This window comes from Hymenobacter sp. B1770, assembly GCF_049896385.1.
Taxonomy (GTDB): domain Bacteria; phylum Bacteroidota; class Bacteroidia; order Cytophagales; family Hymenobacteraceae; genus Hymenobacter.
In genome coordinates, this window is sequence record NZ_JAFCUF010000011.1 from 57,672 (window position 1) to 115,342 (window position 57,671).

45 protein-coding genes, 1 tRNA gene and 1 pseudogene (2 of these 47 cut by a window edge) are annotated in these 57,671 nt (G+C 59.5%); 23 read left to right on the plus strand and 24 right to left on the minus strand.

The genetic code is table 11. From position 1 onward, the window contains the following. Positions 1–514, minus strand: partial view of an amidase gene (locus ACP7AJ_RS18630; protein ID WP_426061705.1) — the beginning only. It extends 1,163 nt beyond the left edge of the window; only the first 514 of its 1,677 coding nucleotides appear in the window; the start codon lies at positions 512–514; the stop codon falls past the left edge of the window. A gap of 30 nt (positions 515–544) precedes the next feature. Continuing rightward, positions 545–1,693, minus strand: a complete 1,149-nt coding sequence (locus ACP7AJ_RS18635; protein ID WP_426061706.1) for a glycosyltransferase — start codon at positions 1,691–1,693, stop codon at positions 545–547. A 122-nt stretch (positions 1,694–1,815) separates the two neighbouring features. On the opposite strand from ACP7AJ_RS18635, the gene ACP7AJ_RS18640 reads away from it, so the two are divergent. The 5 genes from ACP7AJ_RS18640 to ACP7AJ_RS18660 all read left to right on the plus strand — a co-directional run bounded on the left by ACP7AJ_RS18640 (position 1,816) and on the right by ACP7AJ_RS18660 (position 8,820). Continuing rightward, positions 1,816–5,523, plus strand: a complete 3,708-nt coding sequence (locus ACP7AJ_RS18640; protein WP_426061707.1) for a PAS domain S-box protein — start codon at positions 1,816–1,818, stop codon at positions 5,521–5,523. A 56-nt stretch (positions 5,524–5,579) separates the two neighbouring features. Beyond that, on the plus strand, positions 5,580–5,966 hold the full coding sequence (locus ACP7AJ_RS18645) for a response regulator (RefSeq protein WP_426061708.1): 387 nt from the start codon (positions 5,580–5,582) through the stop codon (positions 5,964–5,966). A gap of 122 nt (positions 5,967–6,088) precedes the next feature. Next, positions 6,089–6,856, plus strand: coding sequence for an MBL fold metallo-hydrolase (locus ACP7AJ_RS18650; protein WP_426061709.1), 768 nt, complete (start codon positions 6,089–6,091; stop codon positions 6,854–6,856). 35 nt (positions 6,857–6,891) lie between these two features. Continuing rightward, positions 6,892–7,251, plus strand: a complete 360-nt coding sequence (locus tag ACP7AJ_RS18655; protein ID WP_426061710.1) for a cupin domain-containing protein — start codon at positions 6,892–6,894, stop codon at positions 7,249–7,251. A gap of 9 nt (positions 7,252–7,260) precedes the next feature. After that, positions 7,261–8,820, plus strand: a complete 1,560-nt coding sequence (locus ACP7AJ_RS18660) for an NFACT RNA binding domain-containing protein (RefSeq protein WP_426061711.1) — start codon at positions 7,261–7,263, stop codon at positions 8,818–8,820. A gap of 89 nt (positions 8,821–8,909) precedes the next feature. On the opposite strand, the gene ACP7AJ_RS18665 is transcribed toward ACP7AJ_RS18660, so the two are convergent. Both ACP7AJ_RS18665 and ACP7AJ_RS18670 read right to left on the minus strand, forming a co-directional pair. Then, a tRNA-Leu gene (locus ACP7AJ_RS18665) sits at positions 8,910–8,991 on the minus strand. A gap of 184 nt (positions 8,992–9,175) precedes the next feature. After that, the gene (locus ACP7AJ_RS18670) at positions 9,176–9,874 is read right to left on the minus strand and encodes a Dps family protein (RefSeq protein WP_426061712.1); all 699 of its coding nucleotides are present in this window, start codon (positions 9,872–9,874) and stop codon (positions 9,176–9,178) included. Positions 9,875–10,270: 396 nt separating this feature from the next. On the opposite strand from ACP7AJ_RS18670, the gene ACP7AJ_RS18675 reads away from it, so the two are divergent. Continuing rightward, the gene (locus ACP7AJ_RS18675) at positions 10,271–11,101 is read left to right on the plus strand and encodes a polyphosphate kinase 2 family protein (protein WP_426061713.1); all 831 of its coding nucleotides are present in this window, start codon (positions 10,271–10,273) and stop codon (positions 11,099–11,101) included. 87 nt (positions 11,102–11,188) lie between these two features. On the opposite strand, the gene ACP7AJ_RS18680 is transcribed toward ACP7AJ_RS18675, so the two are convergent. The 3 genes from ACP7AJ_RS18680 to ACP7AJ_RS18690 form a co-directional block, all read right to left on the minus strand. Further along, positions 11,189–11,875, minus strand: a complete 687-nt coding sequence (locus ACP7AJ_RS18680) for a hypothetical protein (RefSeq protein ID WP_426061714.1) — start codon at positions 11,873–11,875, stop codon at positions 11,189–11,191. A 195-nt stretch (positions 11,876–12,070) separates the two neighbouring features. Beyond that, the gene (locus ACP7AJ_RS18685; protein ID WP_426061715.1) at positions 12,071–13,852 is read right to left on the minus strand and encodes an ABC transporter ATP-binding protein; all 1,782 of its coding nucleotides are present in this window, start codon (positions 13,850–13,852) and stop codon (positions 12,071–12,073) included. A 280-nt stretch (positions 13,853–14,132) separates the two neighbouring features. After that, positions 14,133–14,504 carry a DoxX family protein gene (locus ACP7AJ_RS18690; protein WP_426061716.1) on the minus strand — a complete coding sequence of 124 codons (372 nt, stop codon included), beginning with the start codon at positions 14,502–14,504 and terminating at the stop codon, positions 14,133–14,135. 379 nt (positions 14,505–14,883) lie between these two features. Here ACP7AJ_RS18690 and ACP7AJ_RS18695 point away from each other — a divergent pair, with 379 nt between their 5' ends. The 3 genes from ACP7AJ_RS18695 (at position 14,884) to ACP7AJ_RS18705 (ending at position 17,165) form a co-directional block, all read left to right on the plus strand. Then, positions 14,884–15,963: a chemotaxis protein CheB gene (locus tag ACP7AJ_RS18695; RefSeq protein WP_426061717.1), complete on the plus strand. Its 1,080-nt coding sequence runs from the start codon at positions 14,884–14,886 to the stop codon at positions 15,961–15,963. A 528-nt stretch (positions 15,964–16,491) separates the two neighbouring features. After that, positions 16,492–16,848, plus strand: a complete 357-nt coding sequence (locus ACP7AJ_RS18700; RefSeq protein WP_426061718.1) for a hypothetical protein — start codon at positions 16,492–16,494, stop codon at positions 16,846–16,848. A 50-nt stretch (positions 16,849–16,898) separates the two neighbouring features. Continuing rightward, positions 16,899–17,165 carry an antitoxin VbhA family protein gene (locus ACP7AJ_RS18705; protein WP_426061719.1) on the plus strand — a complete coding sequence of 89 codons (267 nt, stop codon included), beginning with the start codon at positions 16,899–16,901 and terminating at the stop codon, positions 17,163–17,165. A gap of 269 nt (positions 17,166–17,434) precedes the next feature. On the opposite strand, the gene ACP7AJ_RS18710 is transcribed toward ACP7AJ_RS18705, so the two are convergent. Continuing rightward, positions 17,435–18,463, minus strand: coding sequence for a chemotaxis protein CheB (locus tag ACP7AJ_RS18710; protein ID WP_426061720.1), 1,029 nt, complete (start codon positions 18,461–18,463; stop codon positions 17,435–17,437). Between the two features lie 333 nt (positions 18,464–18,796). Here ACP7AJ_RS18710 and ACP7AJ_RS18715 point away from each other — a divergent pair, with 333 nt between their 5' ends. From ACP7AJ_RS18715 to ACP7AJ_RS18730, 4 genes are all read left to right on the plus strand, one after another. Continuing rightward, entirely contained in the window at positions 18,797–20,623 is a 1,827-nt protein-coding gene (locus ACP7AJ_RS18715; RefSeq protein ID WP_426061721.1) for a CheR family methyltransferase, read from the plus strand. Positions 20,624–20,643: 20 nt separating this feature from the next. Next, the gene (locus tag ACP7AJ_RS18720) at positions 20,644–21,828 is read left to right on the plus strand and encodes a PAS domain-containing protein (protein ID WP_426061722.1); all 1,185 of its coding nucleotides are present in this window, start codon (positions 20,644–20,646) and stop codon (positions 21,826–21,828) included. 518 nt (positions 21,829–22,346) lie between these two features. Continuing rightward, on the plus strand, positions 22,347–25,103 hold the full coding sequence (locus ACP7AJ_RS18725; RefSeq protein ID WP_426061723.1) for a PAS domain-containing sensor histidine kinase: 2,757 nt from the start codon (positions 22,347–22,349) through the stop codon (positions 25,101–25,103). 139 nt (positions 25,104–25,242) lie between these two features. Then, positions 25,243–26,373, plus strand: coding sequence for a cytochrome-c peroxidase (locus tag ACP7AJ_RS18730; protein ID WP_426061724.1), 1,131 nt, complete (start codon positions 25,243–25,245; stop codon positions 26,371–26,373). Between the two features lie 25 nt (positions 26,374–26,398). Here the strand turns inward: ACP7AJ_RS18730 and ACP7AJ_RS18735 are convergent, their stop codons facing one another. Beyond that, positions 26,399–26,482 (minus strand): hypothetical protein, encoded by an 84-nt coding sequence (locus ACP7AJ_RS18735; protein WP_426061766.1) that lies wholly within the window; start codon positions 26,480–26,482, stop codon positions 26,399–26,401. A gap of 54 nt (positions 26,483–26,536) precedes the next feature. Here ACP7AJ_RS18735 and ACP7AJ_RS18740 point away from each other — a divergent pair, with 54 nt between their 5' ends. Beyond that, positions 26,537–26,752: a heavy-metal-associated domain-containing protein gene (locus ACP7AJ_RS18740; RefSeq protein WP_426061725.1), complete on the plus strand. Its 216-nt coding sequence runs from the start codon at positions 26,537–26,539 to the stop codon at positions 26,750–26,752. 111 nt (positions 26,753–26,863) lie between these two features. Here the strand turns inward: ACP7AJ_RS18740 and ACP7AJ_RS18745 are convergent, their stop codons facing one another. From ACP7AJ_RS18745 to ACP7AJ_RS18755, 3 genes are all read right to left on the minus strand, one after another. After that, the gene (locus ACP7AJ_RS18745; RefSeq protein WP_426061726.1) at positions 26,864–27,976 is read right to left on the minus strand and encodes a T9SS type A sorting domain-containing protein; all 1,113 of its coding nucleotides are present in this window, start codon (positions 27,974–27,976) and stop codon (positions 26,864–26,866) included. A gap of 208 nt (positions 27,977–28,184) precedes the next feature. Continuing rightward, positions 28,185–30,599, minus strand: a complete 2,415-nt coding sequence (locus ACP7AJ_RS18750; protein WP_426061727.1) for a glycoside hydrolase family 2 protein — start codon at positions 30,597–30,599, stop codon at positions 28,185–28,187. 179 nt (positions 30,600–30,778) lie between these two features. Then, positions 30,779–33,313 (minus strand): cellulase family glycosylhydrolase, encoded by a 2,535-nt coding sequence (locus tag ACP7AJ_RS18755; protein ID WP_426061728.1) that lies wholly within the window; start codon positions 33,311–33,313, stop codon positions 30,779–30,781. Between the two features lie 448 nt (positions 33,314–33,761). Between ACP7AJ_RS18755 and galK the strand changes: the two genes are divergently transcribed. The 3 genes from galK (at position 33,762) to ACP7AJ_RS18770 (ending at position 37,403) form a co-directional block, all read left to right on the plus strand. Continuing rightward, complete coding sequence (gene galK / locus ACP7AJ_RS18760; protein WP_426061729.1) at positions 33,762–34,940, plus strand: galactokinase; 1,179 nt, start codon at positions 33,762–33,764, stop codon at positions 34,938–34,940. Positions 34,941–35,095: 155 nt separating this feature from the next. Next, entirely contained in the window at positions 35,096–36,148 is a 1,053-nt protein-coding gene (locus ACP7AJ_RS18765) for a UDP-glucose--hexose-1-phosphate uridylyltransferase (protein WP_426061730.1), read from the plus strand. Positions 36,149–36,374: 226 nt separating this feature from the next. Further along, entirely contained in the window at positions 36,375–37,403 is a 1,029-nt protein-coding gene (locus ACP7AJ_RS18770; protein ID WP_426061731.1) for a LacI family DNA-binding transcriptional regulator, read from the plus strand. Positions 37,404–37,420: 17 nt separating this feature from the next. Here the strand turns inward: ACP7AJ_RS18770 and ACP7AJ_RS18775 are convergent, their stop codons facing one another. Then, positions 37,421–37,825 carry a MerC domain-containing protein gene (locus ACP7AJ_RS18775; RefSeq protein ID WP_426061732.1) on the minus strand — a complete coding sequence of 135 codons (405 nt, stop codon included), beginning with the start codon at positions 37,823–37,825 and terminating at the stop codon, positions 37,421–37,423. 615 nt (positions 37,826–38,440) lie between these two features. Between ACP7AJ_RS18775 and ACP7AJ_RS18780 the strand changes: the two genes are divergently transcribed. Next, on the plus strand, positions 38,441–38,686 hold the full coding sequence (locus ACP7AJ_RS18780) for a hypothetical protein (RefSeq protein WP_426061733.1): 246 nt from the start codon (positions 38,441–38,443) through the stop codon (positions 38,684–38,686). Between the two features lie 31 nt (positions 38,687–38,717). On the opposite strand, the gene ACP7AJ_RS18785 is transcribed toward ACP7AJ_RS18780, so the two are convergent. After that, a complete protein-coding gene (locus tag ACP7AJ_RS18785) occupies positions 38,718–39,158 on the minus strand; it encodes a Fur family transcriptional regulator (RefSeq protein ID WP_426061734.1) in 441 nt (146 codons plus the stop codon). Positions 39,159–40,236: 1,078 nt separating this feature from the next. On the opposite strand from ACP7AJ_RS18785, the pseudogene ACP7AJ_RS18790 reads away from it, so the two are divergent. From ACP7AJ_RS18790 to ACP7AJ_RS18805, 4 genes and pseudogenes are all read left to right on the plus strand, one after another. Further along, positions 40,237–40,755: pseudogene (locus tag ACP7AJ_RS18790) on the plus strand (carboxypeptidase-like regulatory domain-containing protein); the annotation flags it as partial. Between the two features lie 35 nt (positions 40,756–40,790). Then, positions 40,791–41,102, plus strand: a complete 312-nt coding sequence (locus ACP7AJ_RS18795; protein WP_426061735.1) for a DUF3526 domain-containing protein — start codon at positions 40,791–40,793, stop codon at positions 41,100–41,102. A gap of 207 nt (positions 41,103–41,309) precedes the next feature. Next, the gene (locus tag ACP7AJ_RS18800; protein WP_426061736.1) at positions 41,310–42,032 is read left to right on the plus strand and encodes an exonuclease domain-containing protein; all 723 of its coding nucleotides are present in this window, start codon (positions 41,310–41,312) and stop codon (positions 42,030–42,032) included. Between the two features lie 277 nt (positions 42,033–42,309). Continuing rightward, positions 42,310–44,220 (plus strand): DUF294 nucleotidyltransferase-like domain-containing protein, encoded by a 1,911-nt coding sequence (locus ACP7AJ_RS18805; protein ID WP_426061737.1) that lies wholly within the window; start codon positions 42,310–42,312, stop codon positions 44,218–44,220. A gap of 86 nt (positions 44,221–44,306) precedes the next feature. Here ACP7AJ_RS18805 and ACP7AJ_RS18810 read toward each other — a convergent pair whose 3' ends face one another. Beyond that, on the minus strand, positions 44,307–44,663 hold the full coding sequence (locus tag ACP7AJ_RS18810) for a DUF4174 domain-containing protein (RefSeq protein WP_426061738.1): 357 nt from the start codon (positions 44,661–44,663) through the stop codon (positions 44,307–44,309). A gap of 194 nt (positions 44,664–44,857) precedes the next feature. On the opposite strand from ACP7AJ_RS18810, the gene ACP7AJ_RS18815 reads away from it, so the two are divergent. Then, positions 44,858–47,614 (plus strand): MGH1-like glycoside hydrolase domain-containing protein, encoded by a 2,757-nt coding sequence (locus ACP7AJ_RS18815; protein WP_426061739.1) that lies wholly within the window; start codon positions 44,858–44,860, stop codon positions 47,612–47,614. Positions 47,615–47,628: 14 nt separating this feature from the next. Here the strand turns inward: ACP7AJ_RS18815 and ACP7AJ_RS18820 are convergent, their stop codons facing one another. The 9 genes from ACP7AJ_RS18820 to ACP7AJ_RS18860 form a co-directional block, all read right to left on the minus strand. Next, a complete protein-coding gene (locus ACP7AJ_RS18820) occupies positions 47,629–49,113 on the minus strand; it encodes a hypothetical protein (protein ID WP_426061740.1) in 1,485 nt (494 codons plus the stop codon). Between the two features lie 610 nt (positions 49,114–49,723). Next, complete coding sequence (locus tag ACP7AJ_RS18825; RefSeq protein ID WP_426061741.1) at positions 49,724–50,149, minus strand: hypothetical protein; 426 nt, start codon at positions 50,147–50,149, stop codon at positions 49,724–49,726. Positions 50,150–50,167: 18 nt separating this feature from the next. Beyond that, the gene (locus ACP7AJ_RS18830; protein WP_426061742.1) at positions 50,168–51,604 is read right to left on the minus strand and encodes a GMC oxidoreductase; all 1,437 of its coding nucleotides are present in this window, start codon (positions 51,602–51,604) and stop codon (positions 50,168–50,170) included. A gap of 272 nt (positions 51,605–51,876) precedes the next feature. Then, on the minus strand, positions 51,877–53,334 hold the full coding sequence (locus tag ACP7AJ_RS18835; RefSeq protein WP_426061743.1) for a phytoene desaturase family protein: 1,458 nt from the start codon (positions 53,332–53,334) through the stop codon (positions 51,877–51,879). Positions 53,335–53,372: 38 nt separating this feature from the next. Then, the gene (locus tag ACP7AJ_RS18840) at positions 53,373–53,873 is read right to left on the minus strand and encodes a c-type cytochrome (RefSeq protein WP_426061744.1); all 501 of its coding nucleotides are present in this window, start codon (positions 53,871–53,873) and stop codon (positions 53,373–53,375) included. A 149-nt stretch (positions 53,874–54,022) separates the two neighbouring features. Then, positions 54,023–54,958 carry a hypothetical protein gene (locus tag ACP7AJ_RS18845; RefSeq protein ID WP_426061745.1) on the minus strand — a complete coding sequence of 312 codons (936 nt, stop codon included), beginning with the start codon at positions 54,956–54,958 and terminating at the stop codon, positions 54,023–54,025. 141 nt (positions 54,959–55,099) lie between these two features. Next, complete coding sequence (locus ACP7AJ_RS18850; protein WP_426061746.1) at positions 55,100–55,972, minus strand: beta-1,6-N-acetylglucosaminyltransferase; 873 nt, start codon at positions 55,970–55,972, stop codon at positions 55,100–55,102. Positions 55,973–56,085: 113 nt separating this feature from the next. Next, positions 56,086–57,450, minus strand: a complete 1,365-nt coding sequence (locus ACP7AJ_RS18855) for a lipopolysaccharide biosynthesis protein (RefSeq protein ID WP_426061747.1) — start codon at positions 57,448–57,450, stop codon at positions 56,086–56,088. A gap of 183 nt (positions 57,451–57,633) precedes the next feature. Further along, positions 57,634–57,671 carry the 3' portion of a glycosyltransferase family 39 protein gene (locus tag ACP7AJ_RS18860; RefSeq protein ID WP_426061748.1) on the minus strand. Its footprint extends 1,588 nt past the window's final position, so the window shows 38 of its 1,626 coding nt (coding positions 1,589–1,626); its start codon lies off the right edge, out of view — the gene reads right to left on this strand; the stop codon is at positions 57,634–57,636.

Genomic DNA, 57,671 nt, shown 5'->3' on the forward strand with positions numbered 1-57,671 from the left:
CTTGTCGCAAGGCCAGCTCCTCGGTGAGAGTGATGACGCAGTGCAACTGGGTATCGTATTTCGTTAAGCGGGCCAGGAAAAATTTGGTCAGCTCTTCGGAAGAAATCTGTTTGGTGCGCAGCAGCTCGCCCAACTGGCGCACGGTGTAAAAGGCCAGGTCGTTGCGGTTGGCGGGCAGCTTGGTTTTGGGGGCCTGGGGTAGTTTGCCGGCGTTTGCTTTGGGAGTGGCGAGCATGGCCTGCCGCATGCGTAGCGGCCGTGGGTCGAAGACCACGGAAGGAGCCACGCTGTTGGGCAGCGATTTCTTGCGCAGCGTCTCGTAGCTGTCGCGGTAGCCGGTTAGGTTGCGGCGGGTAGAATCAAGTTGCGCATCGGTAAAGCTGAGGCCAAACAGCTGCTGAGCTGCCCGAGCGATGGGCACGGTGATTTCATCGGGGGCGGTGGGCCGGGCCACAAAGGCACCGGCGGCAAAGCAAGCGCCGCCGAGGAGCAGCGCCGGGAATATCTTCTTCATGCGGGAGAGTGACTTAACAATAAGGTAAAGCTACAGTGCCAGAGGCGTGGTTTGTGCAAGGGGGGCCACTTCGGCATATAGCCCCAGCAATACTTGCTCTTCGTGCTGCCAGCTGAGTTGGGAGCGTGCGCGGCGGCAATTGCTGGCCAGGTGCTCGTAGCGGGCGGGTTCGTCGCGCAACAGGCGGTTGAGGACGGTGGACAGGGTGGCGGGGTGCAGGTCGGCCACCAGCTCGGCCACGTCGAACTGCTCGTTGAGGGCGCGGTATTCGGGAAAGTCGATGAGCACCTGCGGAATGCCGGCGTGCACGTAATCGAAGAATTTATTGGCCAGCGAGTAGTAGTAGCTCAGGCCGATATTCTCAAGCAGCATGATGCCCACGGCGGCATGGCGAGTCACTTCGCGGAGCGCTTCGGGCAGCACATAACCCCGGAACTCGACCTGGCCAGAAGCGAGCAGCCCTAACTTTTCGGCCCGCGCCCGTAAGTCTGCCGAAAGGTCGCCTTCGCCGCAGATAACCAGCCGGCTTGCTACCTGGGGCATGGCATCAAGCAGCGCTTCCAGGCCCCGGCCCACGTTCAGGGCGCCTTGGTATAGGATGTAGCCGCTGGGAGGAATCGTTATCGGTAGCGGCTCTTCCTGGCGCAGGCGGCTCACATTGCGCACCACCGCAAAGGGCCGCCCATAGCGTTGCTCAAACACCCGGGCCAGGGCTGGGCCCACGGTGTAGGCCAACTGAGCGCGCGGCACGATAAACCCCTCTACCCAGCGCCAAGCGCACTGCACGGCGGGCCGGGCCACCACCTCGGGCACTTCTGTGAATAGCTCGTGGGCGTCGTATACAAAGGATTGCCCTCCAAGCCGGGCGCGCAGCCACACGGGCAGAGCGGTGTCGAGGTCGGCGGCGCACCAGGCGGCGGCGCGCTGGCCCAGCAAGTAGAAAAACAGCCGCAGGTTGTATTCCAGGTAAAACAGCTTGCCTCGCTGAAACCAGCCCCGCAGGCGGTGCTGCGCGTAGGGCCGGGGCGTCAGCGGGGGCGAGGTTGGCCGCTGCCAGCCCACCAGCTGCACCCGGTAGCCGGCAGCGGCCAGGCTGCCGCAAATGCGCTGCATCCGCTGGTCGAAGCACAGGTCCGTGGTAACGGCAAAGAGCAGCAGCGGTGCGGGTTGGGAGGGCAAGAGGCGGAGAGGTGCAACGCGCCCAGGCGGGCAGCCGTTATAGTCCGGCCAAATTTACGCTCGAGCTCGCCGGTCCGGTGGTTATCTTAGCAGGAAATATTCGCAGGCATTACGCTTCGTTCATGAGTTCGATTCCGGTTGTTTCCTCGTCCCAGCCAGTGGCACCGCCCACCAGCGCGCTATTCGACCAGCTGGGGCAGCTATACTTGATGCTTGACACCCAGGGCATTATTGTGGAAACCAACGAGGCCTTCCTAGCCATGGTGGGCTACCCCCGCGAGCGGGTGATTGGGCAAGTCTGCCACTACATGTTTGCTCCGCCCGCCGAGCGCAAATCGCGCCTGCGTGAGTTTTTTGACTGCATTGCCACCGAGTCGCTGCCGCCCAGCTACGAGCGACCCATTCTCACGCGCGCCGGCCAGCTGCGGCAGGTGCATTGGCGGGGAGGCTTCACGCGTTCCGAAACCGGCACCATCACGGGCGTGTGGATGGCAGGGCAGGAGCCCAACGAGCGCAGCATGACCAGCACCGGGCTCAGCGGCGACAGCACCCACCTGCAAGACTTCCTCGACAACGCTCAGGACTTAGTGCAGCACCTCAGTGCCGACAACAGCTTTTTGTTTGTGAACAAGGCCTGGAAGGAAAAGCTAGGCTACACCGACGCCGAGCTGGCCACCCGCACCCTGGCCGACGTGGTGCACCCGTACTACAAGGCCAAGCTGCTCTACCAGCTGCGCAACCTCTACGACGGCGAACCCGTGAACAAGGTCGAAACCGTGTTTTTGACCAATGCTGGCAAGCCCGTGCACCTCATCGGCAGCATGAGCGTGGTGCGCGAAGAGGGCCAGCCAACGAGCAGCCGCGCCATTCTGCACGATATCACCGACCGCATCAAGGCCGAGCGCCTGCAGAAGGTCTACTACAGCATTGCCAACCTGGCCATCAGCGCCAAGGACTTGCCCAGCCTCTACGGGGCCATTCACCGCGAGCTGAGCAAGATTATTGAAACCAGCAACCTGTTCATTGCCCTCTGCGACGACGCCCGCACGCAGCTGCAGTTTGCCTACCACGTCGACCAGCACCCCCAGCACCGCCCCCAGGGCGCCATGCCGTTCACTTCGGGCGTGTCGGAGTACATCATTGGCGGCGGGCAGCCTCGCTACCTCACCCACACCGATTTTCATCAACTCATCCGCAGCGGCACCATCACGGCCCACGGGCTGGTGCCTGAGGTAATGCTGGCGTCGCCCCTGAGCATCGGCGACCGCATCATCGGCGTGCTGGCCGTGCAGGACTACAACCGCGCCGACGCCTACACGCCCGGCGACCTAGACGTGCTGCACTTCATCTCCAACCAAGTGGCCCTGGCCATTGAGCGCAAGCGCAACGAAGAGCAAATTGGCAAGCAAACGGCCCGCCTTAACGCTATTTTCGAGAGCGGCTCGCACGTGATGTGGACCGTGGACACCCGCGCCCACCTCATGAACTACAACCGCAACTACGCGGCCCTGTTCCTGCGGCGCAACGGCACCTACCCCGTGCGGGGCCTCGACCTGTGGGAAGCCGACCTGGCCCACATGCCAGAGGAAGAGCGCAACATTTATGTGAAGCACTACGAGGCCGCGGCCAAAGGCCAAGCGCAGCGCTTTGAGATGGGCCTGCGCGACGCCCGCGGCAACGAGGTGTGGACGGATATCTACCTCAACCCCATTTATTTGGGCGATGGCTCTTTTGAGGAAATTTCGGCCATTGCGCACGACATCACCGAGCAGAAGCGGGCCCAGCTGGCCCTGGAGGCGCAGGAAGAGAAGTTTCGCTCCATCTTCGAGTCGTTTCAGGACATCTTCTACCGCACCGATGAGCACGGGGCGGTCACCATCGTTAGCCCCTCGGTGCACGAGGTGCTGGGCTACAAGCCAGAAGAAGTTATTGGGCAGCCGGTAAAGAATTACTACGTCGACCCGCAGGACCTGCCCCGCGCCAGCGCCGAAATCGAGCGTAACGGGGACCTACGCAACTTCGAAACCCAGATGTGGCACAAGGACGGCTACCCCGTGAGCTTGCTCGTGAACGCCCGCATGGTGGACAAAATCGGGTACGCCACCGAAGGCATCGCCCGCGACGTAACCGAAATTCGGCAGATGCAGGACGACCTGCACCAGGCCAAAGACGCCGCCGAAGCTGCCCTGGAGGCCAAAACGCAGTTCCTGGCCAACATGAGCCACGAGTTGCGCACGCCCATGAACGGCATCATCGGCATGATTGACCTGCTCGACCAAACCGTAGAAACCGACGAGCAGCTTGATTACGTGGACACGTTGCGCAAGAGCTCCGACGCCCTGCTCACCATTCTTAACGACATTCTGGACCTGTCAAAAATTCAGGCGGGCAAGCTGCAGGTGCACGAAAGCGCCCTGGAATTGCAGGCCGTGATGGAGCGCATTCGGGCCCTGTTCATCTACCGGGCCGAGCAGAAGCACATCCGCTTTACCTACCACATCACGCCGCACACGCCGCGCTACGTGATGACGGATGAGGTGCGGCTGCTGCAAATCCTGTCCAACCTGGTGGCCAACGCCATCAAGTTCACCAACGAAGGCACCGTGGCCATCATCGTGTCTAGCGTGAGCACCGACGGGGAGCTCCATACGCTGCGCTTCGCGGTGCAGGACTCCGGCATTGGCATCTCCAGCGACAACGCCAGCCTACTCTTCACCAATTTTACCCAGCTCGATACCACCCCCAGCAAAGCCTACGGCGGCACGGGCCTGGGCCTGAGCATCAGCCGGCAGCTGGCCGAGCTGCTGGGCGGCGAAATCGGGGTGCTTTCGGACGAGGGCGAGGGCAGCGTGTTCTGGTTCACCATCGCCGCCCGCGAAGCCCGGGTAGAAGACATGCCCGAGGTGGCTCCGGTGCGCGAGCCCGTGTACCAGCCCTTTGTGGCGGTGCCGCGTGTGCTGCTCGTCGATGACAATGCCATCAACCAGAAAGTGGGCCAGCGCCTGCTCACCAAGCTGGGCTGCGAGGTGGACGTGGCCGGGGGCGGCCCCGAGGCCATTGCCTTGGCCACTGCGGCTGATGCCGGGTACAATATTATTTTTATGGACATTCAGATGCCGGACATGGACGGGGTCGCGGCCACGGCCGAAATCCGCCGCTTGCTGGGCAAAGCGTGTCCGCCCGTAGTGGCCATGACGGCCTATTCCATGCAGGAGGATGCCGGCCGCTTCATGAGCCAGGGCCTCGACGACTACGTGGGCAAGCCGGTGAAGAGCCGCCACCTCTACGAGGTGCTGCATCGCTGGCTGCGCCCCAGTCAGGTGCGCGCCATTGCCGAGCTTGACATTGACCTCGACGCAGAACCGGAGCTCGACGGAGCCGAGGTTCTTGTGCCTGATACTATGGTAGCTAATGCTCCTGCCGTACCCACCGCTGCTGCCTCGGCCCCAGCCAGCGGCAGGGCCAGCGAACTAACCCTCGACGAAACCATTGTGCGCCAGCTGCTCGAATTAGGCGGCCCGGAATTCACGACCGAGCTCTACCAGGAGTTTGAACAGGAGGCCGGCGAACTCCTGCGCGATGCTGCTCCGGTGGCCGCGGCGACCAACTTTAAGGAACTGCTGCCCATGCTTCATCAGCTCAAAGGCACAGCGGCTACCTTAGGCGGGGTGGCCCTGGCAGCCCAGGCACGCCACCTCGAGCACGAGCTAAAACATGACCGTACGGAAGAAGGAGCCGCCGAATTTCAACTTCTAGAACATTACTTTGCACAGTTCGTTTCTGAATACCCCAGCGCCGTTGAGCGTGTTGCCAACGCTGCGAAAGTATAATTACCGTTACGCTGTCGTCTTCTCTACCCATAAAACCAACACCAAACCCTAAGCTTATGTCAGCAGATTCTTCTAATAAAACCATTCTGATTGCTGAGGATAGCTCGGTAATTCTCAACCTTACCCGCAAAATCCTGGAGCTGCAGAAATATAAGATTGTGCTGGCCAAGAACGGGGGCGAAGTGATGAAGCAGCTGGAAAGCAACCCCATCGACTGCGTGCTTATGGACATTAACATTCCAATAAAGGACGGAATGCAGTGCACCCGCGAAATTCGGGCCCATGCCGACCCCGCCATCAACAAGTTGCCCATCATCGCCATCACCGGCAACGCTAACAACTACTCGATGGACCAGTTTCGCGAAGCCGGGGTAACCGATTACTTGCCCAAGCCCCTCGACTTTGACGCACTGGTGCGCGTGGTGAAACAATACGTAGGCTAAGGCAATTATGAGTTTTGAATTAGGAGTGAAGGGTTGAAAACGGGTTGCGTGTGGTATTGCGCCGCTGTATTGCCTGTTGAATAACTCATAATTCAAAACTCATAATTCATAATTCAAACGTAGTGCAAGTTACCTTCCTCGGCACTGGCACCTCCTCCGGTGTGCCCATGATAGGCTGCACCTGCGAGGTGTGCCGTTCGCTGGACCACCGCGACCAGCGCCTGCGGGTGTCGGTGCACCTGGCCATCGGTGCCCAGAGCATCGTGATTGATTCGGGCCCCGACTTCCGCCAGCAGATGCTCCGGGCCCGCGTCACGCACCTCGACGCCCTGCTTTTTACGCACGAGCACAAGGACCACACCGCTGGCCTCGACGACATTCGGGCCTTTAACTTCCGGCAGCAGACCGACATGCCGGTCTTTGCCGAGCCCCGCGTGCTGCGCCAGTTGCAGCAGGAATTTGCCTACATTTTTGCCGAGCACAAGTACCCCGGAGTGCCCCGCGTGCACCTGCACCCCATTGAGCGCGACGACGCCCCGTTCGACGTGCTGGGCGTGCCCGTGCAGCCCCTGCGGGCCATGCACCACAAGCTGCCCGTGCTGGGCTTCCGCATCGGCGGCTTCTGCTACCTCACCGATGCCAACTACATCGGGCCCGAAACCATGGAGTACCTGCGCGATGCCGACGTCATCGTGCTCAATGCCCTGCGCCGCGAGCCGCACATCTCGCATTTTACCCTGGGCCAGGCCATTGATATTCTGGAAGAAGTGAAGCCCAAGCGGGCCTACCTCACGCACATCAGCCACCAGTTAGGTCGCCACCTCGACGTAGAAGCCGAGCTGCCGCCGTGGATACGGCTGGCCTATGATGGGTTGAGAGTGACGGTTTAGTTGGTTACGTTGCTGCCGCCCTTTTCACCTTCGCCATGGATGTCATCAATTTTGAAGAAAAGTTTGCCAGGTTTTCTGACCATTGGCACCCACATGTAGTGGCCGATTTAAACGACCAGCATGTCAAGCTTGCCAAGGTGCAGGGCGAATTCGTTTGGCACAATCACGCAGCCGAAGATGAGCTGTTTATCGTGGTAAAAGGCCAGCTGCACATCGATTTTCGCGAGCATACTGCCACCATCAATCCCGGCGAGATGCTTGTGGTGCCGCGAGGCGTAGAGCACCGACCGCATGCCAGTGTGGAAACCTGGATTGTGCTGGTTGAGCCCCAGGCCACTCGCCATACCGGCAACGTGGAGCACGAGCTGACTCAGCACAGCCTACCCCGGATTTAACCCTCTCACTTGCACACCAACTACTATTTCCTGCGCCAGCTGGCTCCTGCACTCACCGAGCGGCTGCGGGGCTACCGCGTGGCCGTGTGCTTCTCGCAGGAAAAGGACGAGCTGGTGGTGGGCCTCACCAACGGCGCCCAGGAGTTCTGGCTGAAAGCGCAGCTAGGCGCCAACTTCCCGGCCCTGGCCCTGCCCGAAACCTTCCAGCGGGCCCGTAGTAACTCTGTCGACTTGTTTCCTGACCTGTTGGGAGAGCAAGTCGAGACCATCGTGCCCTGGCCCCACGACCGGGTGTTGCAGGTAAACTTCCGGAGCGGTGCCCGTCTCATATTGAAGCTCTACGGCCCGCGTCCCAACGCTATATTCCGCACGGGCCCGGATGCCCAGGCCCAGCTGTTTCAGCAGAAACTAGTAGCTGATGCCGACCTGCGCCCCCAGGAGGCGCCAGCGCCTGCGGCAGGCAAGCTGCCGCCCCCGCTCGCCGACCTGCCTGCCCGCTACCTCCGCCAAAATGGCTACGATGCCGCCCCGCCGGAAACCAAAACCCGCTTGGTGCACCAGGTGCTGGCCCAGCTGGAAAAACCTGCTCATTACTACCTCATCCAGCTCGACGGCCGCACCCGCCTGAGCCTGCTGCCCTTGGGCGACATTCTCGAAACGCTACCCGGCAACGACCCTATTGGGGCCCTACGCCGCTTCGTGCCCATGGCCCTGGGCCGCCGCGCCCTGGAAATGGAAACCAAGCAGCTGCGCCAACTGCTGGAACGCCGCGCCGATGAAGCCACTACTGCCGCCGCCCACGCCCGCCAGCGCCTCCATGCCCTGGCCAACGAAGCGGGCTACCGCCACACGGCCGACCTCATCATGGCGCACCTGCACGAGATTCCGGCTGGCGCCGCTCAGGTCGAAGTTCTGGATTTCTACACCAACCAGCCCAAGGTCATCAAGCTGAAGCCCACCGAAAAGCCCCAGCGCACCGCCGAAAACCTCTACCGCAAGGGCAAAAACCAACAAATTGAGGAGCGGCAGCTGGCCGAGCGCATTGCCCGCCGCGAAGCCGAAGCCTTCACGGCCCTGGAGCGCCTCGAAGAGATGGATACCGTGCCCAGCCTGGGCGAGCTGCGTGGCCTGCGCGCCTGGCGTAAGCAGCACGGCCTCGACCCCACGCCGGCCGCCGCGAAAGCCCCCACCGAGCTGCCGTTTAAAGTGTTTGAAGACCGGGGTTTCACCATTTTGGTGGGGCGCAACGCGGTAAATAATGACCTGCTGACCCAGAAGTATGCGCACAAAGACGACCTCTGGCTACATGCCAAGGACGTGACAGGCTCGCACGTGGTCATTCGCCACAAGGCAGGCCAGCCCGTGCCAGAACCGGTAGTAGAGCATGCCGCGCAGCTGGCCGGCTGGTACTCGCGCCGCCAGCACGATTCGCTGTGCCCTGTGACGGTAACCCCCAAGAAATTCGTGCGCAAGCCCAAAGGCGCACTGCCGGGCCAGGTGGTGGTAGAGAGGGAGCGGGTGGTGCTGGTGAAGCCAGGCAACCCATTTGATGTGCCCGACAGATTATAAGGTAACCAGCATGCCGGGGGCGAGGCAACCGTTAGCCAGAAACGCAAAAGGCCCGTTCCAATTGCTTGGAACGGGCCTTTTCGTTTGCGTGCGCGCGGGGAGATTCGAACTCCCACACCCGAAGGCACCACCCCCTCAAGATGGCGTGTCTACCAGTTTCACCACGTGCGCAAATAGAGCAACAAAACCTGGGCAACTCGGCCGAAACCGGCTTCGCTGAGGCGGCGAAGCGGGTGCAAAGATAGCCGGCCGGTGGCGCCCCCACAACCCGCAGCTGGCAATTTTACCAAAAAAGGCCGCTCATTCTGAAATGAGCGGCCTTTCGGGCTGAATTCGAGGTGAATAGGAGACAAAACTATTCGGCCTGGGTCAGGGGCGAGTCAACTACGTGCTCGGCCACAAACCATACCTGCATTTCGTTGGTGCGCACCAGCTGGCTCACAATGAGGTCGTTGGTGCCATCGTCGCCGGATTCGTCGGCTTTGTCGGCGTAGTCGTGGCAGTTTTTGAGGATGCGCTGGTGGGCATCGAGCAGGCGCGATACCTGAATGGGCGCTTCCTCGCGGTCGCGGGGCACGCGGGGAATGCTGCTGAGTTCGGCCACGTCGTGGGCCATGGCAATGGCCACGCCGCCCAGAATCTGAATGCGTTCGGCAATGGCATCTACTAGTACCGACTGCTCTTCGTAATGCTTGTCAAACAGCAGGTGCAGCTGGTAGAAGGTAGGGCCTACAACCTGCCAATGGTGTTTTTTGTACATGTCGCGCAGCGTGATGGTGTCGGCCAGCAGCTGGTTGAGCATGGTCACGCTTTCCTGTCGGATGCTTTCGCTTAGGCCAATGGGCAGGCGCTGGCTCACGGTGCCGTAGCGCTGGGTGGGCATGGGGGCGTTTTGCTGCTGGTTCAGGCGGGGTTGAATGTCAACCACGGCATTGCTACCAGCGCCTACGCCAGTGTTTTCGCTCGTAACGGGTACCAACGCATTCTTCTTGGGGGCAGCAGCTTTTTTAGTGGCAGCGGCTTTTGGGGCAGCGGCTTTGGCGGGTGATGCCATAATTGTGAAAACTAGTGAGGTGAAAGAGATAGCCGAAACAATTCGGGGCAGAATATTCTACTCCAACGTACGTAAAGCACTACTAGGAGTTAGTATTTCGGTGGCTTTAGCCCTGATTTTATTGCACAAAGGAACCCGCCTCACCAAGTCGGATTTTGACTGGCGAGCAAGGGCGTATGAACAGTGGGAAAAAGTCGGTTATGCAGAGCGCCGCGAGGCATGACCGTTTAAGGGACCGCAAACACAGCCACCCAGCCGCCCACAGCCCTCACCCCCAAGGCGAGAAAGCTCGAGCCGGGCCGACGACCGTTTTGCCGCCCGCGCCGTTTGATGAGGAATGCTCTTAGGTGCCCGCTGTCTGTTCCCAAGGCCTGCTTTCTTTTCCCGAATCCCACTATGACACTTAACCTACCGAAAACCTCCGCCGTGCAGGTCACTGGCAAAAGCGTGAAGCTGGCCGATATCGACACCAACGGCAAGGTGTTTTTTGCCAAGCAAAACATCGACAAGGAAGGGGCGAAGGCCCGCTTACAGGAGCTGCGTCAGCGACTGAATGCCTTGCAGGAACTCTTGTATGCCGAGCATTCGCGGAGCGTGCTGCTCGTGTTTCAGGCCATGGACACGGGCGGCAAGGACGGAGCCATCGAGAAGCTTATGACCGGCGTGAACCCGGCCGGGGTGCACGTGGCACCTTTCAAAGCTCCTTCGACCAAGGAGCGAAACCACGATTTTCTCTGGCGCATTCACCCGCACACACCCGGTAAGGGACACATCGCCGTCTTCAACCGCTCGCATTACGAGGATGTGCTCATCACCCGCGTGCACGGCCTGATTGACGATAAAACCTGGCTGCAGCGCTACGAGGACATCAATAATTTTGAGTCGCTGCTGACCAACCACGGCACCGTCATCCTTAAATTTTTTCTGCACATCTCCAAAGAAGAGCAGGCCGAGCGCCTGCAAGCCCGCCTCGACGACCCCGCCAAGCACTGGAAGTTTGACCCCAGCGACTTAATAGAGCGGGCGCGGTGGGCCGACTACCAGGCCGCCTACGAAGATGCCCTAAGCCATTGCTCACCCGCCGAAGCGCCGTGGTTTGTGGTACCTGCCGACCAGAAATGGGCCCGGGACCTGGCAATTACGGAGCTTGTAGTGGCGACTCTGGAGGCAATGAATCCGCAGCCGCCAAAGGTTGATTATGATGTGGCGGCGCAAGTGGTGATATAGCGGTGCCTGCTCGCCTGAGAGCAGAACCCGTCGGAGTTGCGACGTTGCGCTCCAGCCCAGACATACCATGATACCTGCCGGTGTCGGCTATCGATTAAAGTGCCTCTCGAGTTGCTTGGTGCTGGTAATGTTGCCCAGGCCCAGGGTTAGGCTGAAGTAGTAAGGGTAGCTGATACCCGGTGAGGCCGCCAGCGGCGTTTTATTGCCACTCATGTTCCAACGCGCTGCTTCCAGGGGTAACAGGTACCCTGCTCTGAAATTTACCAGGTAAAACCATTGATGGGAAAGGCCGATGCCCAGGTCCAAATGAGCCCGTGAGTTGGTGATTTCCTTGTATTGCAGGGGCGTATTTAAGTAGTCGCGCAGGGCCGTATCATCGGGCAGCTTCTCGCGGTACAGATAACTGACCCCGCAGCCTTTGAAGCCGATGTAGGGGTAGGCAGAGTAACGAAAGTCCTTGACGAGGTCGTACCCAAAATTGAAGGAAGTTGAACGGTACTCAACTTCGGTCAGGTAGGAGCCTTGGTCTTTGCGATTAGTGGTTTTGTTGAACGAAAACGTAGTAATGAACTGGTCCAGGTATAGCTGCACGCCCAAGCCGAAGTTGGCAGCGGAATAGTTCAGGGCCGGTAGCCCCGCACTGCCAAGCTGCTGGTCGATGGCGGCATGGTTAATGACCGGAAATTCGATGGGCAGGGTCAGGAACCCCCCGTATACGTTGTCGTTGGCAGCGGTTTTGGTGGTGTCGGTTTGGGCCAGGGCTGGGGTGAGCATGCCCCAAGTGCAAACCGTGATTAAGAGCCCTAATCGGATATGACCGGTCATATTGTTGTGTTTTTTGCAATGATGCACAACAATCTGCATTACAGCTCAGCGCAATGCATGCGCTAAGCTGTAATCGAGTAGTCCGAGCCAAAAGTTTGCGGCGCGCCGAGTCGAAAGAAGCAGTTTACTTCCGCTCAACTGAGCTTACCCCACCAGCACGGCTTCTTCCTTGCGCTCGCCAATCTGCTGGCGCCACATGGCGTAGTAAAGGCCCTTTTGCTGCAATAGCTCGGCGTGGCGGCCTTGCTCGGCGATGTGGCCGCGCTCGAGCACAAAAATGCGGTCGGCGTGCAAAACGGTGCTGAGGCGGTGGGCAATGAGAATGGTCATGTGCTGGCGCGAGCCCGACAGCTCCCGCACGGTCTTGCCGATTTCTTCCTCAGTGAGAGAGTCGAGGGCCGAGGTGGCTTCGTCGAACACCATGAGCGTGGGTTTGCGGAGCAGGGCGCGGGCAATGCTGAGGCGCTGCTTTTCGCCGCCCGATACTTTCACGCCGCCTTCCCCGATTACGGAGTCCAGGCCTTTGGGGGCGCGGGCCAGCAGGGAGGTGGCGGCCGCATGATGCAGGGCCTCCAAGCATTCTTCGTCCGTCGCGTTGGGCGCCACAAAGCGGAGGTTTTCGCGAATGGTGCCGGAAAATAGCTGCGTGTCCTGGGTGACGAAGCCAATCTGCTCGCGCAGCTCCTCCAAGTCGATTTCGGAGCCAGGAATGCCATTGTACAGAATCTGGCCGGAAAGGGGAGGGTAGAGGCCCACCAGCAGCTTCACCAAGGTGGTTTTGCCGGAGCCCGAAGGCCCTACAAACGCAATGGTTTCGCCCAGTTTGGTACTGAACGAAATGTTCGACAGCGCCGGCGCATTGGCCGTGAGGTGCCGGAAGCTGACCTGCTCGAACGCCAGGTTCTCGATGTGGGCCACTGACTTGGGCTGGGCAGGCTTCACGTCTTTGGGGGTGTCGAGAATCTGCTGGAAATTGGCCAAGGAGATTTCAGTTTCGCGGTAGATGCCGATGATGTTGCCCAGTTCCTGCAGCGGGCCGAAAATGGAAAACGAGTAGATAAAGAACGAGAAAAACTCGCCCAGGCTAATGTGGTTCTGCACCCGCAGGTACAGCAGCAGCAGGATGATGATGTTGCGCAACAGGTTCACGAAGGTGCCCTGCACAAACGACAGCGAGCGCACGTAGCGCACCTTGCGCAGCTCCAGCTTTAGTATTTTGTTGGTGGTGGCATTCAGGCGCTCGGTCTCCTGCTGGGCCAGGCCCAGGCTTTTGATGAGCTCGATGTTGCGCAGGCTTTCGGTGGTAGACCCGGCCAGGGCCGTGGTTTCGGCCACGATGGTTTTCTGAATCACCTTGATGCGCTTGCTGAGCACGTAGCTCAGAATGCCCAGCAGCGGAATGGTGAGAAAGTAGCCCGCCGCAATGGGCCAGTACACCGTGATGGCGTACCACATCACGAAAATGATGCCCACCAGCGCCGTAAACAGCACATTTACAAAGCTCTGGATGAGCTTTTCGACGTCGATGCGCACCTTCTGCAGCTTGCCCAGGGTTTCTCCCGAGCGCTGGTCTTCGAACACCTGATAGGGCAGCTCCAGCGAGTGGCGCAGGCCGTCGGAGTACATTTTGGCTCCCAGCCGTTGGGTGATGACGTTGACGTAGTAGTCCTGAAAGTTTTTGGCAATGCGCGACACCATGGCCACGCCCAGCATCATGCCGATGTAGGGAATGGCTTCCCGAAAGAACGGCCAGAAAGGCACCAGCTGCAGGCCAGCCACATCGCCGTTTTTCGGCACGAAATGGTCGACCAGCTTGCGAAAAAGGTAGGGGTCGAGTAGCGAGAACACCTGGTTGATGGTGGCCAGCACCAGGGCCAAAGCCAGGAGTCCCCAATAGTTACGCAGGTAGCTATACAGAATTTTCATGCAGCAAAATAAGGTGGCCTGCCAGTGGGTGGGGCCGGGGTAGCAACCCCTGTGCCTGCCAATGGTTCTGAATGAGGATGACGAAGTGCGCAGGAATTTACTTTCTGTTGGCTTACGCATGTTGGGCGCCGCCCCCGCAAGCATACCCGAAACAACTGCTCCGGTTCTAACCACAAGGCCCCCACGGGCACTACCCACCTACGTGAGTGATGCGCCGCGGGGGCCTTGGGTTTGTTGAGTGATAAGCCGGCCTAGCGCGGGGCAGGCATGGTTGCCCTCCCTACGCTACCAGCCCGCGGTTGGGGCGGCGTAGCAGCAGCACAATAATGAGCCCCAGCAGCAGTGCGCCGGCAAAAGCGCCGCCCGCCAGACCACCCGGAATCTTAGTGGCGTGCATCACCAGCGCGCCTATCATGATGATGATGAGCCCCGAGGCCGCCAAGCGCACCGTTTGGGGAATGAGCAGGCCGATGCCGCCCAGCAGCTCGCCGCCGCCCACAAGGTAGGCCATCCAGCCGGGCAGGCCCATGCTGCCGAAGAAGCCCACGGTTTGGGGAAGGTTGCTGAGCTTGTCGAACCCCGACTTGATGAAGAGTATGGCCAGGATGATTTGCAGAATCCAGGCGATGACGTTGCGTACTGATGTGCTCATGGTGTGAAGTGGTTGAATAAAAAAACTGATGGCGTGTTCTTTTGCAGGCAATAGCGTCCAGAAGAGAGCCGCAACGCGCTACGGGCTTTAATACTTGAAAACGGGCAGATGGTTGTCTGGCGCAGGAGCGGCTGCCCCTACCAGTGTGGGCCAGGGGTGAGGAGTTGCCAGGTGCCGCTGAACGGTGTAGAGACGCATACTTGCGTCTCGTCGTTGAACGATGATACGCGAACGGCGCGGCCGACCAGACGCAAGTATGCGTCTCTACATCGGGCTGGCGGGGCCTTTTCGTTGGGCCGGGGCAATAGACTTATTCACTGGGTTTGCCATACTGCCATTTCTCCGCTCCCAGCCTCCATGGTGCATAGTGTTTTTAATTATGGCACAACCCAAAAAGGACAAAACCGTCGGAAAGCACAAGCGCGACATCATTGTCATCGGGGCCTCTTCGGGAGGCATAACGGCGTTGCTCGAGCTTGTGAAAAGCCTGCCAAAGGATTTTCCCGCGCCCATTTTTGTGGTGCAGCACTTGCCGCCCGACTCACCCAGCATCCTGGCGCCCATGCTGAACACGGTGTCTTCGCTCGAGGTGAAGCACCCCGAAGACGGCGAGAAATTTGAGCCCGGCACTATTTACGTGGCCCCGCCCGACCACCACCTGTTAATCGAAGGCGACCACGTGAACATCACGCGGGGGCCGAAGGAAAACCGGTTTCGTCCTTCGGTCGATGCCTTGTTCCGTTCGGCGGCCTATTCCTTTGGCAGCCGGGTGATTGGGGTGGTGCTAACGGGCTATCTCGACGACGGCACTTCGGGGTTGTGGTCGGTGCAGCGCATGGGCGGGCTCGCCGTGGTGCAGGACCCCCACGATGCCCTGTCGCCGGCCATGCCGGCCAACGCCCTGGAATACGTGAAAGCCGACTACGTAGTGCCGCTGGCCGAAATGGCGGCCCTGCTGGTGCAGCTGGCTACCAAGCCCGCTCCGGCCAAGCCACGCGTGACAGCGGCCGAAATGGACCTGCTCAAAATCGAGCTCACCATTGCCAAGCGCGATAACGCGTTTGAGCTGGGCATCATCGATAAGGGCATTTTAACGCCATACACGTGCCCAGACTGCCACGGCGCGCTCACGCAGCTGGTCGAAGGCAAGCTGATTCGGTTCCGCTGCCACACCGGGCACGCCTACACGGTGAGTGCGCTGCTGTCGGAGGTCACCGAGTCAGTCGAGAGCATGCTCTACCAGTCGATGCGGGGGCTGGAAGAAACCAAAATGCTGCTCACGCACCTGGGCAACCACTTTGTGGCCCAAAAGCAGCTAAGCGTGAGCAAGCTGTTTTTTCGCAAAGCGGAGGAAACCGGCGAGCAAGCCCGCGTGGTGCACGACTCCATTCTCAAGCACGAGGCCATCAGCGGCGACCTGCAGTTCAACCAGAAAAAGCACCTCAGCAAGCAGGGCTAGCAGCAGCGCAAGGCAATTAGCTGGGTTAGGGAAGGAGCAAGCAGTCCTGCCACGATTCTCCCAATCGTGGCAGGGCTGCTGTTGTGTGCCTCTGGATGAGTGCATTGGGCCGCTTTATGCGGGAACTTGTCGGCTTGTGCCGCTGGGTTTGGCCTGCTCACTTACGATTACCTGAGATGATTGCAGGCCTGCCGTGCAACCCCAAACGGTGGGCTTTGGTCTTATCAATGCAAATGCGTATTGCTACGAAAGAGCCACTACGTATTATTTCGAAAAGCAGGAAGCAGCTGCACAGAAGAAGATTGCTTCATTTTTTACCAAAAATTACCAATAAAACGCAGTATTTAATACGTGCATTTTTGGGTGTTTTCCTTGTACCAATTCAGTAGTTTTCCCCTGGGTTCTGAGCTTTCAAGCGTCGAACTTTGTACGTACCCGGTACCAAGGCTTATAGCTTAGTTTTTTTCATGCGTACTGCGATTGACTTAAAATCAGTGAATTATATCTTTTGCCTTTTTCTCTGCTGCTATGACAACTGTTTACCACGAACTGCTTCCCGAAAGCTACTTGCTGCTTCTGACCCCGGGTAGCCCCGGCACCCCCGAATACGCACTCGACTACTCGCTGCAGTGTGCGTGCCGTAGCGGCAAACCAGCCGTTTGGGTCGACTGCGAGTTTTTAGGAGATTTCTTGTCAGCTGAAGCGGCCCGAACTCTGTGGGATTTCCACCACCTGCTGCAAGGGCAGCGCAAGCATCTCGTAGTGGTGCATGCTTCCGACAGCGTGAAAGAGACCTTGCTCAAGTGGCGGCTGACCCCCAGCATCTGCTTCGCTTCCACTATGATTGACGCGGCTTGGCAAAGCGGCCTGCGCTTGGTGGCATGAGGGCCCGGTGGCTACTGTATTAATTGATAAGAAATTACTTATCCAAGCTTATGTCCACACCCAATTTCAAGCCCATGCCGCAAAACCTGAGCGACGACGAGCGCCGAGACTGGTTGCGTCGGCAGCGTACTGCTGAAAATACGCTGGCTATTCAAGCCCTGGGTGGAACCGAGCCCAACCAGGAAACACTCTCCCAATTTCAGCGCTACGTGAGTGGGGAAATAACGCTGGCCCAGGCCATAGCGCAGGTGCGCGAGCAAATGGCGCAGGAACACGCCGCTTTCCGCCAGTACCTCAACCGCGGCAGCATTATATAAGGTCCAGGGTTTTGCCGCTGGCTATCCGGCACAACCACCGTACCACCGCCCTCCGGGCTTGCCATTGCTGCTGGTGTGTGGCAGCTTGGCCCAAACCGTGTCATGCTGAGCTTGTCGAAGCATCTCGTCCGCTTCGTTGCAGCGTCATTGATTACTACCCCACGCGAGATGCTTCGGCTGCGCTCAGCATGACGTTCCTTATTTCTCGGGTAGGCTTTAAACCATATACGCTTCAAACCAACGGCCTGCAGGCCCTGGGGCGAGGGCTGCTAGTCGTAGTCTGCCTGGGGCGGGGCAGCGCTACTGGCCGCGTTGCCATTCAGCAAGAACTCGCGCAGGCGGTTCACGTGCTTTTTCAACTCCTCAATTCGTTCGGTTTGGTGCGAGGCGTAGACGCCGGGCTCGCGCGTGGACATGGTGCTGAGCAGGTTGCGGCGCTCTTCCATCATGCGCAGGGCTACCCACAGGGTTTCCTCTAGATTGTGCTGGGTTTCGCTCAGCAGAGAATTGGCTGTGAAAGTGTGGCCGGTGTGGCAGCGGTAGCGCAGCACTTGGCCGTGCTCAAGCTCCCAGAGGTTGCCGCCGCAGTCGGGGCAGGTGAGGGGCACGATGTGCCCGATTTTATCTACGTCTTCGGTATTGCCCACAACTCTTTCCGCAATAGCGGCCTCCAGTTTAAGGTCTTCGGGAATAGTGTTAGCGGTATTGTCGGGAACTGTACCGCGCGTAATTTCTTCTAGCAGCGCCCCCAACGTGCTCAGGGGTACGACGTAGTCGATGGCTACGTTGCGAAGGGCCGTTTCCGGCATGCTGGGAAACTCAGCATCATGCGGGTCCTGCACCACGGCAATGCCGCCGCAGCGCTTAATAAATTCGAGGCCGGCAGTGCCGTCGTGCAGCATGCCGGTGAGCACCACGCCCACCACCGCGGGCCCGTAGGTGACCGCTGCCGACCGAAACAAAGCGTCGACCGCGGGGCGGTAGTTGTTTTCCCGAGGCCCTTTCGTGACGAAGGTGTAGGGCTTTTGACGGTCCTTCACCAGCAAGTGGCGGTCGGGAGGCGCCAGGTAGAGCGTACCCGCTTCGATGGGGTCGCCGCTCATGGCCAGGCGGCAGTCAAGCTCGGTGTGGCGAGCCAGGCGCCTCACCAAGTGCTCGCCGTCGGAATCGGGCGCGAAGTGCTGCACTACCAGCACGGCAGCGGACAAGGAAGCGGGCAGCTGCGCCACCAGTTGCACCAAGGCTGGCATGCCGCCAGCAGACGTACCAATAACAATTAAGTGAGAAGGCGCTGACACGGAAATATAAAAAGCGAGGTTTCTTACTGCTGAAGGGTATTTACCTAATAACAGGGCGGCGATTCGGCCCCTGACGGTGCACCCAGCGCGGCTGCAGGTTCTTTTTAGATAAGCTCTTAATACGGCTTGGTAATACAGAAGGCCGGGAAGAGCCGCAATTTTCGGCTAATTTTGGAGAAGTGGTGTGGCGCGCTTGCCGACGCCACTATGCTAGCGGCAACGCAGCCACGCACTCCCGTGGGCGGCTCGTTGAGCTTACCAATTTCCAGGCTGCCTGCATCAGCCCTGGCTTTCGTGAGCGGAGGCGTTGCCGGCTCGCTTTTTATTTATCCCATGACTCCCTCCTCGCCCGATTCCGTTGCTGACGAGTCCGTGCTCGTTGAAATTCCCATCGAAGACCTACCACGCGAATTGCCCATTTCGGCGGCCCAGCTGCGCATGGTCCAGCACCGGGAGGAGCCCGAAAGCAAGTTTCCGCTGGTGGCTTTGGGGGGCTCAGCGGGCTCACTCAAGGCCTTCGAGCAATTCTTCCTGAACATGCGCCCCGACAGCGGCATGGCCTTCGTGGTGATAACCCATCTCTCGCCCTACCAGGACTCGGGGCTGGTGGGGGTGCTACAACACTTTACGTCTATGCCGGTGCAGGAAGCGGCCGACGGCCTTAAGGTGCGGCCCAACAACGTGTACGTCATCCCGCCGAACCGGGACATGAGCATCCTGCACGGCACGCTGCTGCTGTTTGTGCCCACGCAACCCGCGGCGCGCCGCCTGCCCATCGACTTCTTCTTCCAGAGCATGGCCAAGGACGCCCGCGAGCGGGCCGTGTGCATCATCTGCTCGGGCATGGGTTCCGACGGCACCATCGGCCTAAAAATGGTGATGGAAAACTTTGGGATGGTGATGGTGCAGTCGCCCGAAACGGCCGAGTACGACTCGATGCCCCGCACGGCCCTGGCCACTGAGTTTGTCGACTACGTGCTGCCTGCCGAGCAACTCCCGGCCAAGCTGCTGGAGTACGTCAACAAGCCGCTGCTGGCGCGGCCTCGCCGCGAAGTGGCCGAGTCGGCGTCGAAGCCGGCCCACGCCCTGCAGAAAATCTTCATTCTCATCCGGGCCCAGACCGGGCACGACTTTTCGTTTTACAAGCGCAACACCGTGTTCCGGCGCATCGAGCGCCGCATGAACTCGCACCAGATTCAGGAGTTTACGCACTACGTGCGCTTCCTGCAGGAAAACCCCGCCGAGGTCGAGGCGCTGTTTAAGGAGCTGCTGATTGGGGTCACCAAGTTTTTCCGCGACAAAGAGGCCTTCGAAAACCTGAAGGCACGGCTGATGCCCCTGCTGCGCGAGAAGCCCGCCGATAGCGTGGTTCGCGTGTGGGCGCCCGGTTGCTCTACGGGCGAAGAGGCGTACACCCTGGCCATGACCCTGCTCGAGGCCCTGGATGGGGTAGACCCCACCCGCTACCTGAAAATTCAAATTTTCGCCACCGACATCAACCCCGACGGCATCGACCAGGCCCGCGCTGGCCTGTACCCCGAGAGCATCGAGGCAGACGTGAGCCCCGAGCGCCTGGCCCGCTTTTTCACCAAAGTAGACGGCTTCTACCAGATAAAGAAAGAAGTGCGCGACGTGGTGATTTTTGCCGTGCACAACCTCACCAAGGATGCGCCCTTCACCAAGCTCGACCTGCTGGTGTGCCGCAACCTGCTGATTTACTTGTCGGCCGAGCTGCAGAAGAACATCCTGCCAGTGTTTCACTACGCTCTCAACCCCGGGGGGCTGCTGTTTCTGGGGCCGAGCGAAAACCTCACGGGTTTCCAAGACTTGTTTGCCCCGCTAGACGTGAAGTGGAAGATTTCGCGGCGCTCCGACGCCGCCCCTACCCTCACCCGTATTGTTAGTTTTCCCTTTTCCCTCGCGCGGCCGCAGGCCAGCCCCGCACCTGCCGCTGGCACTATGCATCTGAACTCCACCCGCAAAGACGGCCCCTTCGCCACGCTGGTGCAGCGGGTGCTGCTGCGCCAGTACACCCCGCCCGCCGTGGTTATCAATACCAAAGGCGAAATCCTGTACGTGAACGGCCGCACCGGCCGCTACCTGGAGCCCGCCCCCGGCCTGGGCGGCATGAACGTGTTTGAAATGGCCCGCGAGAGCTGAACTACGAAATCAGCGCGACGGTGCACAAGGCGGCCTCTACCCGGCAGGACGCCGTGGCCGAAAACGTGAAAGTGAAAACCGAGCTTGGGGTGCAGCTCATTCGGGTGACGGTGAAGTACCTCGAAGAGCCCGAGCAGCTGGCCGGCTTGCTGCTGATGGTGTTTGAGGACCAGCCCACGCCCCGCAAGGTGCGCCTGGGCAAAGCCAACGCGGGCACCGACCTCAGCCGCGATGCCGTGGTGGCGGCGCTCGAGAAAGAGCTGCAGTACACCAAGCACCGCCTCCAAAACACCATTGAGGAGATGGAAAGCAGCGTGGAGGAGCTGAAGAGCACCAACGAAGAGCTGCAAAGCGCCAACGAGGAGCTGCAAAGCACCAACGAGGAGGCCATGACCAATAAGGAGGAAATGCAGAGCCTCAACGAGGAGCTCATGACCCTGAACATGCAGTACCTCAGCAAGACCGAGGAGCTGAGCCTGGCGGCCAACGACATGAAAAACCTCCTGGACGCCACCGAAATTGCTACCATCTTCCTCGATAACGACATGGTGATAAAGCGGTTTACGCCGCCGGTGCAGCGCATTATCTCGCTGCTGCCCGGCGACGTGGGCCGGCCCATCACGCATTTTGCCAGCAACCTGCGGCGCGAGAATCTGGCCCACGACGTGAGGCAGGTACTCGACCGCCTGGTGAGCGTGGAAGCCAACATCCAGACCACCACCGGCGAGTGGTACGTCATGCGCATTTTGCCCTACCGCACGCTGGATAATTACATCAGCGGGGCTGTCATCACCTTCACCGACATCACCGACCTCAAAACCCTGGAAGCCCAGCTGCAGGAAAGCACCCGCATGGCCGAGGCCGTGGTGGAAACCGTGCGCGAGCCCCTGCTCGTGCTCGACCACCGGCTCACGGTGCTGGCCATAAGCCACTCCTTTGCCGAGCTGTTTGGGGTAGATGTAGCCGAGGCCAAGGGCCGGCCCTTGGCCGAGCTCAACGGCGGCACGTGGCGGCAGCCCGAGGTGCGCCTGCGCCTCGAAAAACTGCTGCAAGAACCCGGTACTGTTTTCGATGACTTCCGGTTTGAAGCCGAATTTCCGGGCACCGGCCCGCGGCAGCTGCAGGTGTACGGCCGCTCCATTGCCAGCGACTTGGCTTCGAAAAGCACGCTGCTGCTGGGGGTGCAGGATATAACGCCGCAGTAAAAGCCTGCAGCCGGCTGCAAGGGCGGCGGGAGCCGCTGTTGCGCGGCCACCGTGCCCCACCTGCTGACCAGCTAGAGCGGTTTCGGGTCGATGTGCGCCTGCCGGTTCGGCGCCGTGGGCATCGGACCGGTGCCTGTATCCTGATGGCGAAACTGCTCCGGTTCTGCATTAGGGTTTGGGCAGCGCGCAGCGGGGGAGCTGCTTTAGGTGTTGCGGCAATCCAAACGAATTTTTGCAGCCCGAGCGGAAAACATTTTTTATTGATAGATTTATAAATCGGTCTACAGCTTTAAGCCAAGCTACTGTTCTTAATTCACTGCCATTCAGCGTCAAAAATGCGTTGACTGTATTTGCCATACTGTTGAGGTTTAACCAGATAGTTCGCCGCCATCGAACTGCCTGCTACGCTTGAGATTAGGGAATTAACGTATACATTGTGAGGTAGCTTTGTTTCTGTCGGTTTCCTGTGGTGTCTGCTGCCATACTTTTACGGACAAGGTTCTTTCTCGCCATCAGCTATGAATAAAGACCATACTTCTAGCTTGAATCTGTTCGACGAAGGACAAAGGCCCCCGACGACGGATTTGCATGCCGCTTTGGCATCGTTGCGTTCGCGCGCCGAACGGCGGCAATACCTGGTGACCCAGGGGACGGAAAATAGGGAGCCCGAGGAGGTAAAGCGCATGCTGCAGGAACTGCAGGTGCACCAGATAGAGCTGGAAATGCAGTACGAAGAGCTGCTTCTGGCCCAAGCCGAGGTGCAGAATGCTCGGGCTCAGTACGTGGACCTGTACGATTTCGCCCCGGTAGGCTATTTTACGCTTACGGCCAGTGGCATCATTCAGCAGTTGAACCTATGCGCCAGCAAGCTGCTGGGCACCGTGCGCCAGCGGCTGGCGGGCCGGCGTTTTGCCTTGTTTGTGGCCCCTGGCAGCCGGCTGGAGTTCGGACAGTTTCTGACCCGCGTGCTTAGCTCCTCGCGCACCCTAAGCTGCGACATTATGCTGCAGCGGGAAGATGGAACGCTGTTCAATGCCTTGTTGGAAGGCTTGCGCGTGGAGAGCCCCGTAGAGGATGCGGCTACCAACTCCCATTGCCGGCTAGCCGTGATAGATACCACCGACCGCCACGAGGCCACCGCCGCGCTGGCCGCCAGCGAAGCCCGCTTCCACCGGCTTTTCAACGAAAGCCACGACGCCGTGGTGTTGCTGCAGGGGCAAACTTACATCGACTGCAACGTTGCGGCCCTCCGCCTGTTGGGGGCAAGCCACTGGGAAGAGATAGTGGGGCGAAATGCCTGGACTCACGCGCCGGAGGTTCAGCCCGACGGCCGGCGCACCGCCGAGCTATTTCGCCAGTCGGTGGAGGAGGCCATGCACAAGGGCTCCAAGCGCTGCGAATGCCTGATGCACAAGGTAACGGGTGAGAAAATTTGGATTGAGGCCGTGCTCACGCCCATTGAGGAGGAGAGGGGCAAGCCCCCGCTGGTGCACACTATCTGGCGCGATGTTACGGCCGAGCGCGCGGCCGAGGCGCAGGTGCGCGAAAGCGAAGCCCGGCTGAGTCTGGCCTTGGAAGCTTCCCAGACCGGCATTTTCACCTGGGACATTACCAACAACCAGGTGGTGTGGGATGAGCGCGCCCAGGCCACCTTCGGCTTGGTTCACAGCCCCCAGCCCGTGCCGGTGGAGGTATTGCGCGAACGGTTTCATCCCGCTGATGCTGCCCGCGTGTGGGAAGCTACCGAGGTAGCCATCGCCACGAAGTCGCCGCTGGCCCTCGACTACCGGGTAGTGTGGCCCGATGGCTCGGTGCACTACGTGTCGACGGCGGGCCGGGCCATTGCCAACGAGAGAGGAAGGCTGATGGGCTTTGCCGGCGTTATGCGCGACGTCACGGCCATCTACGCTGCTGAAGAAGAGCTGCACTACAAAAGCCTGGTGATGGCCGGAGTGCTCGATAACCTGCCCGTGGTGCTGGTCCGAATCCAGCCGGACGGAACCATTATTGAGCGCACTGGCGCCGGGCTCGCAAACCTGGGGCTGTCGAACGAAGCCATGCTGGACCGCAACGTGCTAGACCTTTTTCCCCGCTATCGGGAGCAAACCAAGGTAATTCTGGAAGGCGGACGCAACGACTTTCTGGCCACCGTAGAGGGCGACGAGCAGGACTTGCACGTGCACGTCTACGGCTTCTTTGACCAGCAGCAGCAGCAGGCCCTACTGCTGGTATTTGACGTGACGGAGATAGAGGAAAAGAAACAGCAGCTGCTAGCCGAAAAGGAGTTCACCGAGAGCCTGTTGCAGAACAGCGTAGATGGCATTGTGGCCATTGACCGCACTGACATTATTACGGCCTGGAACCACCAGGCCACTCGCTATTTTGGCCAGGAGGCCAGCGACGTATTGGGCCAGCCCCTGTTTGATGTGCTGCCCCGGCTCGATTGCGACGAAGCCAAGGAGATAGTGAGCCGGGTGCTGGCCGGCGAACAGGTGCTGCTGGCTGGCCAGCAATTTGAGCACCGGGCCGGGCACTACGATGCCTACCACGTGCCCCTGCGCCAGCAGGGCGAAATCACGGGCATTCTCATCATGTTTCGCGACGTGACCGAGCGCGACCGGCTGGCCGAAGAAGCGACCCGGCTGCGCCTGCGGCAGCAGCAGGACGTGCTGTCGGCCATTCTCACCACCCAGGAAACCGAGCGCAAGCGCATTGCCGAAGCCCTGCACAACGGCCTGGGCCAGCTGCTCTACGCCGCCAAGCTCAGCCTGGAAGGGCGGGCGGGCACGCCCTCCTCGCCGCAGACCTCGCTCAGGCTGCTGCACGAGGCCATTCAAACCACCCGCACCATTTCCTTCGAGCTCACCCCGGGCATCCTGGAGGATTTTGGCCTGCGCACGGCCCTGGAAGAGCTCAGCAAGCGCATCACGCCCACCGGCCTGCCCGTGCAGCTGCACCTCGTGAACATGGAGGAACGGCTGCGCCCGCCGGTTGAAATCGCCGTGTACCGCATTGTGCAGGAGTTGCTCAACAACATTATGAAGCACGCCCGGGCCACCGAAGTAGTGGTGCACGTGGCCCGCGAAAAGAAGCGCATCGAAGTGAGCGTGGAGGACAACGGCTGTGGCTTCGAGCCCAACGCCCTCACTACCTTGCCGCTGGCCGGCATGGGCTTGTCGGGGGTGCGCAACCGCGTGGCCCTGCTTGGTGGGGAGCTCTCCATTGATTCCCGCCTGGGCCGGGGTACCATCGTCAGCTTCTCGCTCAATGAATAGCAAAAGGCCCGCCGCCTTGAAAAAGGAACCGTAGACTTCGGCATATAGCTTCCGGAAATAGTAACTTTCGCAGGTTGCTGATTTTCTGGTCTTCGGGAGGGGCGCCGCGTGGTCTCAGGCAGCCCTTTATTATCATCGTATGTTTTTAACCAACCCCGGGATGCGAACAGTGCTGGCAGGAGCGGGGCTGCTGCTGGGCCTGGCTGGCTGTGAGCGCGGCACGGGCGCCGTGGAGCCGGCAGACCCCACGGGGCCAACGACCGCTCCCACTGCCTACAACCTGGAAGTTCCCAGTAATTTCCCAACGGTACCGGCCCAGCCGGCCAACAACCCCCTCACGGTGGAGGGCGTAGCGCTGGGCCGCCGGCTGTTCTACGAGACGGCCTTGTCGGTGAACAGTGCCGTTTCCTGCGCGACGTGCCACCGCCAGGAGCTGGCTTTTACCGATGGACTTGCCCGCTCGCGCGGCGTGAACAACGCCCAAACCACGCGCAGCTCCATGTCGCTGGCCAACTTGCTGTGGGAGCCCAAGCTGACCTGGGACGGCGAAGCCAACACCCTGGAGACCCAGGCCCGCATTCCCATCGAGAAGCTGGAGGAAATGCACCAGGCGCTGCAAGTGGGCGTGGCGCGCCTGCAGCAACTGCCGGTTTACCCGCCGCTGTACCGCCAGGCCTTTGGCAGCAGCACCATCACCGAAGAAAATACCCTCAAGGCGCTGGCTCAGTTCCAGCGCACCCTGATTTCGGGCAACTCGCGCTACGACCGGTTTCGGCGCGGCGACCGCACGGCGCTCTCCACCTATGAGCAGCAGGGGCTGGTGCTGTTCAGCACCCACCCCGACGGCCGGATGCGCGGCGGCAACTGCGGCGACTGTCACAGCGGCGACCTGCAAACCAACCACACCTTCAGCAACAACGGCCTCGATGCCAACCCGCCCGACCGCGGCCTGGGCCTGCAAACCGGCCTGTCCACCGACGATGGCAAGTTCCGGGTGCCGTCATTGCGCAACATTGCCCTGACGGCACCCTACATGCACGACGGCCGCTTTGCCACCTTGGAGCAGGTGGTGGACCACTACAATGAGCACGTGGCCCTCAATAGCCCCACCATCGACCCGCTGATGCTGAACACCACCAACGACCCGCGCCAGCTGAGCCGCACCCTGGGGCTGACGGTAGATGAGAAGGCGAAAATTGTGGCCTTCATGCACACGCTCACGGACTCCACGTTTACTCGGGACCCGCGCTTTTCGCGGCCTCAGCCCTAGGCACCGGGCGCGCCCAAGGGCAGAATTATGCAGGTTTCGCGCAGCAATTATGTGCCAAAATGCCGTATGCCAGCAGGTAATTTTGTGTCGTTGCTCGAGGGCCTGCCACTGCGAAGGCCTACGGGCTCCGCTCATTTTTTCAGCTAACTCTTACCTTTTTGCCATGTCAACTCTTCGCTTCAAAACCACCATCAACTGCGGCAACTGCATCCGGGCCGTGACGCCCATGCTGAACCAGGAAGTGGGCGCCAACAATTGGCAGGTAGACACCGCCAGCCCCGACAAGGTGCTGACCGTAACTTCAGACCAAGCATCTGCCAGCCAGGTCATACAGGCTGTGGAAGCCGCCGGATTCGAGATTCAGCCGCTGGCTCAGTAAGTCAGGCCTGAGCGGAGGCGAGTAGTCGCTTTCTTTAGCGGTGCATAAAACAAGAAAGGCGGCCCTAAGCAGAGCCGCCTTTCTTGTTTGCGTTTAGCGGTGCGGGGCAATTTATTCCATCACCACCATTTTGCTCGTTACCTGGTCGCCGATTTGCAGCTTCACGAGGTAGGCGCCGGCAGGGAGGCTGCCGAGGGCAAACTCCTGGTTGCCGGCCTGCTGCGCGCTGGCCAGTGAGCGCACCCGCTGACCCATAGTGTTGTACACAGCCAGCGACACGGGCTGCTGCCCAGCGGGTACTTTGTAGACCACCTTGGACGTAGCCCGGGCCGGGTTGGGATACACCTGAAAGTCGAAACCGGCGGACACGGAAGCCCGATTAGCCAGCAGCACGCCTGTGCCCAGCACAAACGACACATGCTGATTGCCGGGGATGGTGGTGAAGTCGGGGTCGGCTCCGTAGGCGGTGGTGCGTCCGGGAATGCCCGGAATGATGTCGCTCAGGAAGACGCCATCGCCTTCGATAAACGCGGCAAACAGGTCGATGCGGCTGCCCGTGGCAATGGGCGTGGCCGTGGTGCCAAGCACGGAAAGCGGAATCTCAATCTCGAAGCCGCGGTTGTCGGTATTGGCCGTGATGCTTGGGCTATTGCGGTAGGCCATCTTGGTGCCCGCTAGGTCCGTAACCGTGGCTGGGGCGGTGATGGCCGTTCCGAGTTTGTCAGAGGGGCCGAAATAAGTGTCGTTGGCAACTGAGGCCGTGCCGGGGCCGGTCGCGAACGACACCCGGCTGAAAAAAACATCGTTGGCGCCGGGGCCTACCAATACCCGAAAGCCGTAATCGGTTTCCATATCAAGAATGGGCTTGTGCCGGAGGGGCGAGTTAACATCGCTACCTCCCAGGGCCATGCCGGCCGGCCGGCCACCTCGCGCGGGGGTGTTGATATACAGCACAATACTACGGAAAGCGTTGGCAGTGGCCGACTCGCCCGATGCCACTACCATGAGATTCAGAGTGGTGGCGGTGTAACCCACGTACAGGGCCTGTAAGCCGCGGTCGGCGTCGAGATGATTGCCGGAGTAGGTGCCTGCCAGTTGGTATTTGCCCTGGCCCATACCGATTTCGGCGGCGGTAGCCTGCCCATCAACCGTAAACTGAGCATTGGCCGTGAGTGATGCTGCCGTGAAAAGTCCCATGGCGGCGAGAGTAAGGAATAGCTTCATAGGTGATAAGTGAAAATGAAGTTGAATATATAAATCAAAGACAAGAAACAGCGGTGGTTTCTTTACTTGTATCAATCTGCGCAGATGGTTTACGCTATCTAGGCACCAAGCTGATATTGGCATTCCTTGCAAACGGAGCCGGGCTAAAACGCGGTTTGTGGAAGCAACTAGGCAGAGAATTGCCTCCTTGTGATTAAGTGCTATAGGCTCATTTGGTCTCAATCTTTAAAGTGGCATCAGCCAAGCCCTCGCCCGTTGCAGTCAGCTGCAGGGTTCCTTTTTCGAGCCCAGTCTTTACCAGTACCGTGGCAATGCCGGCCTCGGCCCGCACGGGGTTGTCGCCGATAAGCTCGCCTTCGCCTTTAAGGGCAAAGCGAATGCTGTTGGTAGCCTCGGGCAGCACGGTGCCATTGGCATCGACCACGTCGGCGTACACAAATAGCACGTCCTGGCGGCCGGCGTCGCGGCCACTGCGGTCGTAGCGCAGCTGCAGGTGGTGGGCCGTGCCGGGCGTGCGCCGCTCGGTGCTGGCTGCCGACTTGCCGTTGCGGTAGGCCACGGCCTTAAGGGTGCCGGGCACGAAGGCCGGTACCGTAAATGTGAACGGCGCGTGGGCCAGCTGGTCGGCGAATTTGCTGGCGTCGGGCCGCTGGCGGGCCACGGGCTTGCCGTTGAGCAGCAGCTCCACTTCGTCGCAGTTGCTGTACACCACTACCTGCTTGGAGGAGGTAGGCTGCCAGAAGTTGGCGATGTAGACCATGGGCTTGCCGAAGCCGTTGCGGCCTTCCGTCGGGCCGTTCTGGCTCTGGTAGAAGTAGTAGGCGAACTTGGGCAGCCGGAAAATGTCGGATACTCCTGATGACTCAATGTCGGGCGCGTAGCCGCGCTTGTAGTCAAACATCAGCCAGTTGGCGTCGCCCACGGCCGGGCCGCGGAAGTTGTCGTTGTGGGCTTCTTGGAAGTTGAGGGCCTGCTGGGTTAGTGCCCGCTCGCCCTGCCCGCGCAGCTGGCGCGAGGTGCGCTCCGATTCCTTCAGACCCGAGAAGGCCGTTTGGTTGAAGCCGGCGTTGTGGGCGTAATACTCCCAGTCGCCATACTCACAGAGAAACAGGGGCTTGTCCTTGGCGTACTTGTTGAAATAATCGGGCGCTTTGAGGTGCTGGCGGGCCGGAATGAAGACGTCGTAGGCATAGTCGAGCCAGCCGCAGCTGTACACGCCTTCGGCAAAGGGCAGCTCCTCGTGCACAGCCTTGTGGGCGGCTTCCATGAAGGGCTTGGACATGTCCGACTCGTTGAGGGCCGCCTCCCACAGCACAATGCTGGGGTGGTTGCGGTCGCGCCGCACCATGTCGCGGATGTCCTGCAGGCTGTTTTTCTGAAACTCGGCATTGCCAAAAAACTGCCAGCCCGGCGCCGAGTCCATCACCAGCAGGCCCAGCTCATCGCAGGCCTGCAGGAAGGCCTCGGAAGGCGGGTAGTGCGAGCAGCGCACGAAGTTGAAGCCTGCGTCCTTGATTTTCCAGGCGTCGCGGTACTGGGCATTATCCGAAATGGCGTAGCCGAGGTAGGGGTATTCCTGGTGGCGGTTGGTGCCGCGCAGGCGCAGGGGCTGGCCGTTGAGGGTGAATGTTTTGGCGGCAAAGCGAATGCTGCGCACGCCGGTCGTGGTTTCCTGGCGGTCGATGACTTTGCCATCGCGCAGCACTTCCACCACGGCGCGGTACAAGTAGGGCTGGTCGGGCGACCACAGCTGGGGTTGCACAATGCTGAGCTGCTGCTTTATCTGGGAATGTGTGCCCGGGGCAATGCTGGCAGCCTCGCTGGTGGCGCGGGCCACTTCCTGGCCTTTTTCATTGAGCAGCACGATGCGCACCTGGGCGGCCTGGGCCTGCGGGGCGTCGTTTTGCACGTCGGTTTGCAGGTGCAGGGTAGCGCTTTGGGGGCTCACGTTTTCGTAGTGCAGCAGCAGGCCGCCACCCGCTACGCGGTTGGCCTGCATGGCGTTGGCAATGTGCAGCGGGTCGGAGAAGATGAGGCGAGCGGGCCGGTAAAGGCCCCCGTAGAAGTTAAAATCCAGGCCTTTCAGGGGCTTGCCGGGCGGTACCACGGGGCTGTCTTGGTTGTTGAGGCGCACCAGAAGGCAATTTTCCTCGCCGTACTTCGTCTGGCGCGATATGTCGACAGTGAAGGGCAAGTAGCCGCCCACGTGCCGCTGCAGCTTCTGGCCGTTCAGGTACACGTCGGCGGTGTGCATGGCCGCGCCAAACTCTATGGCCACGCGGGGCCCCGGGCCGGCCGCCGGCACCCGAAAAAACTTCCGGTAGAAGCTGATGCCCTGCCACTGCTGCTTGTCGGTGACCACCGGCTCGATGCGCGGCGTGTGCGGCAACGAAACCGGCGTCCACTGCGCGGTGCTGCCGGTTTTGGTGAAAAGCGAAGCAGTGATGGTGGTGTCCACATCCTTCACAAACTGCCAGTCCTGGTTGAAGGAGGTCACGGCGGGCGGGGCCTGGGTGCTTCCTGCCGAGGTAGCCGAACCAGTGCATTGGCTTAAAGCAGCTATGAGCAGGAGGCCGCAGCCAGGGCGGAGAGCGTTATTGAAGAGCAGAAAGGGGAAGGGCATAAGGTATTAAAAGCTGTGTTTTCTAAGTAGAAACTTAGCTTACTAAGAGCGTTTGTTTCTTTCATGTCATGCTGACGAAGGAAGCATCCTATCAGGCAAGAACAGCTCCTGCTGTAGTGATAAGATGCTTCCTTCGTCAGCATGACAGACAGGGATTGTGCAAGCACCGCGTTTTGTTCTTATTGCAAGGAAATAAACTCAATGTCCACACTCAGCGGGTTTCGCGTAACGGCAGCCGCATCCCACACCACTTGCAGGACCTCAACTTCCGCAAGCTTGAGCGCAGCTTTGCTGCCCGACTGGTATTGCAAGGGCAGAAAGCCCGGGTAAGGCCGGGGCGCCAACAGCAGCGCATCAGGCTGGAAGGCGCTGAGGGGAATGCGGATATCCTGAACCTCGGCGCTGAGCGGCAGCGGAGCGGAGTAGGCTACGGCATCTTTGGTCATCAAAGTCATCTTCACCTGGGCGCCGGGCTGGCTGCTGCGGGCCCGCACCACCACTTCCTTAAATGTGCCCATATCGATTTGGCGGCTGGCTAGCTTGTCGCCAAAATAGGCCCGGAGGTTGGCGGCCGGGCCAGTGGCAGCGGGCTGACCTTTGCGGGGTGGGCCCTGCACCAGGCGCAGCGCCAGGGGGCCATTGGGCAGGGTCACGTAGTCCGTCCAAGCGTTAGAGGCTAGGCCGCGGGCTTCGATGCGCTCCTGGTCGAGGTGGGCTTGGAACAGGGGCAGGGGCGTGCCGGTCGCCACGATGGGTACGGCAAAATGCTCAGTGTGGGCGTAGTCCCAGTCGCGGGGCTTGCCCCTGAAGCCGCCGGGGAAGGTGAGCGACTTGTTGCCGTTGCGCAGCACCACCCAGTAGCGGAGCTGGCCGGCGTAGAGCAAGTCGGCGGGCACGGTGGCTTCTACGGTGGCGTAGGTTGCGGTCGACATCGGCAGTGTGCGGGTACGGCCGTAGTAGTGCTGTGCCACTAGAAACACGCTGTCGCCGGAAGCCAAGCCGGTGAGGGTGGCCGCAATGCGCAGCGGCTGGCCGGCCACTGCCTGAGCCGGCGGCGTATGCAGGACCTGCGGGCCTAGCTCGGTAGCCTGCGGGGCCACGAACTCGCCCAGCTTGATGTGGCGAAAAGTCGATTGCTCGGTGAACGCCGAAGTCGGTTTGCCCGCGGCGGAAAGCAGGTACACGCCGGGCTGCACGGTGGTGCGGCCGTTGGTGGCCTGGGCCTGCACGGTATTGTTCACGTTCAAGCCTTTGATGGAGAAGTTACTGCCCAGCTCCTGCAGCGACACTTGCAACGGCTGCTCATTCCATAGAATCTGCGTGACATGCTTGCTCAGCGAAGCCTTCTCAAACGGGTCACGGATGGGCACGGCGTCGGGCATTATCTCCAGGCGCCACACGCCGGGCGCCAGCTTATCGAGGAAGTAGGCGCCCGTGCCGCCGTAGCGCACCACCGGCGACGAGCCCACGCCCGCCAGGTGCTGCAGCTTGGCTGGCTGCTTTGGGGCCGTGGTGGTCGAGTTGGTATAATAGAACTCCTCCGGCGAGTTCATCTCGCTTAGCTGCTGCCGGTAGCTCACCCGGAAGCTATTGAAGACGGAGTCGGCAGGGTAGCGGCCGAACGACTGCCCGCGCTTTACGTTGCGGAAAACCTTGCCGGCAATGAGCAGGCTGATGGCCTTGGCCGGCGTATAGGCCAGGTTCAAGTAATGGGTCTGGTACTCGGTGTTGGCGTAGGCCATGGCCAGGGGGTCGTAGGCAAACTGCGTGGCCCACTGGAAACCCGCCTCGCGGAAGCTGCGCGCCATAAACGGGTACATCACCGGCTGAATAATGTCGGCCGACTCGAACTCGTATATCATTTTGGCCCGCGACGTAAAGCGCGGGTCCTGGCGGTAGGGGATGGGGTATTGGTCGACGTAGGGCAGGAAGTTGCCGAGCAGCGCGTGCCCGCTCACCAACCCCTGTGGGTACCATTGATAGGTAAGGCCGTCGACCTTGGCGTTGAGCACGGCCTCGTACACATCAGGGTTTTCCGACACGTTGTAGAACACCGGCTTACGGCAGCCCGTGGCCCGAATGGCTTGGGTCATGCGGTCGGCAAAGCTGGTGATTTGAGCCTCGGGCTTGTTGTACTTCGGCTCGTTGCACACCTCGAAGGCAATGATGTCCGGGTCTTCGCGGTTGAGCTGCTTGGTGTAGGGGTTGCGGTGGTTGAGGAACTGCGTGAGGTAGCGCTCCTGAGCCGCAATGGCGCGTGGGTTAGTGTAAGCCTGAGTTTTAGAATAGATGCTCGAAAAGCCGGTGCCGGTGTCTTCTTCCGGGTAGCCGTTGTTCCAGTAGGCAATGGGGGTGAGGATGATTTTGATGCCGCGCTGCTTGAGCTGGTTCACCAGGAAATCCAGCAGCTTCAGGTGCTCGTTTTCCTGGAGGTTACCCACTGTGTCGGTTATTTCGACGTCCCACACGTGCACCCGGAACGCATCGACACCCAGGCGTGAGAGGTGGTACACATCCTGCGCAATGGCCTGCTCGTGCGGCACGCCCAAGCGCTGGTGGGCGCGGTAGGCGTGCGCAAACGGCGTGGTGTAATTCACCCCAAACAGGGCAACTTCCTGCTTGCCTTTCTGCCAACGCATCACGCCTTTTTTATCGACGAAAACATTGCCGCTCGGCTCCCGGGGCACCGACTGCGCAGCGGCTGGTAGCGACACAATCGAATGACATAAAAGAGCGAGCGGTAGCAAAAGCTTGGTACGGTGGAGCATGCAGAAGGAAAGAAGGGAGGGATGGCTTGGGCTGGAAAAGGAGTTGAGCGTGTACGGGGAGGGCAAACGTCAGCGGAACAGGGAAGCCAGTTTCGAGCAAGAAAACAATGTTTTTATAGTTGATAGGGCTGATTTATGGTAAAAAGCCGTGGTCAATTCGCATCCAATGGTGCTTTGCGGTGCTGCTATTGTGCTGGCTGTGCCGAGAAAGAAAATTCAATGGCCCGAAAGTACCGCTACCGCTTTAAATGGCAAACGTTTGCGCAGATTATGGAGTTGCGTGCTACTTTTCCGGTGCCGTCTGGGGCTGCCTGGCCTTTTGAATCCAAACTACGTAATCCTTTTTGGTCACTTCCACACCGCATTGTTCCTTTCTAAAACATCAATCCTGCCCATGTCCGCTTCCTTGATTCACGCCGTTCATTCCGATTTTCTGCAGCGTTTTGGGTACGAGCCCATGCTGGTGCGCGCCCCCGGCCGCGTCAACCTGATTGGTGAGCACACCGACTACAACGGCGGATTTGTGCTACCGGCCGCCGTGGATAAGGAAATGTTATTTGCGGTGGGCCTGAACGGTGGCACGGAAATCCGGCTGGTGGCGCACGACCTGAACGAGATGTTTGAGTTGGCCAGCCCCGCCGAAGTAACCCCGAGCGATACGCACTGGGCCAATTACCTGCTTGGAGTGGTAGCTCAGCTGCAGTTGCGTGAAGTTGATATCCAGGGTTTCGATTGCGTGTTTGGTGGCAACGTGCCACTTGGGGCCGGCATGTCGTCGTCGGCGGCGCTGGAGTGTGGCCTGGCCTTCGCGCTCAACCACATGCTGGGCGCGGGCCTCGACAAAATGGAGCTGGCTCATGTGGCCCAAAAGGCCGAGCACACCTACGCCGGCGTTATGTGCGGCATTATGGACCAGTTCGCCAGCCTGTTTGGCCGCGAGGGCCAGGTGGTGCGCCTCGACTGCCGCTCGCTCGAGTACGAATACTTTCCCTTCGACACCAAAGCCACCCGCATTGTGCTCTGCAACTCGGGCGTGAAGCACAGCCTGGCCAGCTCCGAATACAACACCCGCCGCAAGGAGTGCGAGCGTGGCGTGGCGGTGCTCCAGCAGCACTACCCCGCCGTGCAAAGCCTGCGCGATGCCACCCTGGAACAACTCGAAGCCCACCGCGCCGAGCTGGGCGACGTGGTATTTCGCCGCTGCTCGTATGTGGTGAAGGAAAATCTGCGCGTGGAGGCTGCCTGCCAGCACCTCGAAGCCGGCGACCTGCGCGCCTTCGGCCAGGAGATGTATCGTTCGCACGCTGGCCTGCGCGACGACTACGAAGTAAGCTGCGACGAGCTCGACGTACTGGTAGAAGCCGCCCGCGCCGTGCCCGGCGTGTTCGGCTCCCGCATGATGGGGGGAGGATTCGGCGGCTGCACCATCAACTTGGTAGCGCCCGAGCACGTGGAAGAATTCATCGCCACCGTGAGCGCGGCGTATAAAGAGAAATTCGGGCTGGTGCTCGAAACCTATCAGACCACCATTGTCAGTGGGGTAGGGGCCGTGCCCTCGTCACCCACTGCCTAAGTCTAAAATCGGTTTGAACGATGTAGAGACGCGACACTTCGCGTCTCGGCGTTCGCGCCGTTAGAATTACGCTTTGGTCATCTTCCTAATGCAAGTCGTTCAACGACGAGACGCGAAGTGTCGCGTCTCTACACCGTTCTAAAGCACCTCAAAATATGGCTTCCTTCGATTCCACCGAACATCCGCACCGCCGCTTCAATGTCCTTTCGGGCGAATGGGTACTCGTATCGCCGCACCGCTCCAAGCGCCCCTGGCAGGGCCAGCAGGAAGAAACCGAGCAGGACAACCGCCCCGCCTACGACCCTACCTGCTACCTCTGCCCCAGCAATAGCCGCGTGGGCGGCGAGCAGAACCCGAAGTACGAAGACACCTTCGTGTTCAACAACGACTTTGGGGCCCTGCAAGTCGACGTGCCCACCGGTGGCATCAACGAAGGCGGGCTGCTGCGGGCCGAAGCCGAGTCGGGCATCTGCCGCGTCATCTGTTTCTCGCCGCGCCACGACCTGACCCTGCCCCAAATGACGGTGCCGGCCATTCGGAAAGTGGTGGACTTGTGGGTGGAGGAGTTCCAAACCCTGGGCGCCCGCCCTGACATCAACTACGTGCAGATTTTTGAGAACAAAGGCCAAGCCATGGGCTGCTCGAACCCGCATCCCCACGGCCAGATTTGGGCACAACGCACCGTGCCCGGCGAGCCCGACGCCGAGGGCGTGCAGCAGCTGGCCTACTTCCAGGAGCACGGCCGCACGCTGCTGACGGACTACCTGGCCCTCGAACTGGAGAAGCAAGAGCGGGTGGTGCTCGAAAACGAGCATTTCGTGGTGCTAGTACCCTTCTGGGCCGTATGGCCCTTCGAGACGCTGGTTGTATCGCGCCGCCCGGTGCAGGACGTTACTCAACTCACCAGCGACGAGCGCGACGCCCTGGCCGATATCCTGCGCCGCCTCACCATTCGCTACGACAACCTGTTCAACATCTCCTTCCCGTACTCGGCTGGCCTGCACCAGCGCCCCACCGATGGTCAGGAACACCCCGAGTGGCACCTGCATATGCATTTCTACCCACCGCTGCTGCGCTCGGCCACGGTGCGCAAGTTTATGGTGGGCTACGAAATGCTCGGCGACCCGCAGCGCGACATCACCCCCGAGTTCAGCGCCGACCGCCTGCGCGGACTCTCGGAAGTGCACTACAAGGGGCCGGTGGAGTAGTTAGCTCTTTGTCGGGCGGGTTAGCTGAAATCACCTGTTATCCTGAGCGAAGCGAAGTATCCGCTCGAACTTAAACGATTCGTCTAAATGTGATAGGATGCTTGGCTCAGTATGACAAATGATTTCGTGAGAGAGACTTGGGTAAAGCATTGTGGAAAACCAGCGCTGCTATGGTTGGCATGACGTTCTTGCGATACATTTTAACTAACGCTACCTACTTTTCGCCTTGGCTGCCAAACGTGCTTCTATTTCGGACATTGCCAAGGAGTTGAATCTAGCGGTGTCCACAGTTTCGCGGGCGCTTAGTGGCCATTCGCGCATCAGCGAGGCCACCCGCAAGCGAGTCTGGAAGCTAGCTAAGCAACTCAACTACCAGCCCAACCACCTCGCGGCAGCCCTTCGCAAAGGCCGCAGCAACACGCTGGGCGTCATCGTGCCGCACATCGATGGCAACTTCTTCGCGCTGGTGATGAAGGGCATAGAGGATGTGGCCAACAAAGCCGGTTTCAACGTGATGCTGTGCCAATCGAACGAAGACTACGTGCACGAGCAGAAGAACATTGAAACCCTGATGAACGCGCAGGTAGACGGCATTCTGGTGTCGATGGCCCGAACCACCCGCGACTTCAAGCACTTTGAAAAGGTGCGCAAGCGCGACGTGCCCCTGGTGTTTTTCGACCGCATTCTGGACGGGGTCGACGTGAGTGCAGTGGTGCTGGACGACTACCAAGGCGGCTACCAATCGGTGAAGCACCTGCTGGACCAGGGCTGCCGACGCATTGCCCATTTTGGCGGCCCACAGCACATCAACGTGTATAAAAACCGCTATGCCGGCTACTGCCAGGCCCTGCACGACCACGGCATTTCCTTCGAGGAAGAGCTAGTAGTGTTCGGCGACATGGCCCTGGAAGACGGCATTCGGGGCATGAAGCACCTACTGGCCCTGCCCAAGCGGCCCGATGCCGTGTTCTCGGCCAGCGACTTTTCCGTGGTGGGGGCCATGCAGGTGCTCAAGCAGCACAAGCTGCGCATTCCCCACGACATTGCCCTGTCCGGCTTCAGCAACGAAACCTTCACGTCGTTCACTGAGCCCATGCTCACGTCCGTAGACCAGCATTGCGAGGAAATGGGCGGGGCCGCCGTGCGCCTGCTGCTGGAAATGGTGCAGGAGCGCAACAAGCAGCTGTCGCCGCGCAAAATTGTGCTGCAACCGCTGCTGCTGGACCGGGAGTCGTCGCGCTGGCGGCAGGGGTAGCGACAGGTAAACAGCTACTAGCTGCGCTGGCTGGAAATACAGCTCAATGAGGAGCGACAAGCGCAGTTTCGGCAATGCCGCTCGTTGAGCAAATGCACCACAATGAGGCCAGCAGAAGCCGCGTATTGCACCAGCTCCAGCAGCGGCCAGCGCACCGCCAGCAGGCTGCACGCCGCAAACATCACAAACAGTCCCCACAAAGCCAGCCGTAGGCTGGGAGTGGATTGGCGCCGGGTGGCCAGCGCTACCAGCAGCCCACTCAGCACCAGAAAGCCCAGTTCCCAATGTTCGGCCGTTGATTCGGGATTTCGCGTGCCCCACCACGCCAGCAAGAGGGGGCCAGCGGCGCAGTGCACCCCGCATAGGGCGGCGTTTAGAACCCCGCCGTAATCAGCAGCCCGACGAATGATAAGTGATTTCATGGCAAGTAGACTGGATGCGAAAACGCCCTCGGGATAGCTCAGCGACAGTTCTCTGTGTGGAGGAAAGACCAAGCCCGAGGCTAGCTTTTTCTCGAGCTAACCTCTCCTATAGGTGCTTAGACTTCTTAAAAAAGAGTGTTTGGGAGGGCAAAGGTAAAGCTCCTTGCGTCCATTTGCAACAGTGTTGCAAAGTGACGCAAGGAGCTTACTATATTAGTGCTACCCTGCAAAACCTGCCTCCCATTGCAGGGAGGTGGTACCGTTCCTATTGCCGACATTGTGTTAGCAATGTTTCTGCTTGGTTGCTGTCCTTAAAGCTGGACAAGCCAAGCAGTTGTTTTTATCCCTTGCCATGCTCTGGCCATGAAGTTTTCCTTCGGATTTAAAATTGCATTTTGCAACGGCATAACTGCCTTTATGCTGAGCGCCTGCGCTCATTCAGGCAAGGTGTAAGAGCTGGCGACGACTACCCATGAGCAGCTCGCGGCCGGGGCACTACGCCATGGAGGCGGTTCATCGCCACATGGCGTAGGCTGACTCGGCCATGCAGGCTGAGCACACCATAGCTCTTGTGGCCGCCAAAGCGCAGAACAAAGAACAAGCCCCGCCTTTCAGGTGCTGGAAACGCGGCATCGCGCCTTCATCGCGCTGTGCCAACGCGTGACGCGCTGCCACGAGCAGGTGCTGGCCCGACACCGGGAACTGGAAAAAAGTCACACGGCGGGCCAGGTTTCCACTGCCCAAATGCAGGCCGACCACGCCGCGATGCAAGCCGAAGACGAGCAGATGCAGCAGGAACATCAGCAACTGGTGGAGGCTCACCTAAAAATAGCGCGCGAGCACGCTGCTTTACTTAAGTAAGTGCAAGTCTGCTTAACTATTTAGCCTCAAGTTAATCGGGTTGCTGCGCAGGCTGGCACTCGCGACACACGCCACCGAGCAGGTAGTCGCGGGTGCTGACTTCGAAACGCGCAGGGAGCGTGACAGCGGGTACCGTGACTTGGTTAAGGCAGTAGATGTGCTGGCAGCTAGTGCACTTAAAGTGCACGTGGTTGTCGAAGTGCTCGTGGGTGCTGCACTCTATGGAGCAGGCCGCGTAGCGTACCACATCGCTGGTGTCGACTACGCGGTGAACCAATCCGTTTTCTTCAAACGATTTCAGCGTACGGTACAGGGTTATGCGGTCGGTGTCGGGGGGGAGTTGCTGCTCAATCTCACTGCCCGATAACGCATAGGCTGACTCGGCCACCACCTGCAGCACGGCGCGGCGCACGGTGGTAAGGCGAAGAGAATGGCGCTTTAGCACCTGCGCAATGCGGTCGGGACTTGACATGGAGTGGGAAAATGAAGACAGGCAGGGTGGGATAAAACGGTGTTGAAAGAAGGTCAGGACCTCGGGAACTGCTCACGGGACAACGAAGTTGCAAGTTCGCTACCTAATAGCTGTAGTTGGTGCTGTTCGACACATGAAACGCCTTTTAAAATAAATTTCTCTCAATAAATTATGTATCGTCTCCGGGTAGCCGAAGAGGTAGGTCTATTTTAAATCAAGAAAAATGACTTGCCGTGGGATAGAGAGGGGCATATAGTTGGGTAAATTGCGCTTAAGCGGTAACTTTCTAAGCGTCGGCAGGAAGAAAAAACACCCAAAATAATTATTACGCTTTGTTTTTGCATCAATGCTGCGAAGTATAAGCACTTGCCTACCTTTGCAGTTCCTCACAGGCTAAAAGAAGTGCACAGCCAACGGAGAATTGTGGCGTAGTGGCTATTGCTGCTGCTACTTCGGGTATTGACCCCGGAAGCTGCATTGTTGCGTTTGCACCCGCACCAGCACACCGAAACGGAGGAGTCAATCCCACCTGTCAGCCAGGGGATTCGCAAGGCCGTGCTTACGGTGCAACACCTGCATTGTCACTGGAGCAGGTGTACGACGTGCCGTTTCTACCTGCAGAGCTAGTGGAACTGGCTGGATTGGTGACGCAGCTGGCCTATGCCCGGTACTACCCGCAAGGGCCCGTCACCCGGGCGTCGCACCTCCTGGATGGGGCCTCGCTACGAGGGCCGCCAGCGCGGAGTTGATACCAGCTTTCTGGGTTGACTGCTGGCCCCGTGGGGCCGGGGCGCAAACGCGTTTTCGTGCAGCCCTCAAACGGCGTCTCTCTTTCCATGGAAAGTGGTAGTGCCCGTTATTTTTTATCCCGGGTTTTAGCCTGTGCCGCTTGCTAGCTGATTTGGTAAAATTGGCTGTGCCCTATCCCATTTCTTTTTCTTGACTAATAGCCAGAAGCCAATGCCGCTTCGCGGCTCAGCATGCTTTTTTATGCTTCGAATTTTATTTCTGCTGCTGTTTCTATTGCCAACTGCCAACGCCGGCTTCGGCGCAAGCACTGGGCCGCATCGACGGCCGCATTACCAACCCCGCCGGGCAGGGCCTGGAGGGCGTATCGGTGGTAGAAATCACCGGCCGCTTTTCGGCCCTGACCGGGACCGACGGCCGGTTCGCCCTCGACCAATTGCCCTTGACCGAATACACCCTCATCACCCGCAGCCTGGCCCACCGGGAGCAGCGCCGCACGGTAGCGCTGAGCGCCGAGGCACCCACCCAGACCGTCGACTTTGCGCTGCTGCCGAGCACCAACGCCCTGCAGGAAGTGGAGGTGCTGGGCCGCAAGGAAACCACCTACAAGAGCAACTACAGCTTTGTGGGTACCAAAACGGCCTCGGCGCTCATTGACGTGCCGCAGTCGATTTCGACCGTGACCAAGGAGCTGATGGAGGACCGGCAGGCCCTGCGCCTGACCGACGTGATGAAGAGTGTAGCCGGCGTGACGCAGTATTCACAGTACGACGACTTCACCATCCGGGGCTTCCGCAACGGCTACGAGAGCGGCTTCCGGCTACTTAATGGCCTGCGCTCAGGCTTTGGCTACGGCAACTCCTTGCCCTGGTCGAGCAGCTTAACGTGCTTTCGCCCGCCATCAACGCCCAAACTAGCCTCAACGCCTTGGCCGGCACTGACCTGCCCACGCACCTGCAGTTTCAGAGCAGTGCCCGAACCTACCACGATGCGCTGCGGGCTTACTATTATCCTTTTCTGTTTCGGCAGGTGTCGTTCACGCACGCCGACTATGCCCGCGAGCCTAGGCACTCGTTTACCAGCCAACCGGAGCTGCCCACGGCTTACCGCGGGTTGGGCAAGCTGCTGCTGACGGTGGCCGCGACGTTTACGCTGGGGCTGGTTCTGCTGCGTCGGCGGGCTATTAATCCTCGTTGAGAAGTGGGAGGGAGCTATTCAAAGTCCTGACCCCAGCGCTTGCCATTCGTTCTGATGGGCGCCTCATCACGCTGGCGCGTGTCGCTGACGCGCACGAGCGCCAAGCAGTCATTGAGTGTTGCTACTTTTCCGCCGAACCCAAACCCATTTGGCAGATTATTGCAGTTCTTCGTATTCTAAATCCCGTTAACCCCGGCTGCCTGCGCTGTGAGAGAGTACCTGCTGTTTGTCGATACCGAAACCTCGGGCATTCCGCGCGACTGGAGCAAGCCGTATTCCAGCCGCGACAACTGGCCGCACATTGCGCAGCTGGCATGGGTCGTTTACACGAAAGACGGGGAGGAGGTAAAGGCCGAAAACCACTATATCCAGCCCAACGACTACGACATGAGTGAGGCCTCTGGCAGCGTGCACGGCCTCACGGTAGACTTTTTGCGCCAAAATGGCAAGCCACGCCACGCCGTGATGCAGCGCCTGCAACGCGACCTGCTGCAGTACCACCCGCTGGTGGTGGCCCACTTCATGCAGCTCGACTACCACATGGTAGGCGTGGGGTTTTACCGGGCCGGCATGCAAAACCCCATGGAGCACCTGCCCACCTTCTGTACCATGCGCGCTACGGGCCAGTTGGTGCGCTACTCTAACCAGGGCTATCTGCGCTTGGGGGATTTATATCAACGACTTTTCAAAGAGCCACAGCCCGAGCAGCACGACGCACTGGCCGATGCCTATGCCACGGCCCGCTGCTTTTTCGAGTTGCAGCGGCAGGGGAGTATCACGCCCGAAACCGTTGCCCAGCAGGGGCCAGTGGGGCTATCGACTCTGGCGCCGTTAAAGTCTGACAAGCGACGGTTTAAGATGGGCGTACCCGGGTGGTTGCTGTTGGGCGGGCTGGCGCTGGTGCTGCTGGCTTTATTCTTGATTGGGTAATGAAGAGAAATGGTAAGCGGCCAGAAAATGAACGTCATGCAGAGCGGAGCGAAGCATCTTGCGCGGCGGAACCTCACCCCCGGCCCCTCTCCAAAAGAGAGAGGAGCCTGATGATTCTCGATAAAAGCATTTCCGGTGCCCCCTCTTTTTTGGAGAGGGGGCAGGGGGTGAGGTTCTGCCGGGCGCGTGCCAGCTCCGCATGACACCTGACTAACAGCCTTTACCAAGCAATCCTTTCCTTCGCACCTTCAATTATCCCAACCTCCACACTTCTATCATGAGTGACCGTCTCGACTTCTTACGCACCGTAAAACCCTTCGACCTGCTGCCCGAAGAGGTGCTGGCCGAAGTGGCGGAAGGCCTGGTTGAGGTGCGCCACCCCCGCGAGGCCATTATCTACTACCAGGACGTGTCGAAGATGCGCGGGCTTGACATCATTGTGGAGGGGGAGTACGAAACGTTCTTTTACGACAGCCAGCAAAACCGGCGCGTGATTGAGTACAGCCGGCCCGGCGACTGCTACGGCGGTATCTCGGTGCTGCTGAACAAGAAACGCTCGCTGCGCACGGTGCTGGCCAGGCGCGACACCCGCGTGTACTTCCTGCACCGCCGCGAATTTCGCTCCCTGTGCCAGGCCTACGAGGAGTTCTTCCAGTTCTTCACCACGCGCTATGGGCAGCGCATGCTGAACGAGGAATACGCCCACTTTGTGCGGCCCGCCAGCAGCGCCGGCGAAAACTACCTGGCCTCCGACCAGCTGTTTTCGCGCCGCATTGAAACCCTGGAATTGCGCGCCGTGGTGGCCTGCCCCGCCAGCACGCCTATTCACGAAGTAGCCCGGCGCATGGCCGCGGCCCGCACCAGTTGCTACTTCATCAACGACGACCACCACGGCCACATCACCGGCTACGTAACCGACATCACCCTACGCGACAAAGTGGTGGCCGGCCTGGCCGACGCCCACCAGCCCGTAGGCAGCATCATGGATGCGCCGGTGGTCAGCATCAGCACCAAGGCATTTGTGCACGAGGCCATTCTGCTGATGTTTCGCACCAAAACGCGCTACCTGCTGGTGGAGAAGGACGGCCTGTTTGTGGGCTTCCTCAGCCGCAACAAGCTGCTGACCGACGACCAGGCCCAGTCGCCTTTTATCTTCATTCAATCGGTGAAGCAGGCCCAGGCCGTGCCCGAACTCAAGCGCCGCTGGGAGCAAGTCCCGGAAATGGTGTACCAATTGCTGAACCGCGGCGTAAAGCCCGAAATCGTAAACCAGGTTATCACCACCGTGTCCGACACCATTGCCCTGAAGGTGATTGAGGACACCATTGGTGAACTAGGCCCGCCGCCGGCCAAGTTCGTGTACATGGTGCTGGGGAGCGAGGGCCGCAAGGAACAAACCTTGCTCACGGACCAGGACAACGCCATTATTTACGAAGACAAGGCTAACGAGCAGCGCGAGCTGGTGCGCGCCTATTTCCTGCGCTTCGCCGAAATCGTGTCGGACCGCCTCAACGACATCGGGTTTGCCTTCTGTGAGGGCGGGTTTATGGCCAAAAACCACAAATGGACTCACTCGCTCTCGCACTGGAAGCGCAACTACGTGGAGTGGCTCACCGACTCGAACCCCGAAACAGGAATGCAGTTCGCGGCCTCCTTCGACTGCCGCTACCTCTACGGCGACGCCACCATCATGGACGAGCTGCACGAATTCTTGGATGTGGAGCTGCAAAAGCCAGTGGACCGCTTTTTCTACTACATGGCCGTGAACGCCCTGCAGTACGAGCCTCCGCTTACGTTCTTCCGCAACATCCGCACCTTCGCCCACGGCACGCAGCAGGTGTTCAACCTTAAGAAAACCATGTCACCCATCGTGGACCTGGTCCGGATGTACGCCCTCAAGCACCGCATTTTCGCCACCAACACCGGCGAGCGCCTCGAAGCCCTGCGCGAGCAAGGCGTGTTCACGGAGCGCGAGGCCCAGGAGCTGCTGCAATCCTACTACTACCTGATGGGCGTGCGCCTGAAAAAGCAGGCCGTGCAGATTATCAGCGATAAGGTGACGCCCGATAATTACCTGGACCCGAAGACGCTGACGAAAGTGGAGCAGGTGACATTGAAGGAGATTTTCAAGGTCATTGCAGACTTTCAGTTGAAGATTAAGGTGGGGTTCACGAAGACACTGGGATAGAACCTCAAAGCGACTCACCTCACCCCCGGCCCCCTCCCCGCGGGAGAGGGGGCGGGGGTGAGGTGAGCCGCTAAGGTGATTCAGAACTACTTCCGTCGCATCTCCTGCTGCCGCATTGGCATCTTATCTACCGTCCCAAACAAATCCGCCGGCGCAATAGGCCGCCGGCTTTTCTGCTTCACCCCACCGTCTTTGCCAATCAACACAGCCGCAAACTGGCTGGGCTGAACCCCTATTTTCTTCAGCAGAAATTCCTTGTCGGCTGCTGATAATTGGTCGTAAAGCACCTCCATTAACAGAAAATCACGCTCGGCAAGTTCAGCCTTGTTGGCAGCCAGTAAGGCTTTTTGACTCTTGAAATCCGCTTGCTCGGCGGTGGGCGCGGCCACTAGCAGCACCCGTTTCTTCCAGCGGCTATCGCGCAGGGTTTGTTCCAGGCTCATGGGTTTGGGGGTTTGCGCGGTGAGCAGGCAAAACAACCCCAGTAGTAGGAGGGACGCAGTAAGGAATGGGCGGAGGTGCATAAGCCTGGCAATGAGACGTTGTATACGTAAGCACACAACACTGGAATCGGCTAAACTTCCCGAACGCCTTACTTTGCATTGCCCAGCCTTTTTACTGCTGCTACTTCCTCCTGATGAATTCCCGCGTCCTTTCCACCGGCTTCCTGCTAACCCTGGGCCTGCTCAATGCTTGCCAAAGCAACAAGCCCACCGCTGGTACCACTGTTCCCGCTGCTATGACTCCTGTTTGGCAATCTGAAGCTTATACCCTGTACCGCGACCGGGTGGTGCAGGGCCCGCACGAGGCCCGCGCCCTGTCGGCCAACGAGTTGGTGTCGAATTACCAAAGCCCGGTAAATGAGTTCCAGAGCCCGCGGGTGGAGTTCAAGTTCAGTCTCAATGGCAAAGACAACGAGATGGCCCCGGGCCTGAACCACCTGCTCATTGCCGTGCCGCGGCCCGGTGGCGGGGCAATCGAAACGCCGCCCATCGTGTTCGGGCAGCGCTACGAAGACACCACGCCCGCCTCGGCCACTACTTACCTGACGCCGAATACGCCAGTGAAAATCCGGCTGGATTTACGGCCGGTGCTGGCAGCGTTCAAGAAGCAGGGCTACTACACCACCTTCAAGGGCGATAAGCTGTACCAGCAGGATTTCAAGCACGTCTACATTGCCGGGGGCACCGAGCCGCTAAGCTGGGATTTCGACAACCTGGCGAACAAGCCCGAGCTGGAAATGAAGGACCCCGACGGCAATGGCATCTACGAAGTGACGCTGACCCTCAACCAGCCTGCGGCCGCCAAAACCACTGCCCAGCAGTGGAAGCAAAGCATCAACACCGACGATTTCCCGCAGTATTCGTCCGAGTACCCGCTGGCCGATGCTCTCTACAACCTGGCCCTGGAAGAAGCCCGCCGCGCCGTGGAGCCCGACAGCACTTTCCGCACTGGCAAGGAATGGGCAGGCGTCTGGACCCGCGACATCAGCTACAGCATCATCCTAGCCCAAGCCACCTTGCAGCCAAAATCGGCTATGAAAAGCCTGATGCGCAAGGTGAGCCCCGAAGGCCGTATTATTCAGGACACTGGCACCGGGGGCGCCTACCCCGTCTCCACCGACCGCATTGTGTGGGCCGCCGCGGCCTGGGAGATTTACAACGTGACTGGCGACGATGCCTGGCTGCGCAAGGTGTACCCCATCATCAAAAAGTCATTGGCCGACGACCGGCAGAATGCCTACGACCCCACCACCGGCCTGGTGCGCGGCGAGTCGTCGTTTCTGGACTGGCGCGAGCAAACCTACCCGCGCTGGATGCAGCCCGTGGACATCTACCAGTCGGAAAACCTGGGCACCAACGCCCTGCACTACCAGGCCAATGTAGTCCTGGCCCAAATGGCCGCCAAGCTCGGCGAGCCCGGCGTGGCCGCCCAGCACAAGCGCCAGGCCGAGGCCATCAAGTTTGCCATGAACGAGCACCTCTGGCAGCCCGAAAAGGGCTACTACGGCCAGTTCCTCTACGGCCGCACCGCCCTCACGCTCTCGCCCAAAGCCGAGGCGCTGGGCGAGGCACTGAGCGTGCTCTATGGCGTGGCCGAGGGCGAGCGGGCGCAGGAAGTGGTAGCGAAAACCCCTACCGTGCCCTTCGGCATTCCCTGCATCTACCCCCAAATTCCGGGCATCCCGGCCTACCACAATAACGCCGTGTGGCCCTTCGTGCAGAGCTTCTGGGCGCTGGCGGGCGCCAAAGCCGGCAACGACCAATCCGTGACCGAAAGCATGGCTGCCATCTATCGGCCGGCCGCGCTCTTCCTCACCAATAAGGAAAACTACGTGGCCAGCAACGGTGACTTTGCCGGCACCCAAATCAATTCCAGCAACATGCTCTGGAGCCTCTCGGGCAGCCTGGGTTTGGTTTACAAAGTGCTGTTTGGCATGCAGTGGCAGCCCGAGCGGCTGGTGTTCCGGCCCTTCGTGCCGCAGGCTTTTCAAGGCAAGCGCCGGCTCACCAATTTAGCGTACCGTCGCGCCGTGCTCGACATTGAGATGGAGGGCTTTGGCAACGAAATCAGCAGTATCACGATGGACGGCCAGCCGCTGGCCAATGCCGCCATTCCGGCCAGCCTGAGCGGGCGCCACGCCGTTCGCATTGTGCTCAGCAGCAAAGTTCCGCAGGCCGCTGGAGTAAACAGGGTAGCTAATGCGTTTTCGCCAGAAACGCCCGTTGCGAAGCTTTACCTTGGCTATTCTACCTTTTTGGAATGGGACTCCATCAAAGGTGCAGGTAATTATAAAGTGTTAAAAAATGGAGTTCTGATTGCGACCGTTGATGAAAGCAATTACCCAGAAGAAGGGCGTAGCTTAACCTTGGGCAGTGCGCCATTTGCTACCTACCAGGTTATTGCAGTAGATGCTGCTGGAACTGAATCCTTCGCTAGTGAGCCTTTGGAAATAGAAGCTGCCGCCAAAACACAAATGCAGCTCGAAACGGTAGCTCCCAAAGCCGCTTTGGCCTACAAGGGCTTCAGCGGCCAGGGCTTCGTCGAAATCAGCAAGAGCAAGAACAAGTCCCTCACCATTCCCGTGACAGTGGCCGAGGCAGGCCTCTACGCACTTGATTTCCGCTACGCCAACGGCAACGGCCCCATCAATACCAATAACAAATGCGCCATCCGCACGCTGCGGCGCGACAAAGAGCTGCTGGGTACGGTGGTGTTGCCCCAGCGCGGCGTAGAGGAGTGGTCAAATTGGGGCTTTTCAAACCCCGTACTGGTGCGCCTCGAAAAAGGCACCCACCCCCTCACACTCGCCTTCGAGCCGGCCAACGAGAACATGAACGGCGAAGTAAACCAGGCCATGCTGGACTACCTGCGGGTGCGGCGCGTGGAGTAATCTGGCAAAGTTGCCTAGTGCTGGCAGGGCTGCGGCTCCGTTTTGGTGATGGCCCGAAACCCGAGCAGCTTGCGCAGCAAGAAAGAACTTTTGCGGAGCAAGTCATCGTCCGAAGTGGCGCTGGCCAGGTTGAAGACACGTTGTTCGCCCTTGCGGATGTACACCACTTGCGCAGGGCGGTCGGCGGCCACGTGGTTTTTGAACATGAAGTAGGGCAGCAGCTTGCCTTCGGTGGCTACTTTCTGAAGCTTGGGGTCCGAGGACGATACCACTTCCACCATGTCCTTCTGGTAGCCAAACACCTGAGCCGAGGCCGGAATAAAGAAGTGGTTGGTAATGCCCCCTTCCGTTCTTAGGTTGGAGAACATGGCAAACGACGACTCCGTCTTCAGGCCCAGGTAGGGGCTCATGCCGTTGAGAAACACCAGCACCGGAAACAATAAAAAAACTAAGGCCGGCAGCGCAAACGTGCGCTCGGGCTGCTTGTCGGAGCCGCGGGTGAGCGAGAGCAGAAACAGCAGAATGAACAGGAAGCTGTAAGCGCCCCACACCAGGCGGAAATAGTCGTCGAAGCGCTTGGTGAGCACCGTGAGCAGGGCAAAGCTGCCTAGCAGCACTGCCAACAGCACCGCCACATTCAGTGCCGTAAGCTGGGTAAAACGCTGCTTCAGTCGGCTGCGAAGAGAAGGCAACTTTCGGTAGAAAGCGTAAATCGTATTGCTGAAGCTGTAGCCACTGAACAGGAAATACGCCGCGAAAATCATCCCGGAGAAATCGTAAAAGCCGTTGTAGGAGTTGAAGGCAATGACGCAGTGAAAGACCAGCCCAATCAGCAGTCCCGCGTTTCTGGTTTTGCGAAAGAAAAGCAACACCGGAATCAGGGTTTCAACAATGATGGTCAGGTAAATATTGAAGAGCAGGAACGTGGGTGAGGCGGGCAATAGGGCTTCCACATTTTGCGCCTTGTAGAGCACCGCCGCACAGCTGAAATCGGTGGAGAAAAAGCCCCAGTTCAGCTTGTGTAAAACGACGAACAAATAGAGCAGCAGGAGCTCGACGCGAACCACCGGCGCAAATGTGCGGATGAGTTGGCCGCGGCTTACGTGCAAGCTTCGGTTCTTGACAATGACATACAGCAGCGCCTGCAGAATGGTAAGGTTCACGAACGTCGTGAATATCCAGTGGTTGCTTATTTCGGGCAGGCGCAGTAGCACCTCGTACAACTGCAGCGCAATCAGCAGCACCAGCCGAACAACCGAACTGGGCTTAAGCATCACCGCAACGGCGGCTACCGTGAGCAGGGCAAAATGCAGCTCGTTGGTAAAAATCCGCGACTGCGCCATGTGAAACAGCGTTGCGATGGCCCACACCACACAAAAAATGCTGTACCTGATGCTATCGTCGGTATCGTGGTCTATTTGGCTGTTGTCACAGGCAACCTGGGCGCTTCCATCGGCACGCGAAGAAGTTAAAGGAGAAAACTTGATAGAAACGTCCATCTGTAAAAATGATATAATAGGCAAGCTTGGATTAGTGCTTCAGGCCGCGCTTGAAGGGAGCTAATACCAATCCTATAATATTGTAATTAATCTACCCACTGAAGCTTGTGGCTTTTACTGGATAATGGCGGGGGAAGTTGTGCCATATTCAGCACTTTAAACAGCTTTGCAGGGCTGAAAAGGCACTTTTGCATTGTTAGCGTGTTTTATCAGAACTACTTGGCCGCTTAAGCAGCTGATGTGCAAGCGTTGGGTTTGCTGACTACCTGAGAAATGAGTTTTAAGAGGCCGTTGAACAGGTTTTTGCGTCCGGTATTACGCAACTAAATCTTGCAAACGTTTCGGGAGCCAAAGCCTAGAAATAGAGCTTATTTCCATGCCATATTATTGCCCTGCGGAGTTCTGTTGGCTACCGCCTAATGGCTATCGAAAGCAGCCACGAACATTATAGCCGGCAAAAGGCAAGGTGCGGCATTAAGGCTTAGCCAGCTGCCACCTGCCTGGGCAAGCACTACCGGTTAATGGCAAAGAAGTCTGCTGCCATTATCGAAATTGATAACAACAGCAGACTTCTTGACTGATGGGCTTACGCCGCAGGCAGAGGGGAGAACTAGCTCACCTCCGGCGGGTAGTAGACAGCAGAGAACGGATTGGCGCACGGCATTTTGTGCGGATTGTACCAACCGAGGTATTTCACTTCCTTGCTTTCGTCCATTCTATTCTGGAAGAAATCGGTCGACATCAAATACAGGTTGGTCAGGGTGCGGACCAGCTGCGAGCGTTCCGAGTCCACCTTCAGGAAGTAGTAGGCCTTAGTTTTGATGTTCATGAAGAACTGCTTGTTGGCCCCCGTCATGCGGTAGTAGTCGGCCACAAACTGGTCGACGCCTTGCCGGTCTATTTTCAGGAAGCTGAACTCGTTCAGGATGATGCCGGCCAGGGCATCCTCAACGGAAGAGGCCGCCACCCCCACCGTCGGAACCGCCACGGCGGCGGTGCCCAAGCCCAACAATTGCAAAAAGCTTCTTCTGCGCATAACGATAGAATTTCTCGGCTAAAAAGATTTGTCGGCCGACAGCAGCGACAGCGCCGACAGCGTGAGGGTGGGGTTGGCGGGCGTGTAGGTGGTGAAGCTGCCGCTGCCCAATACGAACAAGTTGCGGTACTGGTGGTGGCGCAGGTGCTTGTCCACCACGCCCTGCTCGGCCGAGGTACTCATGCGGGTGGTGCCCAGAATGTGCGCTTCGGAGGCGTAGGGCTGGTCGTAGATGATTTTTTCCACGGGCAGACATGATAGCACGTCGGGCAGGCGCTGCTTCATCTTGTCGATGGCCTTGAGGGTGTAGTCGGAAGGGCCTTTGAAGTGGATGGCCGGTTTCATGATGTCCGACGTGGTGGCCACGTAGTTGTCATGGTCGGGCAGGTCTTCGAAAATCATGCGGAAGCTGGCCATGTGGCGCCACTTGCCGCTTTCGGGCCGGAAGAAAGGAGCGTTGCTCGACTCCATGAGGCAGGCGGCGTACTCCTTGCGGTGGTCGCCGTCGTAGAGCATGTAGCCGTTGGCGTTCACCCAGGTGCTGCCGCCCAGGCTCTGCAGGTTGTCGAGGTACACGTGGGCCTGCAGGCCCAGCTGCTCGCCCAGCCCGCGCCCCGTGAAGGGGTTTTTGTCGCCGGAGTTCAGCAGAATGTTGGCGTTGAAAAGGGCGTTGGCGCCCAGTGCCACTACCTCGCCGGCCGCGTGGTGGTCTTTGTTGTCTTGCCGGAAGCTCACTTTGCGCACCCGGTCCTGCACCAGCTCCAGGCCGTAGACCTGGGCGCCGTGCAGCAGCTCCACGCGCGGGTCTTCGTACACCCGGAAGTTCGAGTTCTCGATGGTGAATTTGGCATCGACGGGGCACACGCTGCACACGGCGCTGGCGCAGCAGGGATTGCGGCCGTTCATGGCCACCCGAGACCGGGCCGTGGGCTGGTTGATGTAGAGCTTGCCGTATTTCTGGTGCAGCAGGGTGTCGACGGCCGTGAACAGGTGCGGGGGCTGGGCGTAGGCCTTCTTGCGGGGGTAGGGCGTTTCGGCCGGGCCCGAGATGGACATCAGGTCTTCCACCTGCTCGTAGTAAGGGTCCAACTCGTCGTACTGCACGGGCCAGTCGTTGCCGATGCCGTAGAGCGTTTTCATCCGAAAGTCGGAGGGCAGAAAGCGCGGCGTGCAGCCGTACCAGCAGTTGGAACTGCCGCCAAAGCCCACGCTGAAATGCCAATCCTTATCGGGCTTGTGGTTTTCAAACGTGTCGTTAGAAAGAGGATTGAGTCCGGCGTAGGCTGACTTTTCGCCGATTATCTCCTTCACGCGCTCGGCCCGCGGAAACAAGTGGCCACGTTCCAGCACCAGCACTTTGGTGGAAGCCGGAGCCTTGCTTAGATACTGTTTAAGAAAAAAAGTCGAAGCGAAGCCCGTTCCGACCACTACTAAATCGTAAGCCGTATGTTTCATTTAATCAGGTTAGCATTGAAAGCAGGAAGCAAACCGCAGCCCCTTCCCACGAGTTGCGCCTACTCTATACATAGCGCCATTGTTCTACATGAAGGACTTTGAATTAGTTCTTGATTATTGCGGGATAAAAAAGGCTAATTGTAAGCAAAACAAGGGGGTTGAAGTGGGTTTTGTACCGTCCCGGCAAAATTTGTGCCTCAAAACCAGCGTTCAGGTGGCATGCTATCGCGGCCCGGCCTGACCTGCCTGCGGGTGCCCGTGCTACTTGGCCGCTACGCGGGGGAGAGGGTGGCCGGCAGTCGCACATCAAACACGTCCTGCAAGGCCCGCCGGGCCGCGTGGTAACCGCACATGCCGTGCACGCCCCCGCCCGGAGGGGTGGAAGAAGAGCAGATGTAAAGCCCCTTGGCCGAGGTCTGGTAAGGCGACAGGCGCAGCACCGGCCGCGTAAACAGCTGGCCAATGTCGAGCACACCGCCATTAATGTCGCCGCCGATGTAGTTGGAGTTATACTCCTCCATCTGCACCGTGTTCATGACGCTGCGGGCCAGAATCCGCTCCCGGAAGCCGGGGGCGTAGCGCTCCACCTGCTGCTCGATGGCGGCGGTCATGTCTTTGGTGGAGCCGTGGGGCACGTGGCAGTAGGCCCAGGCCGTGTGCTGCCCGGCGGGGGCCCGGGTCGCGTCAAACAGGCTTTGCTGGGCCAGGAGCACGAAAGGCTTCTCGGGGTGCGTGCCGTCCCAGGTGAGCTGCTCGGCGTGTGTAATTTCTTCCAGCGTGTTGCCCAGGTGAATGGTGCCCGCCTGGCGGCACTCAGGCGCCGTGAAGGGGATGGGGCCGGCCAGCGCCCAGTCGACCTTAAACACGCCCATACCGTAGCGGTAGCGCTCCAGCTGCCACTTATACAGGGCCGAAAACTTGTGGCCCGCAATGCCCAGCAACTGCCGGGGCGTGATGTCGAACAGCACCGCGTGTGCCGAGGGCAGCTGCGCCAGCGACTTCACATAGAAGTTGGTCTGGACCTGCCCACCCAATGACACGAAGTACGACGTGAGGGCCGAGGCAATGGACTGCGAGCCGCCCTTGGGCAGCGGCCAGCCCTGCCGGTGGCCCATGGCCAGCAGCACCAACCCAATGGCCGATGTGGCCACGTTGGCCAGCGGCAGTTGGGCGTGCGCGGCCATGCCAGCCCACAGGGCCCGGGCCTCGGTGGTTTTCAGAAAAAGGGTGGCCAGCAGCTTGGCCGGCAGCAGTCCTTTAAGACCGAAGCGAGCCATTACCAGCGGGTTTTCCGGAAACCGCAGGGGCCCCAGAATGGCGGGGCCCAGCTCGAGCCAATCCTTGGCTACGGGACCCACCAACTGCTCGTAGGCCTTGGCATCGGGGCTGAACTGCGCCACCGTGGCAGCCATCGACTGCTCCAGCGCGGTGGCGGTGCCGTTATCCAACGGGTGGGCAGCGGCTACCGGCGGGTAGAGGTACTCGAGGCCGTGGGCCTGCAGCGGTAGGGTTTTGAAGAAGGGCGATTCGGCCGCCATTGGGTGAATGGCGGAACAGATGTCGTGTTGGAAGCCGGGCAGCGTCAGCTCGGCGGTGCGCAGGCCGCCGCCTATCGTGTCTTTGCCTTCCAGCAGCAGCACCGACAGGCCTGCCTGCTGCATGGTGATGGCTGCCGCCAGCCCATTAGGGCCCGAGCCCACCACCACCGCATCAAAATCGCGCTTAGTCAAGGTCAGTTGCTGGATGAATGGTTTTGCCTTTTTCCAGCCTACTTAGTGGTCGCGCGGAGCTTGCGCACGAAGTCAGCGCTGACCGGGGTACCGGTGTTGCCCCAGGAGTTGCGGACGTGGGTAGCCACGGCGGCAACTTTGTCGTCGGTCATGCTGCTGGCGTAGCCAGGCATCATGCCGTACTCGTCCCGTTCGTTGTAGCCGTTCAGGATGATGGTAACCAGTTGGGCCCCTTCGGCGTCGTTGACGCGGGGGCTGCCCACCAGGGAGGGGAAGGCGTTGGGCAGGCCCTGGCCGCTGGCTTGGTGGCAGGCTTGGCACGTGCTGGCATAAAGCGCCGAGCCATCGAGCTTAACTGCGACGGCAGGAGTCGCTGGGGCTGCAGCAGCCGGCACTTCGGCGGAAGGGACAGCGGCCGGAGCTTGATTGGCGGCTTCGGTGGCGCTGGGTTCTGTCCGGGCGGTGGTTTCGGTTTGGCTTGATTCGCAGGCACCCAGAAGAGTTGCCGCGGCAATGAGCAGAAGAAAAGAGTATTTCATGAACTGAAGAAGGTGGCCGGGCGAGGATTGCCGCTGGCCGAGCCCGCTACGTATAGGCTCGCGGATTTGGGCAGCCTGTAGCGGTACCGGTAATGGGTGAGCCTGATGCTAGCAATTGCGCCATTCCGGCTCTGACCGGGCGCACGCTGTTAGCTAAGGATTCTCTCGCGGAATGTTGTGAGCAGGTTTTTGGCAAACGTCGCATCGAGCGGCGAGGCAAGCAAGGCCTTGGCGGCGCATTTCACCCCGGCTTTAAGCTTGCCGTTTGCAAATGCATAGAGCGCGCCCTCGCGGGCCAGGTCGGCCTTCACTTCTTGCCACCACTTCATGGTAAGCGGCTTCACCTGCTCCAGGCGCTCAGCCAGGGGCAGGGCCCGGAAACCGGCGCTGTCGAGCTTGGTCAGGAGGCCGTCCATGAGCACCTTCTGGTGCTGGCCCCAGTAGTGAAAAATATACTGGTCGCTGGGGACGATGGTGGTTTTGAAGGGCAAGGCCATGGAGAAGGCAATTTGCTCACTGGTAAACCACTCGCTGCCTTTAAAAAATGCGTCGTTGAGGGCACAGATATCAGGCATCAGTTTCCCTACTTCTTTGCTGAGGCCCAGCACGCCCGAATTCCAGATGTACTGTTTTTTGTGGAACTTCTGCTCTACTGAGTCTACCAAAAAGGTGCGGCTCTCAATCAACTCTATCAACTTTCGTGGGAACCTGTCTTGATTTGCAGGAGTGAATTCGGCGTAGGTATTCACGGCTTCGGCGAAGGTGAACTCGCGCATGTGCATCACGCTCACCGATGGCTTGATGCTGTTGAGCAAGGGGTCGGCTTTGGCAATGAAAAACGTGTCGGAGTCGCAAAACAGCAGGTTGTCGCCGGGGTAGTCCCGGAGCACCTGCGCTACTATCATCGGCTTCACCCGGTGAATGTATTGCTGCGGCCCCCGCATTTGCTCCAGCCCCTCGGGCGTGAGCAGCGAATAGTCAACAGGCAACCCTTTGAAGTAGGGAACAAAAAAATCGGGCTTGTCAGTAAACACCACGGTGTGCACGTCAGTCCGGTCGCCTTCGTACCAAGCATAGAAGCTCAATACAGCAAATGTGGCACGCCAAAGCTCGGTTTCTCGGCCGTATGCAAGGATTACATGTTGAGTCATGAAATGCAGCAACTGAATTTTTTACTGGTGAATCAAACCAGTAAGTAGTGGGTGGGTTAGGGCAAAGGGCTGGAGTTAAACAGGCACCCGGGCTTGGGAGTTGTTCATGGATTGGTCGATTACATCCAGGATTTCAGCATCCTGAGATATATCGAATTTTCGCGCGAATAGCTTGTACGTATGTGCCAGTAAACTGGCGTCATTTACGGTCAAGATTTTAGGATTGGCACCACCGCCCGACCAATCGATGTAGCGATAATTGTCGTTTATAATTCTGTCCTTCAGGGGAGAATTCACCAGTATGGTGGATATTAAAAATTCATCGGAGCCCCAGGTAAACAAGCTGAAACGGCGCAGCTCCGCGTGGCTGTCGATGAAATCGACCAGGTACTTGGCGCAGTCGGCGCTCATGGTCCACCACGAGCCAAGCGGCCCGCCATACAGGGTGTAGGGCAGCGGAAATTTGCGCTTGGGCAGCAGCCGGTTGGCCAGGGCCTGCAGCTTATACTTAAACTTGAAGTCGAAGTATACCGAGTGGTACTGCTCTACCCGGTCGATGGCGTGGCGCCACCAGTCCGACTCCTGCGGCTCAAACGACAGAAAGGTGCACCCCAGGTGCTGGTTGAAAAATTGATAAATGCTTTCGGCCGGCTTGACGGGGTAATCCTGACCACTCAGCAGGTTAATGAATTCGTAGGTGCCCGCCGCCTGGATTTCCCTGATGCCCTGGCAAATGGCTTCCACAAAGCTGTAGGCCGCCCAGCGCACCAAGTGCCGCTGCCGAATGAAGTGCACCTGCGGCAGGGCGCCCAAGTGAGCGTAGTCTTGCAACTCAGCTTTGGCGTCGAGGTGAATGAAAAAGTCGAACTGCTCGTGGGCCAGCGCCTTAAGCAAGCGCTCTACCTGGTCCGGATTCTTATGGACCATAATCAGGTGGGCTATTTTCATGGCGTTAGAAACGGGATGGAGCCCGGCAGATGCATCTGCCGGGGTATTCAGAACTGCGAAAGTGTTAAGTCGGGGTGATGCGGCTCGATACGGAATACGTCGAGGGGTGAGGCTTAGCCGGGTTTGAGCACAGCCGCCGCCTTGGTGAGCACGCGCTGCGCCAGCACCTTGATTTCCTGGAAGCCGGTGGTCAGGATGTCCCGGATGGAGAGCGGCAAATGCTTTTTGAGGTGGATGTAGCCGAAGGTGAAACCGGCAATGCCCGTGGGCAGGCTGGCCACGGCCACGCCGTAAATGTTGCCGAACAGCAGCAGGGCCGTCACGTCGCCCACCACGTTCACGGCCAGCATTAGAAACACCTTCACCAGGTTGAGGCGGGGCTGGTTCACCACGTCGAGCGTGACGCCCACAAACCGGTCGATGGGGTAGAGGATGGCCAGCACCATGCTGATGCGAAGCAGGTTGGCCGCTTCGGTGTTCTGGTACTTGGGGCCGCCAATGAGGTAAACGGGCACATCGGCGAGCAGCAGGGTGCCCAGAATAACCGGCACAAAAGCCCAGGTGAGCATGCCCGCGTTCTTGCGCAGCAGGCGCGCCACCTCGGGCAGCCGGTTCTGGTTGAAGGCCGCTGACATGGCTGGCATGGCCGTGGCCACAAAGCTGCGCAGTGGAATCTCGATGATTTCCATGAAGCGTCCGGCCAGGTTGTACACGGCCAGGGGCGCGGGGCCCAGCATGTAGTTGATAACAAAAGTGTCGGAGCTGCGCAGCAGGTTCGAGCCCACGTAGCTGCCCACGCTGTACTTGCCAAAGTGGCCCAGCTCGCGAATGCAGGCGCTGGTGCGCTGGCGCATGCTGCCGGCATCGGCCCAGCCCAAGCCCAGCATGAGCAGGCTGGTAATCACAGAGGCACCCACGTAGCTATACACCACGCGTTCGATGGTAGAAGCCCCGGCCAGCATGAGCCCGATGATGCACAGCACAAACAAGCCCTGAGACAGCAGCCGGATGTAAAGAATGCGGTCGAAGCGCATTTCGGACTGCATCACGCACGCGGCCATGAAGTACGGCAGGGTAGCCACCAGCACAAAGCCAAACCACTTCAGCAGCAGCGCCAGCGAATCGTCGTTGGTGTTGCCAAACACGACCCAGGCGCCCAGATTTACCAACCCGAGTAGGCCAGTGATGACCAGCGCAATGGCCCAGGCCGAACCCGTGACTTCGGCGGTGCGAGCCGGTGTGGCACCCGAGCGCGCCCGGATGAAGGCCGTGGTGAGAAAGCCCGCCCGAAACGAATCGGCCAGGCCCACGGCCGCCATGAAGTAGACCCACATGCCAATTTCCCGCACCGGCAGCGTCCGAAACAGCAGCGACACCGAGATGATGCTCATGGCCGATACGGTCAGGTTGCCCGCCAGCGACATGAACTGTTGGTTGTCGAGGTACGATTGCAGCTTAAGGAGTAAAGAATTCTTCACGTAGTGCGGGCAGGGCAATCCGGCTAAGGAGCACCCATGGGCCCAGTAAGGGTGGTAGGGCAATCAGGGCGTGCGGAAGGCGACCGCAGTGCCAAAGGGAAAGGTAGTAAAAGCAAGCCGAGCACTGGGGCTGGACGATAGCCGGCCGGCGCATTGGGCAGTACGCAGAACAAGCAAGGAGCGTTAGTCAGTAAGCTCGTAGAGCACCACTTCGTAATTGC

What these genes read in the sequence shown, in the direction of transcription:
- ACP7AJ_RS18640 (WP_426061707.1), top strand. Translation starts at nt 1,816, where the DNA reads ATGAGTTCGATTCCGGTTGTTTCCTCGTCCCAGCCAGTGGCACCGCCC.
- ACP7AJ_RS18645 (WP_426061708.1), top strand. Translation starts at nt 5,580, where the DNA reads ATGTCAGCAGATTCTTCTAATAAAACCATTCTGATTGCTGAGGATAGC.
- ACP7AJ_RS18655 (WP_426061710.1), top strand. Translation starts at nt 6,892, where the DNA reads ATGGATGTCATCAATTTTGAAGAAAAGTTTGCCAGGTTTTCTGACCAT.
- ACP7AJ_RS18670 (WP_426061712.1), bottom strand. Translation starts at nt 9,874, where the DNA reads ATGGCATCACCCGCCAAAGCCGCTGCCCCAAAAGCCGCTGCCACTAAA.
- ACP7AJ_RS18675 (WP_426061713.1), top strand. Translation starts at nt 10,271, where the DNA reads ATGACACTTAACCTACCGAAAACCTCCGCCGTGCAGGTCACTGGCAAA.
- ACP7AJ_RS18680 (WP_426061714.1), bottom strand. Translation starts at nt 11,875, where the DNA reads ATGCTCACCCCAGCCCTGGCCCAAACCGACACCACCAAAACCGCTGCC.
- ACP7AJ_RS18685 (WP_426061715.1), bottom strand. Translation starts at nt 13,852, where the DNA reads ATGAAAATTCTGTATAGCTACCTGCGTAACTATTGGGGACTCCTGGCT.
- ACP7AJ_RS18690 (WP_426061716.1), bottom strand. Translation starts at nt 14,504, where the DNA reads ATGAGCACATCAGTACGCAACGTCATCGCCTGGATTCTGCAAATCATC.
- ACP7AJ_RS18695 (WP_426061717.1), top strand. Translation starts at nt 14,884, where the DNA reads ATGGCACAACCCAAAAAGGACAAAACCGTCGGAAAGCACAAGCGCGAC.
- ACP7AJ_RS18700 (WP_426061718.1), top strand. Translation starts at nt 16,492, where the DNA reads ATGACAACTGTTTACCACGAACTGCTTCCCGAAAGCTACTTGCTGCTT.
- ACP7AJ_RS18705 (WP_426061719.1), top strand. Translation starts at nt 16,899, where the DNA reads ATGTCCACACCCAATTTCAAGCCCATGCCGCAAAACCTGAGCGACGAC.
- ACP7AJ_RS18715 (WP_426061721.1), top strand. Translation starts at nt 18,797, where the DNA reads ATGACTCCCTCCTCGCCCGATTCCGTTGCTGACGAGTCCGTGCTCGTT.
- ACP7AJ_RS18725 (WP_426061723.1), top strand. Translation starts at nt 22,347, where the DNA reads ATGAATAAAGACCATACTTCTAGCTTGAATCTGTTCGACGAAGGACAA.
- ACP7AJ_RS18730 (WP_426061724.1), top strand. Translation starts at nt 25,243, where the DNA reads ATGTTTTTAACCAACCCCGGGATGCGAACAGTGCTGGCAGGAGCGGGG.
- ACP7AJ_RS18740 (WP_426061725.1), top strand. Translation starts at nt 26,537, where the DNA reads ATGTCAACTCTTCGCTTCAAAACCACCATCAACTGCGGCAACTGCATC.
- ACP7AJ_RS18745 (WP_426061726.1), bottom strand. Translation starts at nt 27,976, where the DNA reads ATGAAGCTATTCCTTACTCTCGCCGCCATGGGACTTTTCACGGCAGCA.
- ACP7AJ_RS18750 (WP_426061727.1), bottom strand. Translation starts at nt 30,599, where the DNA reads ATGCCCTTCCCCTTTCTGCTCTTCAATAACGCTCTCCGCCCTGGCTGC.
- galK (WP_426061729.1), top strand. Translation starts at nt 33,762, where the DNA reads ATGTCCGCTTCCTTGATTCACGCCGTTCATTCCGATTTTCTGCAGCGT.
- ACP7AJ_RS18765 (WP_426061730.1), top strand. Translation starts at nt 35,096, where the DNA reads ATGGCTTCCTTCGATTCCACCGAACATCCGCACCGCCGCTTCAATGTC.
- ACP7AJ_RS18775 (WP_426061732.1), bottom strand. Translation starts at nt 37,825, where the DNA reads ATGAAATCACTTATCATTCGTCGGGCTGCTGATTACGGCGGGGTTCTA.
- ACP7AJ_RS18785 (WP_426061734.1), bottom strand. Translation starts at nt 39,158, where the DNA reads ATGTCAAGTCCCGACCGCATTGCGCAGGTGCTAAAGCGCCATTCTCTT.
- ACP7AJ_RS18805 (WP_426061737.1), top strand. Translation starts at nt 42,310, where the DNA reads ATGAGTGACCGTCTCGACTTCTTACGCACCGTAAAACCCTTCGACCTG.
- ACP7AJ_RS18810 (WP_426061738.1), bottom strand. Translation starts at nt 44,663, where the DNA reads ATGAGCCTGGAACAAACCCTGCGCGATAGCCGCTGGAAGAAACGGGTG.
- ACP7AJ_RS18815 (WP_426061739.1), top strand. Translation starts at nt 44,858, where the DNA reads ATGAATTCCCGCGTCCTTTCCACCGGCTTCCTGCTAACCCTGGGCCTG.
- ACP7AJ_RS18820 (WP_426061740.1), bottom strand. Translation starts at nt 49,113, where the DNA reads ATGGACGTTTCTATCAAGTTTTCTCCTTTAACTTCTTCGCGTGCCGAT.
- ACP7AJ_RS18825 (WP_426061741.1), bottom strand. Translation starts at nt 50,149, where the DNA reads ATGCGCAGAAGAAGCTTTTTGCAATTGTTGGGCTTGGGCACCGCCGCC.
- ACP7AJ_RS18830 (WP_426061742.1), bottom strand. Translation starts at nt 51,604, where the DNA reads ATGAAACATACGGCTTACGATTTAGTAGTGGTCGGAACGGGCTTCGCT.
- ACP7AJ_RS18840 (WP_426061744.1), bottom strand. Translation starts at nt 53,873, where the DNA reads ATGAAATACTCTTTTCTTCTGCTCATTGCCGCGGCAACTCTTCTGGGT.
- ACP7AJ_RS18850 (WP_426061746.1), bottom strand. Translation starts at nt 55,972, where the DNA reads ATGAAAATAGCCCACCTGATTATGGTCCATAAGAATCCGGACCAGGTA.